The following is a 57,671-nucleotide window of genomic DNA, read 5'->3' as shown; positions in this document are numbered from 1 at the left end:
TTAGATTCATGCTTAAATAAAGCTGTTCCTAAATATTATTATAGACAAGATGAAGAAGGAAATTATAGTGATGCTTCAGCTTGTGGTAATGAAACAGCTTCTGATAGATATATGTTTAGAAGATATATGGTAGATTCAGTAGTATATTGGGCTAAAGAATATCATATTGATGGATTCAGATTTGATTTAATGGGTATACATGATATAGAGACTATGAAGTTAATAAGAGAAGAGTTAAATAAAATAGACCCAAGTATAATTGTTTACGGCGAAGGATGGATGGGAGGTCCAAGCCCTTTAAAAGAAGATGATGCGGCTTTAAAGAAAAACACTTATAAATTTGGTGAATTACAAATAGCAGCTTTTAGTGATGATTGTAGAGATGGAGTTAAGGGGCATGTTTTCTATGAAAAAGAGGCTGGATTTGCAAATGGAAAAGATGGACTTGAAGAAACTATTAAATTTGCTGTTGTTGCATCAACACCACATAAAGAAGTAGATAAAACTAATATAGTGTATTCAGATGAATTTTGGGCTAATGAACCTTATCAAACAGTAACTTATGCATCTGCACATGATAATTATACTTTGTGGGATAAGCTTCAGATAGTATCACCAGAAGCTAGTAAAGAGGAATTGATAAAAATTAATAAATTAATAGCTGGTATAATATTAACTTCACAAGGAATAAGTTTTATACATGCTGGAGAAGAAATGGCAAGAACTAAGGTTGATGAAGATGGAAAATTAGTAGAAAATAGTTTTGCTTCTTCCGATAAGGTAAATAAAATTTATTGGGATAGAAAAATTGAGTATAAGGATCTAGTTGAATATTATAAAGGGTTAATTTCATTAAGAAAAGAATATAAAGCATTTAGAATGAATAGCAATAAAGATATACAAAAAAATATTCATTTCTTAGAAAAGGGAAAAGATTTTGAATCTGATAATTTAGTTGCATATATAATAGATTCTAAGAATATAGATGATAAGTGTTCTAAAATAGCAGTTATAATAAATGCAAATGAAACAGAAGAAAAGGTAAATCTTCATGAAGAAAATTGGGGAGTATTTGTTAATGATAAAAAAGCAGGAAATAAAGTTATAGAAGTTTTAAATGATGATATAGTTAGTATTGCTCCAAAATCCATAAAGGTATTAATAAAACAATAGATTAAATATATAAGCAATAAAATAGAATATATAGAATGTAACTTAATATGAAAATTAATTAGTTGCATTCTATATTATATTTCAAACTAATAAAAAGGGGTGAGCTTTATGGGAATGAATATGATAGTTTATCAGATAGTTAATGAATTCAAAAGATTAGGAGAAGTAGTTGCAATAACTTTAGCTGGATCATGTGCCAGTGGAAGAAAGGATAATTATTCAGATATTGATATAAATATAATTACAGATAAGGATATACCTATTGAAAAAAGAGAGAGTATTGTAAAAAAGTTTTCTGACTTGATGGAGATAAATAATACCTTTTGGGGAGTATCTGATGAATTTGTATTAAGAAATTCATCAATACAAATTGATATAGTTTATTTTGATTTTAATTGGCTAGAGAATGAATTAAAAAATGTTCTAGAAAAACATAATGCATCTATTGGATACAGTACATGTTTTTGGCATAATGTGATTAATTCATTAATAGTTTTTGATAAAACTGGGAAATTTAAAAATCTTAAAGAAAAGTATACTATAAAATATCCAGCAGAGCTCAAAAACAATATAGTTAGTAAAAATTATCCTATATTAAAAAAGAATTTCTCAGCATATTATAACCAAATAGAGAAAGCTATAAATAGGAAAGATATAGTAAATTTAAATAATAGAATAGCTGCATTTTTGGATAGTTATTTTGATATTATATTTGCTATAAATGAAATTCCACATCCAGGAGAAAAAAGGCTTTTAAGTATAGTTAATACTATGTGTAATAAACTACCTAATAATGCATTAGAAGATATTGAAAAATTAATTAAAGATATTTCAAAATGTGATAATGTAATATTAGAAGATATTAATGAAATTGTTATGCAGTTAGATATAATTCTTAAAAGTGAAAATTTTATAAGTTAAACTGATAATGTTTACAGTAACTGGTATGATTGTTATAATTAATATGATATATGACATTATGTTATATAAACATATTAATGGAGGGGAATAATGAGAATACAAAGAGAAGAAATTTTAAATAGAATTGATGGCAAAGAGGTCTATGTTTACACATTATCTAATGAAAATACAAGCATAAAAATAACAAATTATGGAGGTATTATATTATCATTAATTACACCAGATAAGCTTGGAACAAAAGATGATATTGTTTTAGGATATGATAATTTTGAAGACTATAAGACTACAACGACATATTTTGGTGCTATTATTGGACGTTGTGCTAATAGAATTGGAAAAGCTGAAATTGATGTAGATGGAGTAAAGTATAAACTTGCAAAAAATGATGGTAATAATCATCTACATGGTGGTGTTAAAGGCTTTAATAGGGTAGTTTGGGATTCAGAAGTTTTAAATGATAAGGATGGAGATTATTTAAAGTTATCATATCTGAGTAAAGATGGTGAAGAAGAGTATCCGGGAAATTTAGAGGTTACTGTTGAGTATAAGTTAACAAAAGAAAATGAACTGATTATTAATTATTATGGAAAATGTGATAAAAATACAGTTTTAAATTTAACTAATCATTCATATTTTAACTTAAAAGGTCATGCTTCAGGAGATATATTAGATCATAAGGTTAGAATTTATGCAAAAAATATAACTGCTTCAGATTCTGAAAGTATACCTACTGGTGAAATAAGAAGTGTAGAAGGAACACCTATGGATTTTAGCAATTTAAAATGTATTGGAGCAGATATAAATAAAGAATATGATCAATTAATTAATGGAAATGGATATGATCATAACTGGATTATTGATGACTATACAGGAGAGCTTAAGAAGGTTGCAGAAGTTATAGAAGATAAGACTGGAAGAATGCTAGAAGTATTTACTACAAAGCCAGGGGTGCAATTTTATACAGGTAATTTTTTAAATGAAAATGAAATTGGAAAAGGTGGAGTAAGGTATAAAAAGAGACAAGGATTATGTCTTGAAACACAATACTTCCCAGATAGCTTACACCATTCAGGTTTTTCTAATATAGTGTTAAAAGCTGGAGAAGAATATAAACATACTACAGTTTATAAAATGAGCATTATTAATAAATAATAAATAAAAAATGACTAAGAGAGAGGTTTACTCCTTAGTCATTTTTTTGCAGTTGCGACAATAACCGTATATTTCAAGACGATGTTCTGTTACATCAAAATCCATATCTTCTCTTAGATGCTTTTCATAAACACATAGAGGACAATCAGTTATAGGAAATACTTCTTTACATTGTTTACAAATCAAGTGATGCCTATGTTCAGAAGTATTCATTTCATAAGATGTTCTATTATCGTCTCCTAAAATACATTTAGAAAGCACATTTTTATTAGATAGAGAATCTAATATTTTATAAATTGATGATAAATTTATAGAAATTGAACTTTCCTTTAATTTTGAATAAATTTCTTCAGCACTAAGAGGTTGTGTACTTTCGGATAGTACCTGAAGTACAGAGGTTCTATGCTTAGTTACTTTTAATCCTTTTGCTTTAAGTATATCACTAAAGTTAATTTCATTATCCAATTTATTACCTCCAGGTATTATTTAATTATATTATACAAACTTACGTCTGATAATTAAAGTTATAAAGAATATTACTGCTGACACAAGAACAATTGTTGCTCCTGTAACAGTATTTAAATAATATGAAATTATTAGTCCTGTAATACCAGAGAATATAGCAATTAATACTGAGAATAAATGATATTGACGAACATTTTTAGAGATATTACGAGCTGCAGCAGCAGGTAAAACTAAAAGGGAATTTATTATTAATAAACCGACCCATCTTACAGTTAAAGTAACTATAACAGCTATAGTACAAGTAAAAATAATTTCTATTAATAGAGTATTCATACCACGACTATTTGCAAGGGATGGATTTAAGCTTGTTATAAGTAATTTATTAAATATTAAAGCCCAAAGTATAATAACTATAATAAATACAATAAACAGTAAAATGATCTCTTTTTGAGTTATGCTAAGTAAATCTCCTACTAAGTAAGATGAAAATTTACTTAAGCTACTAGAAAAACTCATAAGTACTAAACCTAAAGCTATTGCAGTAGATGAGAAAACGCCAATTATTGTATCAGTGGATGAAGTTCCTTTATTTTTTATAATTGTTATGGAGATTGCAAAACAAATTGAAAATAACGTTGCTCCCCACATTGGATCAATACCACCTAAAAGAATTCCGATAGCTATTCCAGTAAAGGCTCCATGTCCTAAGGAATCTGCAAAGAAAGACATTTTATTGCTCACAACCATAGTACTTAAAAGTCCGAAAAGGGGAGTAACTATTAAAATAGCTAAAAAAGCATTCTTCATAAAATCGAAAGATAGCCATTGGAATGGCAGTATTAAATGAATAAAATTATATATAGAATCAAACATATCTTAAATGCCTCCTGTTTTAGATGAGTCTTCATTAGAATGATTTAATGATAATCCAAATATTTTTTGTGTAGCAGGATTATTAAAAACTTGTTTTGGGCTACCGGAACAAACTATTGTTCCATTTACAAGTGCTACACGATCAGAATATTTATAAACTAAATCTAAATCATGAGAAACTAAGATAATTGATAAATCATAATTCTTTTTGATATCCATAAGTATTTCATAAAATAATTCTAATCCATTTTGATCAACTCCAGATACGGGTTCATCTAATAGTAATATATTAGGCATTGGATCAAGTGCTAATGCAAGTAAAACTCTTTGAAGTTCTCCACCGGATAAAGCTCCAAGACGTCTATCTATTAAATGAGGAACTTTTACTCTTTTTAGGCTTTCTAATACATCTTCTCGGATTTTCTTTTTAGGTCTTAACCATGAAGGCATAGAAGTCTTACAACAGACAAATAAATCAAGTACACTAATAGGAGTATCTTTATCAAATGTTAAATATTGAGGAACATATCCAATTATAGGTTGATGATATTTATTATCATTCTGACCGATAAAATTTAAATTTCCAGAATGTTTAACTTCTCCAAGTAAGGCTTTAAGTAAGGTACTTTTACCAGCACCATTCGGTCCAATAATAGATGTAAGCTCTCCACAATGAATATGGAGATTTACATCTTTAAGTATTTCGTTATTACCAATGGTAACAGAAAAGTTTTCAATTTTTGTGCAGCAAAAGTTATTGCAGCTATTATTTTTATTAAAGTTAGCTTTTTTTATCATTTTAACGCCTCTTTTAATACATCAAGATTTTTTTTCATTTTATTTATATAATCATCATAAGCATCAGGATTAGAGTCTCCTGTTACTATAGGATCTAATTCATAAACTGTAGCACCAGTTTCAGCAGCGATAGTTTCTGCAACCTTAGAAGAGTATTGAGGTTCAGTAAATAAAGCTCTGATATTTTTTTCTTTTACAGTATTAATTATCTCTTCAATTTCTTTTGCTGATGGTTCAGAATCAGGTTCTATTTCAATAACACCAGCTATGTTTAAATTAAATTCTTCAGCAAAGTAAGGAAATGCTTCATGGAATGTAATTATATCTCTATTTGGTAAGTTATCTAATTCTTCATGCATTTCATTTTTTAAGTCTTCCAATTTAGAAACATAAGTGTTAGTGTTTGATTCGTAAGCTTCTTTGTTCTCAGGATTTAAATTTTCAAGTTGAGAAGAAATATTTTTAACTTCTTCTATGTTACCTGTCACACTAACCCATACATGAGCATTATATTCATGGTCGTGATCATCATCTTCAGAATGTTCATCTTCAGTGTCGTGATCATGATCGTGGTCATCATGGCTATGTGTATCATCTTCTAAAAGAGATAAACCTTTAGTTGCATCAACTATTTCAAGATTAGGGTATTGTGAAATTATATCATCTAAGAAAGATTCCATTCCAGCACCGTTTACAACTAGAATATCAGCATTTTCTAGTGTTTTTAAATCTTGAGGTGTAAGTTGATAATCATGAAGACATCCAGTTTGTGATTTAGTCATGTTTGTAACAGTTACATTTGGAATATCTTTTGTAATGTTAATTGTTGATATATATAGTGGATAAAAAGAAGTTACTATATTTAAAGTATCATCATCAGTAGTTTTATTTGAATCCACAGTATTATTACAACCTATAAATAAGAATGATGTTGTAATAAGTAGTGTTAGTAGTTTTGGCAATTTGAATTTCATAACTTGTCCTCCTAAAGTCAAATGATAATAATTTGCAATTATAATAAACATTATACTACTTTTATGAAAAAAGTAAATTAAAAAATTTTTTTTTATTTCCAGCGAATATTATATATATCGACAACAAAATATAAAAATGTATAAAAAAGTTATTAAATGTGAACAAATATATAAAAAAATAAAAAAATGTTCGTAAAAGGTATTGGCATTTTAAAAATTTCTGTTATTATATAAAAGTAAACTCGTTCTCCCATTGGGGAAAGAGTAAATTTAAGTAACAAAAGATAAAAAGGAGATTATATTAATGAATAATTTTTTAGATAATTTCTTTAAGCTTAAAGAAAACAACACAATTGTTAAAACAGAATTTATAGCTGGTATTACTACATTTATGACTATGGCATATATATTAATAGTCAATCCTTCAATTTTATCAGCGGCAGGGATGGATTCAGGAGCTGTATTTACGGCAACAGCAGTATCAGCAATAATTGCAACATTAATAATGGGATTATATGCTAAATTACCTTTTGCTCAAGCACCAGGTATGGGATTAAATGCATTCTTTGCGTATACTGTAGTATTATCTATGGGATATTCCTATCAATTTGCATTAACTGCGGTTTTATTAGAAGGATTAATATTCGTATTATTGACAGTATTTAATGTAAGAGAAGCTATTGTTGATTCAATTCCAGTAAATATTAAAAAAGCTATTTCTGTTGGAATAGGATTATTTATAGCATTACTTGGACTTGAAGGCGCTGGAATAGTTGTTCATCCAGCTGATGGTGGAACAATAGTTGCTTTAGGAAATATTACATCCGGAGCAGGGCTTTTAGCAATTATAGGGATAGTAATTACAGGTATATTAGTTGCAAGAAAAGTTAAAGGTGCATTATTCTTAGGAATGATAATAACAGCAGTAATAGGTATACCAATGGGAGTGATAGATCTTCCGAATAAAATATTTAGTATGCCACCATCAATTAGTTCAACATTTATGCAATTTGAATGGAATAATATTTTCTCTTGGGATATGGTAATAGTATTATTTACATTATTATTTATGGATATGTTTGATACTATAGGAACTTTAGTAGGTGTTGCAACTAAAGCAAATATGTTAGATAAAGATGGAAGAGTTCCCAATATTAAAAAGGCTCTTTTAGCAGATGCAGTAGGAACAACAGTAGGAGCATGTCTTGGAACAAGCACAGTTAGTACTTTTGTTGAAAGTGCTTCAGGTGTAGCAGAAGGTGGAAGAACTGGATTAACAGCAGTGTCTACAGCATTTATGTTCTTTTTAGCATTATTCTTATCACCTATATTTGGAGTAATTACTTCAGCAGTAACAGCTTCAGTTTTAGTTATTGTTGGATTATTTATGATTGAAAATATAAAAGAATTAAATTTAGAAGATTATACAGAAGCAATTCCAGCATTCTTAACAATAATAATGATGCCATTTTCATATTCAATTTCAGATGGTATAGTATTTGGTGTTGTATCATATATACTATTAAAATTATTTACTGGTAAATGGAAAGAAATCAGTTGGGGTACGGTAGCAGTTGGAATAGTGTTTGTATTAAAGTTCGTATTTATATAAAATGAAATTTTATAAAAGCTCACTTTGATGAATAGTCAAAGCGAGCTTTTATTTTTAGAACAATTTCTTTTATTTATAAATATAGTATAAAAGTAATTCTAAAATTTATTTATTACATTTAGTAATGTATCTAAAGAAGAAGATAAATTACTTATATCTTCATCACTTAAAGGAGAAATTTTTTCTCTTATTACTTCTTTAATGTATTCTTTACCTTCTTTTAAAACTTCTAAAGCTTTAGGTGTGGCTTGTATTAATATAACTCTTCTATCAGTAGGATTATAATCTCTAGTAACAAGGCCATCTTCTACTAATTTATCGATTACAGGAGTCATATTAGGTTTAGATACATAAAGATCTTTAGCCATTTTAGAAATAGATATTGGGCCATTGTGAACTAAATAAAATAATACTTTTATATGTGAATGGGGAATATTAAATTTTTTTGCAAGAGCATTAGGATTAAAAATATGTTTATTGAGAGAAAATAATAATAGATATAAATTATCTGATATATCATTTAAATTTAAAGTAGTCATGTCAGCCTCCTTACAATACTATTGATAATATTATAATCGATAAAAAAATAGTTTACAATATATAGTTATAAAAATATAACTATTATAAAAAATAACAATTTGTATTGACAGAAAATAGTTATGAAAATATAATTATTATAAAAATAGAAATTTATTAAATTTAAACAAGGAGAGGAGAGCTTATGCTTAATTTATTAAAACACCTAAAGCCTTTTGTTGGTTCAATGATACTTGCAATAGCACTTTTATTTGTTCAAGCTATATGTGATTTATCGTTACCAGACTATATGTCTAATATAGTTAATGTTGGAATACAACAAGGTGGAGTAGAAAATGCTGTTCCTAAAGTTATTAAATCATCAGAAATGGAAAAGCTATTTATTTTTATGAATGATGATGAAAAAAATGTTGTAGATGATAATTATACTTTGTTGGATAAAGATAACCTTACTACAGATGAGTATAATAAGTATGTAAAGGACTATCCAGAATTAGAAAATGAAAGTATTTATAAGTTAAATACTAAAGAAGAAGAAAAAATAGACAAGTTAAATGATATATTTGGAAAGCCAATGCTTATTGTTTCAATGTTAGAATCGCAAGGGTTAAATGGAGTTCCAGGTATTGATGGTATGGCTCCACAAGGTATGGATTTATCTACTATGAATCCATTTGAAATGCTAAGTATGATGCCTCAAGAGCAAATAGATAGCATGTTATCAAATGTAGATGAAAAATTATCAGATATGCCAGAAAGTATGATAACTCAAGCTGCTACTAGTTATGTAAAAGAACAGTATAAAGATATTGGAATTAATACTGATAAGCTTCAATCTAACTATGTAATTATAGCTGGAATAAAAATGGTAGGTATAGCTTTAATTAGTATGGCAGCTACAGTTATTGTAAGCTTTATTGCGGCAAGAGTTGCAGCTGCATTAGGTAGAAATTTAAGAAAAGATGTATTCAACAAAGTTGTTGGATTCTCAAATGCAGAATTTGATGAGTTTTCAACAGCATCACTTATTACAAGAACAACAAATGATATACAACAAATAATTATGCTTGTTGTAATGGGATTAAGAATTGTGTTCTATGCACCAATTTTAGGTATTGGGGGAGTTATTAAAGTTATTAATACTGGAGCATCAATGGGATGGGTAATAGCAGTTGCTTTAATATCAATATTACTTTTAGTAATTGTATTATTCAGTTTTGCTATGCCGAAATTCAAAAGTGTACAAAAACTTGTTGATAGATTAAATCTTGTTACAAGAGAAAGTTTAACTGGTATGCTTGTTATTCGTGCATTTAGTACTCAAAAGTATGAAGAAGAAAAATTTGAAGTTGCTAATAAAAATTTAACAAGAACAAATCTTTTTGTTAATAGAGTTATGACAGTAATGATGCCATTAATGATGTTTATTATGAATGTAATAACATTACTAATTGTATGGGTTGGATCTCATAGAATTGATGAAGGTATTATGCAAGTTGGAACAATGATGGCATTTATGCAATATACTATGCAAATAATTATGGCATTCTTAATGATATCAATGGTTTCAGTTATATTACCAAGAGCCATGGTTTCTGCTCAACGTGTATCTGAAGTGTTAAATGTTGATGTAGCAATTAAAGATTCAGAAAAACTACAAATGTTTAATAATGATGAAAAAGGAACTATTGAATTTAAAAATGTTTCATTTAGATATCCTGGAGCTGATGAAGATGTAATAAGTAATGTTAGCTTTAAAGCATTCCCAGGAGAAACTACTGCATTTATTGGTAGTACAGGTAGTGGTAAATCTACATTAATTAATTTAATACCTCGTTTCTATGATACAACAGAAGGTGAAATATTAATTGATGGTGTAAATATAAAGAGTGTATCTCAATATGATTTAAGAGAAAAAATAGGATTTATTCCTCAAAAGGGACTTTTATTCTCAGGTACAATTGAAAGTAACTTAAAGTATGGTGGAGATCATATAACTGATGAAGATATGATAAAAGCCTCTGAAATTGCCCAAGCAATGGAATTTATAAATAGCAAAGAAGAGGGCTTTAATACAGAGATTGCTCAAGGTGGTACAAATGTTTCTGGTGGACAAAAACAAAGATTAGCAATTGCTCGTGCTATAGCTAAAAAGCCAGAAGTATTTATATTTGATGATAGTTTCTCTGCATTAGACTTTAAGACTGATGCTAAACTTAGAAAAGCAATAAACACTGAATTAAAAGAAAGTACGCTTTTAATTGTTGCTCAAAGAATAAGCACTATAATGAATGCAAATCAAATTATAGTTCTTGATGAAGGTAAGGTTGTTGGTAAAGGAACTCATAAAGAGCTTATGGAAAACTGTGAAGTTTATCAACAAATAGCTCTATCACAACTTTCAAAGGAGGAGCTTTCAAATGAGTAAAGATAAAATGAGGGGCCCAATGGGTAGAGGTCCAATGGGCGGAATGGGAAGAGGTGGCGAAAAGGCTAAAGATTTCAAAAAGACTATGAAAACTCTTGTGAAATATTTAAAGCCTTATAGCTTATCAATAATAATAGTTATAATATTTGCTATTGGTTCTGCTGCATTTTCAATTGTAGGACCAAAGATATTAGGAGAAGCAACTACAGAAATATTTAATGGATTAGTAAAAAAGGTTACAACTACTAATGCAGAAGGAATTAATTTTACTCGTATAGGAGAAATACTTTTATTTTTAGTAGGGCTATATTTAATTAGTGTAATTTTCTCATTAGTACAAGGATGGGTAATGTCAGGTGTTGCTCAAAAGGTATCTTATAATATGAGAAAAGAAATATCAGAAAAGATTAATAGAATGCCCCTTAAGTATTTTGATACTAAGACTCATGGTGAAGTATTATCAAGAGTAACAAATGATGTTGACACTGTAAGCCAAACTTTAAATCAAAGTTTATCACAAATGTTAACAGCAGCAACTACACTTATTGGTGTACTTATTATGATGTTTTCAATAAATTGGATAATGACATTAGCTTCATTAATTGTAATTCCAGTATCAGCAGGATTAATTGCTTTTGTTGTTAAAAAATCTCAAAAATATTTTAAGACTCAACAAGAATACTTAGGATATGTTAACGGTCAAGTTGAAGAGGTGTATTCTGGTCATAATGTAATGAAGGCCTTTAATGCAGAAGAAAGAGAAATTAATAAATTTAATGAACTTAATGATACACTTTATAATAGTGCATGGAAATCACAATTTTTATCAGGTATGATGATGCCTATAATGACTTTTGTAGGTAACTTAGGATATGTAATAGTATCAATACTTGGTGGATGGTTAACTATTAAAAAAGTTATTGAGGTTGGAGATATTTTATCTTTCGTTCAATATATTAGATCATTTATGCAACCAATTGCTCAAACTGCACAAATAGCAAATGTACTTCAATCAACTGCAGCAGCTGCTGAAAGAGTATTTGAATTCTTAGATGAAGAAGAAGAATGTTTAGATGTTGAAAATCCAGTAAGCACTGAGAAGATAGAAGGAAAGGTTGAATTTGAGAATGTTCATTTTGGATATAATCCAGAAAGAACTATTATTAATGATTTTACAGCTCATGTAAAACCAGGACAAAGAGTTGCCATAGTAGGACCAACTGGTGCTGGTAAGACAACGATGGTTAAGCTTCTTATGAGATTCTATGATGTTAATGATGGGGCCATTTTAATTGATGGTCATAATATTAAGGATTTTAGAAGAAATGATTTAAGAAAAATGTTTGGTATGGTTCTTCAAGATACGTGGTTATTTAATGGAACTATAATGGAAAATTTACGTTATGGTAGATTAGATGCTACAGATGAAGAAGTTAAACAAGCCGCTAAAGCAGCTCATGTTCATAGCTTTATAAAAACATTACCTCATGGTTATGATATGGAGCTTAATGAAGAAGCAAGTAATGTATCACAAGGGCAAAAACAATTATTAACTATTGCTCGTGCAATATTAGCAGATCCTAAGATATTAATACTTGATGAAGCTACAAGTTCAGTTGATACAAGAACTGAAGTATTAATTCAAAAGGCTATGGATAATTTGATGCATGGAAGAACAAGCTTTATAATTGCACATAGACTATCTACTATTAGAGATGCAGATCTTATTCTTGTTATGAAAGATGGAGATATAGTTGAACAAGGAAACCATGAAGAGTTATTAGCTAAGAATGGATTCTATGCAAATCTTTATAATAGCCAATTTGAAGGAGCGGAAGCATAAGATTAATTATTAAAATAATGTGTCTTAAATATAATTAATGAAACTTTGACAAGGTGGATTGCAAAATCCACCTTGTTTTTTAGCATAATTTAATTTTTTGACCTGCTGTAATAATATTTAAATCTGATATATTATTAAGTTCCATTATTTTATTAATGCTTAAATTAAACATTTCAGAAATACTTTCTAAGGAGTCGCCTTCTTTTATTGTATATACACCAGATGAGTAAAGTTGAAGTACTTGATTTTTAGAAAGCTTATTCGGATTTTTTATATTGTTTAACTTAGCAATTTTCTCATAACTAATATCAAATTTATTAGATATATTAATTAGTGTATCATTTTCTTTTATTACATAGGTAAAAGGATATTTACAGTTTTGTACTCTCCATTCAATAATATTAGTATCCTTTGTTGGTGTAATAGGGGTAAAATAGTCTGTAAAAAGATGATTATTAATTGTGATATATATTTTTTCAGTTTTATAATAATTTTTTAAGGTATTATAAATACAATCAAAGAAAGCTTTTGCTTTAAGTGTATTTTCTTTTAGAGTATTCATAATGCTTTCATGAAAATCTATATGAGCAAAATTATTTTTATAATTATAAGATATTTTATTTATTTTTGTATTACGATTTATTATTGGAAGTAATCCTGTGGGAGGGGTTTGAAATAATTTAGAAAAGCCTAAAATTATATCTTCGTTAGTATTATAGTTTAAAGTTTTATTTGAATACCAAATAGTATTTAAACTTTCATCAGGATAATATATTTTAACATTTTTAGAGTACGGAGAATTTTCTATTATATCTTCAAGTTCACAATATGATAATCCCATTTTTTCAATATAATATATACTTTTAACAAGGCCTATACCTAGTACGTAGTAATCTACAGAGAATTCAGAGTTATCCTTAGATATAGTAACAATTTCTATGGCCGAAGGAAATAAGTTAAATTGAGTTTTAACTTTAATATCTACATTAGTTATACAGCGTTTTTTTCCATCAGATAAAAGCCACATATTGTCTTTGACAATAGGCTCCTTTATTAAATAATCATCCATATTATTGGGTTCATCTAAGAAATTCTGATGATGGTAAGTATTCCCCATTTGGAAGGAGAGTTTAATACCGTTATCAGTATATTCGTAAATATTTACGATATTAGTTATACCATTATCAAATCTAACTTGAATTTTATTATTATTAAAATAATCTATTGAACTTTTGAAGTTAATTAAATTATTATTAAAATAATTTATTGAACTTTTAAAGTCAATTAAATTATTATTAAAGCCTCTGTAAATATAAATTGAATTTGAATTAGGTGGAAAATATTCTTTGGATTTTATATTCATAGTAACTCACCTCGTAATCATTTGTGTGGTAATTTTTTTATTGATATTACAGTATATGAAGAGGATGGAAACAGTGTTTAATATAAAGTAAGGATTTATTAAAACTAAAGAAGAATTCATAATATTATAATGTTTTAAAGAAATATTTATAGTGTTAATTTATATTGACCAGTACAAAAAAATATGATAAAATTTAAAATCACCCAAAAAGTTCTCCTAATGTGTTATAATGAAAAGATAAACATATAAGGAGGTAATTATTTGTTTAATATAGGAGATAAAATTGTTTATCCAGGTCAAGGAATCGGTGTTGTGAATTGCATTGAAGAGATGGAATTTAAAGGTGAAAAGCAAAATTATTATAAAATAGATATTATTAATAGTACTATGAAACTAAAGTTACCAGTTAGTAGAGTAGAGTTTACTAATATTAGATTAATAAGTGATAGTAATGAAATAGATACTGATTTAAATAATTTTAGTGATTTTATTGTTAATGAAGAAGAGATAAAAATATCTACAGCAAAAGAAAGAATGATTACTAATTCTAAAAAAATAAAAGAAGGAACATTAAATAATTATTTAGATGTTATATGTAACCTTACTCAGGTTATGCAAGTTGGTAATATAAACGCTAATGAAAAACAAGTTTTAAATTCAACAAAATCTTTAGTAGTTGAAGAGATAAGTCAATCGAAGGATTTATCTAAAGAAGAGGCAATTGAATTATTGGAAAATGCAATAAAGTTTTAATAATGAGCTAACTAGATGTGTTATTTGTAGAATAGCTAAAAAGAACAGTAAAATAGAAGATAATTTTATTATTTTTAATGAGTTATGCCTAAATAGGCATAACTCATTTTTAGATTATATGGAATTAACTATAATTTAAACTAATAAGATAATTAAAAATCTCTTTCTAAAATACTTATTTTTTTAGGATCTTCAAAATCTTTTAATGAATCTATTCCTAACTTATCTAAGACATCATCAAGAATTTTGCTATGAACAGCTACTTTTATTGAAGCATCGTAAGCAAAGTCGTCTACTGCTTTTTTACCTTCTTCAGGAGGAACTAAAATTTTAGGTCCACCAACACAGCCACCAACGCAGCCCATACCTTCAATAAAGCTTGCATTTGCTTTACCTGCTAAAGCCTCATTAAGTACTGCTTTACATTCTTTAACTCCTTCCGCTTTTCTAGCTTTAAAGTTTTTAATGTTATCGGGATAAAGTTCTTCTACAGCTTCTGAAACAGCAATTGAAACTCCTCCAGTACGGGCATATAATCTTCCACCTCTAGATGTATATTCTATAGATGGAACTCCTTTTAAGTCTCTAGGATGAATTCCTAAAGATTCAAAGATATCATTAAGTTCTTGGAAAGTTAAAACGAAGTCAATTGCACCAGCAACATCTTTTTCCTTGGCTTCTGCTTTTTTAGCTATACAAGGTCCTACAAATACAACCTTTGCATCAGTATTTAATGACTTAATTACTCTACCAGCTGCAATCATAGGAGAAACTGAAGGTGAAAGATTAGGAACAAGTTCTTTATAAACCTTCTTTAACATTCCTACCCACATTGGACAACAACAAGAAGTTATCATTAAGTCATTTGGACTTTTTACGTGTTTATTAAACTCAACTGCTTCTTTTATGGTCAACATATCAGCAGCAAAAGCAACTTCAATCATATCTGTAAATCCAATTTTAATAAATGCAGCTCTTAATTGATCCATAGTTACATCACTACCAAATTGACCTATAATAGCAGGAGCAACAGCAGCGATTACAGTTTTATTATTTTTTAATAAATCTAATATTGGTAAAAATTCTATTTTGTCTAAAATACGTCCATTAGTACATGAATCAACACAAATACCACAATCAATACAAACATTATTATCAATAAATGTTGTATTATTATCAGGATCAAATTTTATAGCATCAAAAGGGCAAGCTCTTTGACAACCATATGTATTATTTGCGTCTGGATTACAGTTTGCACCGGAGCATTCAAGTTTTTCTACTATTTTTTTATTTACATTATAATTAGTTATTGATTTTTTTAAGTTATAAACATAATTATTATCAAAATCAACTTTTACCCCACATAATGAAGTAATTATTTCAAAGGTTTCTTGTGGAGACTTTTCATGACAAGTAATTATTTTATTAAGGGTTTCATCAAAATTACCATCATAATAAGATTTTATTAATATATCAAAAAGATCAGCGTACTTACTATTCATTATGTACCTCCTAAAATAGAAAGAATAAATAATTCTGTATAATTTAGTATATCTCTATTACTATATGAAAATACTTAAATTTAAAAAAAATACATACCATAAATGTTAAAAACAAGGCTAATGACTATTTTGTATAAATTTGCTATAATATGTTGAAATAAAGATTGGGGTTAGGTGGAATATGACTAAAATACTAAAACGGGTTGGAATATTTTTATTTATATTAGTATGCGTTTTTTTTAATAATGTATATGCAGAAAAAATTAATAACATTAACTTTAACAATATGACTATAGATGATGGATTATCTCAATCATTAGCTGAGTATATATATCAAGATAGTTATGGCTACATTTGGATAGGTACTAGTGATGGTTTAAATAGATATAATGGTAATGAGTTTAAGATATATAAAAATAGTAAAAATGATGAAAATACAATAAGTAATAATGCAATTACTTCATTAGTAGAGGATACGAATAAGAACTTGTGGATAGGTACTTATAGTGGATTAAATAAGATGAATTTACTTACTGGAGATATAACAAGGTATTTAATTTCTGAAGATGATAAGAGTTCTTCAAATTCAGTAATTGAAGAATTAATGGTTGATTCAAAAGGGAGGCTTTGGGTATGTAGTCTCAGTTCGCTAAATTTATATGATAGTAAAAATGATAAATTTATAAAAATAGAAACTGATTTGTTTAATGATAAAGTTATTCAAGATATTTCAGAGGATAATAATGGGGTTATATGGATATCAACTAGTGAAGGATTATATAGATATAATTCAGAACAAGGAAGAATTGAGAAGTTTAATGATCCTAAAGATAAAATTAATAATAAAAATATTTTTACAATTTATTATAGTAATAATAAATTATGGATAGCCACTAAAAACTATGGATTAATGATTATGGATTTAAATGATTATAGTATAAAATCATATGAATACAATTCAAATGATAATAGTAGCATACCTAGTAATCTTATAAGAGATATACTTAGAGCAAAAGATGGCTCTATATGGTTAGCAACTGATCAAGGACTAGCTTTATTTGATGAAGAAGATGAAAGGTTTTATACATATAAAAAAAATTCAGATAAATATAGCATATGTGATGATAATATTATAAATTTATATGAAGATAGACTTGGAGTTATTTGGTTAGGGACATTTAATGGAGTAAGTAAGTTTTCCATAAATAAAGAGTTTAAAGTTTATAGGAATGATCCAGAAAATGATAATTCCCTGAGTAATAGTAGTGTATGTGGTATATATGAAGATGATGATGGAATGATATGGGTTGGGACATTTAATTCTGGGGTTAATAAAATAGATAAGAGTACTGGAGAGGTAACGAGGTATTATAATTCGGTTAATGATACTAAATCTTTAAGTAGTAATAGAATAAAAGCTATAACAGGAATTGATAACGAAATATGGATAGCCACAGATAATGGATTAAATAAGTATGATAAGAATACAGGTTTTTTTACTACATACAATAGAGACCTTAACAAAAATAGTATTAATAATGATGAAGTTAGAGCATTATTCGTTGATAAAGATGGATTACTTTGGGTTGGTACTAGAGGTGGGCTATGTAGCTTTGATAGAAAAGATAAATTTGTATCATATAATGATGTATTTGCAGAAAATGGGATTTATGAAAAAGTTGTTTCAGCTATTTATGAGGATAGTGAAGGAATAATGTGGATTGGTCTTGGAGCTGATGGTGGTCTAGTTAGTTATAATAGGAAAACTGGAGAGATAAAAAACTATTTATCAGATGAGGATAATTTAAATTCCTTAAGTTTTAATACTGTAAGAGCTATTTCAGAAGATAGTAAAGGAGCAATATGGATAGGAACTCAAAGTGGATTAAATAAATTTGATAAGAAAAGTGGAGAATTTACTTCTTATACATATATGAATGGACTATCTAATGATTTTATATATGGTGTAGTTGTAGATAATAGTGATAATGTTTGGGTAAGTACCAACTATGGAATTTCAATGTATGACCAAGTAAATAATAAATTTATAAGATATTATGAGGCTGATGGAATCTCTAGTAATGAATATAATGGATATTCATATTATAAGAATAAGGATGGTAGTAGTATCTATTTTGGAGGTATAAATGGATTAACAGAGATTACCCCATCGGATATTCAATTATATATGAGTGCTGAACAGGTAATAATAGATAGTATTAGAACAAGTGGTGGTATTGAGATCTTAGACCGTGATAATATTGTACTTGATTATAATTCAAGAGAATTATATATAAAATTCTTTGTTCCAGAATATAGAAATATTACACAAATGCAATATGCCTATAAGTTAGAAGGGCTAGATAAAGAGTGGACTTTTGCAGGAAATGAAAATTATGCAAGATATGCTAGTTTGCAGCCAGGTAAATATACTATGCTAATAGCTGGGAGAAATTATAATGGAGTTTGGTCTGATGTATCAAGCATAAATATTAAAGTAAAGAATTCTATTTGGAAAACTCCATATGCATATTTTATTTATATTATAATAATAAGTGCAATAATATACTTATTTTATAATCAAGTTAAAATATTAGATGGTTTAGTTAGACAAAGAACTCAGGAGCTAAATAATAAATTAAATGAAAATAAAAAGCTATATAATAAATTAATAGAAACAGAGAAATATAAAAACAACTATTTTATAAATTTGTCACATGAATTAAGAACTCCATTAAATGTAATATTATCTATAGAGCAATTAATATCATCTCTTAATAGTTCTGGTATGAATATAAGGAAAGAAAAGATGGAATCTTATATGAATGCTTTAAGAGGAAATTCAAAAAGACTTTTAAATTTAATTAATAATATAATAGATACATCTAAGATAGATTCAGGATCATATAGAATAGATAAAAAAAGAACAGATATAGTAAGTCTTGTTGAAGATACTGCATTAAGTATGATTGAATTGGCTGAGGTGAATGGGTTAGAGCTTATAGTGGATCCTGAAATTGAGGAGTTATTTATTAATTGTGATAAATTAGATATAGAAAGGTGTATAATTAATTTAATTGGAAATGCCATAAAGTTTACGGAACCCAAAGGTAGGATAATTATAACTATAATTGAGCTAAATGACAGTGTAAAAATAAGTGTTAAAGATACTGGGATAGGAATAGATAGTAAATATTATAATAGTATATTTGATAGGTTTGGACAGGTTTATAGTGAAGCATCTGAAGAATTTGGGGGAAGTGGCTTGGGATTAACCTTAACTAAAAATTTAATTAATCTTCATGGTGGAGAAATTAGTGTAGTTAGTGAAAAGGGAAAGGGAAGTGAGTTTATTATTATATTACCTATACAATAGAAAAGGAAGTATTCTATGGAAGAAATAGTTAAAACAATAAAGAAAAATCAATTATTTATTGGATTAAGTGATGAAAGTATAAAAAATGTTTTAAAAGAAATCCAATATTATATAAAAACATATAGTAAAGGTGAAATAATTGCAAATGAAGATGATGAATGTAGAAGCTTATCATTAGTTTTATCTGGAACTGTGGAAATACAAAGATTATATTCTAATGGGAAATATATAGTTTTAAGTAGAATACTTGAGGGTGATGTATTTGGAGAAGCCTTAGTGTTTTCAAAAGCAAAAACATATCCTGCAACTGTAATAGCATTAAGTGAATGTACGGTACTATTTATAAATAAGAATGATGTATTAAAAATATGTTCTCATGAGGAAAAAATATTAGAAAATTTTATTTCACTATTAAGTGATAAAGTTTTTATTTTAAATTCAAAAATAAAAAGTATATCATTTAAAAGTATAAGACAAAAAGTTATAAACTATATTTTAAATGAATCAAAAGAGCAAAAAAGCAATTCTATTATATTAAAGAATACTAAAGAGGAGATAGCATCATTATTAGGTATTCCAAGACCTTCATTATCAAGAGAATTAATTAATTTGAGGGATATGAATTATATTGAATTTAATAGAAAAAAAATAACTATACTAGATATAGAAAGTTTGGAAGAGGAATTATTTAATTAGAAAAAAAGAATTTGTAACATGTGTTACAGATTCTTTTTTTATATAGATGTAGAATAATCACATAGAGTTAAAAAATACATTTTAAGAGGAGATTTTAAGTATGGAAAATAAGATGTTTTGTTTTCAATGTCAAGAAACAGCAGGATGTTCAGGATGCACTAAGTTTGGTGTATGTGGAAAAAGTCCAGAACTTGCAAACATGCAAGATTTATTAATATATGCTACTAAAGGGTTATCAGAAGTAACAACAAGAATAAGAAAAGAAGGAAAGAAGATTGATAAAGAGTTAAATCATTTTATTACATTAAATCTTTTTACAACTATTACAAATGCAAACTTTGATAATGACGTATTTTATAGTAGAGTAAAGGAAACTTTAAGAATAAAAAGAGAGTTAATAGAAAAGCTAGATAATAAAGAAAATTTATCAGAAGTTGCTTTATGGGAGGCATCTTCAAATGAAGAAATGGATAAAAAATCAAATAGTGATGAAGTAGGAGTTCTTGCTACTAAAAATGAAGATATAAGATCATTAAGAGAGCTTATAACTTATGGATTAAAAGGATTATCAGCATATTCAAAACATGCTAATGCTTTAGGATATGATAATGAAGAAATAGATGCATTTATGCAAGAAACTTTAGCTAAGCTTTTAGATGATTCATTAAGTGTTGAAGAATTAATTGCTTTAACATTAGAAACAGGAAAAGTAGGAGTAGATGGTATGGCGTTATTAGATACTGCTAATACTGAAACTTATGGAAATCCTGAAATAACAAAAGTAAATATAGGAGTAGGTAAAAATCCAGGTATCTTAGTATCAGGACATGACTTAAAAGATATTGAACAATTATTAATTCAAACAGAAGGAACAGGAGTAGATGTATATACTCACTCAGAAATGTTACCAGCTCACTATTATCCAAACTTAAAGAAGTACAAGCATTTAGTAGGTAACTATGGTAATGCATGGTGGAAGCAAAGAGAAGAGTTTGAAAGCTTTAATGGGCCAATATTAATGACTACTAACTGTATAGTGCCACCAAAGAATGAAAGCTACAAATCAAGAATGTATACAACAGGAGCAGCAGGTTTCGAAGGTTGTGTTCATATAGAAGCTGATGAAAATGGCGTTAAAGATTTCTCTGCAATAATTGAACAAGCTAAGAAGTGTAAGGCACCAACAGAAATAGAACAAGGGGAAATTATAGGTGGATTTGCTCATGCACAAGTATTAGCATTAGCAGATCAAGTTGTTGAAGCTGTTAAATCTGGAGCTATTAAGAAATTCTTCGTTATGGCAGGGTGTGATGGAAGAGCTAAATCAAGAAATTACTATACAGACTTTGCAAAAGCTTTACCAAAAGATACAGTAATATTAACAGCAGGATGTGCTAAGTATAAATATAATAAGTTAGACCTTGGAGATATAAATGGAATTCCAAGAGTTTTAGATGCAGGTCAATGTAATGATTCTTATTCATTAGCATTAATAGCTTTAAAATTAAAAGAAGTATTTGAATTAGAAGATATTAATGAATTACCAATAGCATTTAATATTGCTTGGTATGAACAAAAGGCTGTAATAGTGTTATTATCATTATTATATCTTGGAGTTAAGAATATACATTTAGGACCAACACTTCCAGCATTCCTTTCACCAAATGTAGCTAAGGTTTTAGTTGAAAACTTTGGAATTGGTGGTATTACTAATGTTGAAGATGATTTAAATATGTTTTTAAAATAATTAAATATTAGAAAAGCGTAATAAAATTTATTAGAATACTTTTTAGAGTGGGAGATATCCCACTCTATTTTTAAATTAAAAGTTTAATATAAAAATAAAAAGGTTCCTAGAATATATACCGGGGGAAGGTATTTTCTAGGAACCTTTTTAATAGGGGAAAGTTTATTTAATACTTTATGATTAAAGTATAGTATATAAATTTGTCAATTTTGTTTCAATTTAATGAAATTGATATGAGTAAATTAATATAAGAATTGTACTTGGGTAATAATGTAAAGTAATTTATAATAGTTTTATAATAAGAAATATAAAAAGAGGCGATTATAAGATGAAAAATTTAGTTATATTTTATTCATTAGAAGATAATACGCGATTAATTGAAAGTACAATAGTAAAAGCTATAAATGTAGATATTGTAGAATTAAAACAAAAAAGAAATATAGTGATAAATGAATTAATAGAGTAGCGGAGGAAGTATATGAAAAAGAATGCAGCACTAAGAGAATTTAAAAAATTAAAAAGTCAAATAAATCAAATAGAAGAAATAGTACATCATTCTAAGGTAGGAGCATTAATAGAACAAGAAACTTCTATTAGAAAGAAGATTAGATTACTTAAAGAAATGGAAAAGGAAGGTTTTAAGGAGTATCAAGATGTATGTGATAGATATGAAGAAATACTAGAAGATGCTTCTAAGAGAATACTTGAAGATTATAATAAAAAAAATAATACGGATTTTGATTTTTATGAAGTAGTTAGAGGAAATTATAATACATTTTTAAATTCAGGTGTTATGACAGTTCTTACTAAACAACATGTACCAAAGCTTATTGGAGAAGCTTTTGAAGAGGCATTCCCAGATAATCCAAAAGATGAATATATGCTAACAAGAAGAATGAAAAGAAAAATATACATTCATCTTGGAGATACAAACACAGGAAAAACTTATAATGCAGTAGAAAGACTTAAAACAGCTAAAAAAGGCGTATATTTATCTCCACTTAGAATTCTTGCCTTAGAGAACTATGATAAATTAAATAATGAAGGCATAGTTTGTGATTTGATGACAGGAGAGGAAGAAATAATAAAAGAAAATTCAACACATGTTTCTTGTACCATAGAGAAAGTTAATTTAAAACAAAGCTATGATATTGCTGTAATTGATGAAATTCAAATGATTAGTGATACACAAAGAGGAATTGCATGGAGTAGAGCAGTATTAGGACTTAGATGTAATGAAATTCATATTTGTGGTGCAATGAATGCTAAGGAATTATTAATTAAAATATTAGAGGATTGTGAAGATGATTATGAAATTAAGGAATATCATAGAAATATACCTTTAATAGTTGAAACTAAAAACTTTAGTTATAATGATGTTCAAGAAGGGGATGCTATTGTAGTATTTTCGAAAAAGAGAGTATTAGAAATAGCACAAGATTATTCAAACAAAAATATAAAAACTAGTATTATTTATGGTGATTTACCACCAGAAGTTAGAAAAATGCAATATGAACAATTTATAAATAAGGAAAATAAGGTTTTAGTAACAACAGATGCTATTGGAATGGGTGTTAACTTACCTATAAGAAGAATAATATTTATGTCTATAAGAAAGTTTGATGGGGAAGAAGTACGAGAATTAACATCTCAAGAAGTTAAACAGATTGCGGGAAGAGCAGGTAGAAAAGGAATATACGATACAGGGTATGTTGCTGGAGTTTCAGATACTCATAATTTTATTAGTAGAAAGTTAGAAGTAAAGGATGATACTATAAAGCAGGCAGTAATAGGCCCATCAGAAGCAATTTTAACTATAAAAAGTCTACCGCTAAATGAAAAATTAGTGCTATGGAAGACTAGAGAATCAAAGATAGATTACTATACAAAGATGGATATAAGTGAGTATCTATTAATATTAGAAAAAATAAAGAGATATAAGCTTAAAGAAGAAGATCAATGGGATTTATTAAAAGTTCCTTTTGATGTTGCAAGTGATGAGCTTATGAATAAATTTTTAGAGTATGTAGATGAGGTATTTGTTGCTAAATTAAATGAAATAACAAAGCCAACATGTTTTACAGGAAATCTTGATGATTTAGAAATTTATTATCAAAAAATTAATATGTATTATTCTTTCTCTAAGATATTTAATTTAAAATTTGATGTAGATTGGGTATATTCAGAAAGACTTAAAGTTAGTCAGGATATAAATGAAATTTTAGTTAAAATATAAGAGTATAACTATCTCAAAATTATAAAATATAATTTTGAGATAGTTAATATTTATGTAATTAATGTTTATGAGTTACTAAATGAAAAATACTTTTTTTAGAAAAACTTTCTTCTACATATTTTTGAGATTTTTTAGTATCATAATAAGCTTGCAAATTATTTACGTATATATTCATTATAAAATCCAGTTGATCATTAGTTAATGAATCAAAAAATAATCCAAATAGCTTGTCTTTATTCCTAGCAACTGTACAGGGAATAATATTATCGTTAATATGTACATTAAGCTTTGTACCTAATTTAACATCTAAGGGAGAATCTAAACTTATGGCCATTCCTTTTTCTGAAATATCTATTAATGAGCCTGTTAATTTTCCTTGGGCTGTATTAATAAAGATACTTATATTTTCTTTAATTGAAATTCTCTCGCTTTTTCTATATATAGGATTTTGGTATGCAACTTTAATACAAATTATTGAACCCAAAAAGTTATATATACTCCAAATAATATTAATTAAGTAAGAGCCTAAATTAATTTTATTAGTTAATAAGTATATAGTTCCAAATATCCAAGCAAATATACTAGCAATTGCAATTAAAATGTGAGGTAAAGCCATTTTAAACTGAAATTGTTTTTTATTAGTAGTTATATCTTTAGATGTAACATTAAATTTTAATTTTAGGCAAAATAGTTCTCGTAATATGGAAAAAGTTATATGAGGGGCCATAGCTACTTCATAATAATGAGACCACTTTAAACTTCTTGTCCTAGGAGAAAGTATATTGAATATAAGTATTTGTCCTAATAAGAAGGGAATAAACATAATCAATAAACTTTTAACTGGAGAATCTATAATTAATTTATAACTTAATAAAAAGATTAACGGTGAAAGTATGTATATAAGTTTTTGAATACTAGAAAGCCAATAGACTACACCATCCAAATATGCTATTTTTTGTCCTAATGTTAAATCTTTATTAAATAGTACATTAAATTTTTTTATTACTTGTAGGTTTCCTCTACACCATCTATCTCTTTGCTTAACAAGTTCAGTGAAGGTTGTAGCACTTAAACCTAAAGCTAGCTCTTCGTTTATAAATTCTGAATCATAACCTTTAGCTTGTAATAACATACCAACAGCCATATCTTCCGTTATTGAGCAAGTTGGATATCCACCTATTTCCATTACATATTTCTTTCTAAAAACAGCATTTGTTCCAACATGTAAAACTGCATTGTTAGCAGCTCTAGCTTCTTCTACATCTCTCATAAAGAAATCTTGTTCATTAGGAATTTTTTTATTTAGATTATACTGATACATATCTTGATTATAATAAACTTGAGGGGTTTGTACAAAAGCCATATTTTCGTTAGAAAAATATCCTACAGTTTTAGTTAAAAAGTTTTTCTTGGGAATCATATCTGCATCTAAAACAGCAAATAAATCCCCTGTTATTATATTTAATGCATTATTTATATTTCCTGCTTTTGCACCTTCATTATTATCTCTAGTAATATAATTAACATTATATTTTCTACATAAGTTTTTTAGTTCAGTTCTATGACCATCATCGCAAACGTAAATTTTAAGCTTATTTTGAGGATAATCTAGATTTTTACTAGCTATTATAGTTTTTTGAAGTAAATCTAATGGTTCGTTATATGTACAAATTAATACATCCACAGATGGAATATTCTCAGGGGCATAATTATTTAGGGATTTACTTTCAAGTTTATAATTTTTACTAAATAGATATTGAAAATTTATAAATGATATTAAGCCTAAAATTTCAGCTGAATATAGGAGAATACCAAATATAAAACTCATAATACCATGATTAATAGGTATAACAGTGAATCTCCATATTATATATATAATGGAGATAATGGAATTTGTAATTATTAGTATTTTTCTGTATTTTGGTTTTAGAGTTGCTATAATAAATGATATTAACAATGCTAAAATAGAAATAATTAAATACATTTAAAATTCCACCCCTTTTTATAACAATTTATATAATAATATTATAATATCGTGGAAATAAACTGTCAAAATAAATAAAAAACAATAAAAGATGTAGAAAAATGTATAAAACAAAATATGGATAAGTACATAATATTTAGTATTATACATACAATTAATATCATTTTTAGGATATTTTTATGTTGTTTTTAATAATAATATTTTAATGACCATGGAAAAACCATGGTCATTTTTATATAAAAAATTCTAATAAAGGGGAAAATAAAATGAGTAATTACTTTATAGGTGGTACTACACAAATAAAATTAAATAAAAAAGGAGGTGGATGTTATGACACCATTATACGACTACAATATTGCAATGGTAATTGGTGATTATATTGTAAAAGCTATTGCAAATGATAAAGACTTAAATATAAATAGTAGAAAATCTAGTTTAATAAAAAGATTATTAAATAAAGTAATTTAATAAAAATAAAGGAGATGTAAGTTAAGCATCTCTTTTATTAAAAGAAAATAATAAATATTAATATTATATTTATACAATATATTAATTATTTTGCTATAATTATAGAGTACTTAAATATTGCATAAAAGTAATTAACAGGTATTATAAAGGAGTATAAATAATTGAGATATTTAAATGAATATAAAAAAGATTTATTTTATAAAGAGCCAGTAGAGTTTAATAAGAATTCGAATAAAGATATATTAAAATATGCAGTAGGTGCTAATTTATATATGAATGGAGAAAAGAATTTTTATGAAAAGATAATTAATGGAGATTTTAATGAGTTAGGTGCAATTTCTATTTGTTTTGAGGATGCAACTAGAGAGGGAGAGGTTGAGGATGCAGAGAATAATGTAGTTAACATGCTTGATAATTTAATAAAGTATATTGGCAATATAGAGATTGCAAATAATATTCCGCTTATTTTTTTTAGGGTAAGAAATTATAATCAATTTCTTAGATTCACTTCAAAGTTAAGAGCTAATCATTTTAGATATATTACTGGATTTATTTTCCCTAAATTTACTACAAAAAACTCAATAGCTTATCTTGAATATACAAAGAGGATTTCTGAAAAGTATAATGAAGTTCTATATGCTATGCCTATTTTGGAGAGTGAGGCTATTGTTTATAAAGAAACTAGGATTCAAGAATTAATTAATATAAAACAAATAATAGACGATTATTCAGATATTATTTTAAATATTAGAGTTGGAGGTACTGATTTTTCTTCTAAATTTGGATTAAGGAGAAGTATTGATTCAAGTATTTATAATATAAGAGTAGTATCAGATTGTCTAATTGATATTATAAATATATTTTTAAGAGAGGGAGAGGATTATGTTATTTCAGCACCAGTTTGGGAATATTTTTCTGAAGATATAAAATCTAAGGAAGTTTCTGGTTTGATAAATGAAATAAAAAGTGATAAGGAAAATGGATTTTGTGGTAAAACAATAATTCATCCAAGTCAAATTAAATATGTGAATTCATTATATACAGTTACTTATGAGGAATATATAGATGCTAAAAGTATAATTACTTCTTATGAAGATGGAGGAGTATTTAAAGGCTATGGTGGAAATAAGATGAATGAAGTAAAACCTCATTTTAATTGGGCTAAGAAAGTTATGAAAAGGGCTAAAATTTTTGGAGTATTAAATGAAGGAATATCAAATGAGGAGTTATATAAGGAAAGTAATTTTAGTAGTAAATCTATAGAAGTGTTATAAAAGTGATATTAAAGGGGATAGACTATGAGTGTAGAGATTAGTATAAGAGAGAATAAATATAATTTAAATTTAAATGATTTAATAGTAATGGGAAAAAGAATTAATAATAAAAAAAGAAATTTTTTGTTTATAAGTAAGGTGTTAGGAAAGCATATTGAAGCTAAGCCTAATGTATGTAAAGAAATAGGTTACAAGTTAGCTGGATTAATTTTCAATAAGGAAGAAAGAGAAGAAACATATAAAAATAGTGAAAAAATATGTGTATTAGGATTTGCTGAAACAGCAACGGGATTAGGAATGGCTGTAGCATCATATATTGAAAATTCATATTATCTAACTACTACTAGAGAAGACATAAAAGAGATAAAATCTATTTTGAAATTTGAGGAAGAGCATTCTCATGCAACAACACATAAATGTTTTCCATTAGATAAGGACAAGCTTATTAATTCAGAAAAAATAATTTTAGTAGATGATGAGATAACAACTGGAAAATCTATGATAAATATAATAAAAGAATTAAAAAAGGTTACTAATGCAAAAAAATTCATTATATTAAGTATTTTAGATTGGAGAAATGAAGAGCATAGGAAGGCATATGATGAGTTAGTGAATAAAGAAAATATTAATGTAGAGGTTTTATCCTTAATATCAGGAGATATAAAAGTAACGGATACAGCTACTTATATGGATAATAATGATAAAGTAATAAATGATACTACTGATGTTTTAAATTATAATGTTTTAGATAGAATTGACTTAAAGACAAACTATGAAAAAGAGGTTGAAAGTTATTTACTACATACAGGAAGGTTTGGAGTTGAATTTGATGAAATACAAGCATTAGAAAGTAAGTGTGAAGATATAGCTAATAAACTTCAAGGGTTAATTGAAATTAATGAGAAAATACTAGTATTAGGACATGGAGAGAATATATATATTCCTTGTAGAATAGCATCTTATATAAATGGAGAGGTTTATTTTAAAAGCACTACAAGAAGTCCAATTTATTGCGAAAATATTGATGGTTATCCTATAAAAGAAAAACATGTATTTTATCATAAAGGAGTAAAGTATTATTTTTATAATAAAAGTGAAATTGAAAAAAAGTATGATAAGGTAATTTTGATAACAGAAGATGATTTAAATATTAAATTAATAAATAATATGATTGCGGTAAGGGTTTAGAGATTATGGAGAATATAAATTTAGTTAAACATAGTTATAAAGAAGATTGCATATTTTTGCTTAAAGATTTAACTGATAAAATACAGGAAATTACAATTCAAGAAAAAGAAGAATTAATAAGAAGCGGAGTAAGCTATTCTGAAATCATTTCAAAAGAGAGTATACCAAGTGAGGATATTAAAAATATATTTCTTAATATTTTAAATAGGGATAAGAGGTTAATTGCATATTATGTTGCAAAGATATTTGAAATAATATATAGACAAAAAGGTAATAACTTAGTAATTGTTTCGTTAGCTAGAGCAGGAACTCCCTATGGAATATTAATTAAAAGATATTTGAAATTAAAATATAAAGTAGATATACCACACTATAGTATATCTATTATAAGAGGTAAAGGAATAGATGCTAATGCATTGAAATATATTTTAACTGAAAATAAAAAGGCAGATATACAGTTTGTTGATGGATGGACTGGAAAGGGTTCTATAACAAAAGAATTAAATAAATCTATAGATATTTTTAATAATGAAAATAAAACTAATATAGATAATTCATTAGCTGTTATTTCAGATCCAGCAAAGTTATGTAAAGTTTGTGGAACGAGGGAGGACTTTGGAATAGCGACTTGTTGTTTAAACTCAACGGTAAGTGGATTGATAAGTAGAACTATTCATAATGAAAAATATATTGGTAAGGATGAGTTTCATGGAGCTAAGACTTTATATTATTTAAAGGATGAAGATTACTCACAATATTTTATTGATAAGATAGATAATGAATTAAAAAAAATAAGCATTAAATATGAAGATTTAGTTTTGGAAAGTATAGATAAAGAGTATTCAATGAAGATTGTTAATAAGGTAAGAGAATTATATGATGTTAATAACATAAATAATATTAAGTTAAGTGTGGGAGAATCAGCTAGAGTTTTATTAAGAAGAGATCCTAGAGTTGTATTAGTTAAAAATAAGAGTGATAAAAATATAGAGCATATACTTAAGTTAGCAGAGGAAAAAGGAGTAAAAGTTATTGAATATAAAGATAGCGACTATAATTGTATTTCAATAATTAATGAAAGATAAATGGAGAAAATATTTTTTATTACGGATTTAGATAGAACAATCATACACTCTAAACATAAGGGTTATAAGTGTGTAGAAAAGCTTGGTGATAAAGAGATAACCTATATGACTGATTATGCTTATGATAAGCTACAGGAGTTGTTAAAAAGAGAAAAGTTTATTTTTATACCATGTACTATGAGAAATATTAATCAGACATTAAGAGTTGATTTTATAAGAGATTACAATCCGAAAATTATAATATGTACAAATGGAGCTCAAATTTATATTGATGGAAAACTCGATAAAGCTTGGGATAAGCAAATGAAATCTTTATGTGATAAAGATGAATTAAATAAAAATATTGATTATCTTGAAAAATTAAAAGAAGAATATAAGAAACTTATAGGAGTTATAGAAGTAAGGAATATTGAAGATTTTTATATTACTGTAAAGTGTATAGACTCATATGAAGCAGAGAAGTTTTACAATATAATAAGCGATAAGTTTCATAAAAATATTAATGTTTTAAAAATAGAAGCTAAGATATTTATTATTCATAATAGAATAAATAAGGTATATGCTGTGGATTATATTATTGAAAGGTTTAATATAAAGAAATTAATTACATCAGGTGATACAGAGGTAGATAGAGAGTTTACTAGTAGAGGAATAACCATTTTACCTAAACATAGTTCTTTTAAGCATGAAAAATCTATAATAACAGAAAAAAGCAAAATACATGCCACAGAAGAAATTTTAGATTATATAGATAAAATTATTGTATAAAAAGTAGAATTATACAATAAGGAGAGGAAAATGTTGAAAGGAAAGTATGAAATAGGTTAAAATTTAGATATAAGGTCTATTTTAAGAAAGTAAGAGGTTTATTTGTAAAATGGCTGTAGGTTTAAAGAATATAACAAGTTATATGTTTAGAACTATCTATGAAAGAGAAGATACATATAATAAGTTTAAGCCATATTTTTATAGATTTATAGGTGTAGATGATAGTTCTAAATATAATGATTTCATTAAGACAATTGAGAGTAAGTTTATAGAGGAGAAAGATAAATGTATTATATTTGATAATTCTATTCCCTTAAGTGGTGAAATGGAGTTAATTCAGTATATTTTTAATGAACTTTCTTCAATGGATGTTTATAAAATGACTGCACAAGATATAACTATATTTAATGATTTTGAAGTAAATTTTAAATTTTTAAGTGCATTAGAATATGTTATACCAATTGCTTGTAGTAAGGAAAATTTCTTTAATGATAATGTGAGAAATAATTTTATAACTAAATTAATTGTTTGGACTTATACCTATGCTAAAGATATAAAATATGATGCTAGTATTAATCCAAAATGTGTTTATTACGGGAATATTCAAAGACATGAAATATATTTTCTAATTATGCTCTATAAAATGGGTTTTGATGTTATTTATATTAATCCATTGAAAGAAGAGTTATGGAATGAAATTGATGATGCAGGATTGAGTGAATGTATAAAAAGTATGGGAATTTTAAGTGTTGAATCTTTTAAGGAAAGAGCTAGTAATGGGAAGATAATTGATAATTTTGAAACCGTTACTAAGCAAATTCAAAGAGATATAGAAGAACAACTTTTTTCCAATACTGGAATGTTTAAGCCTTGGCAGTTTAGAGAAGGATATACAAAAAGTGTTTTATTAGACACAATATTAGAAGATATTTATATTTATTGGAATGAGCCATGTAAATTGAGAAGTGGATTTAAGGTTGAAGGCAATACCGTTCAAGTTCCATGTTTCTTTAAAAAAATAGATGGAATATATAGTGATGAATTTGAGTATCAAAAACTAGTTAAATATTGTACATCATCACCAAATACATTAGTTTTCAATGGAAGATATTTTTCTGAAGATGTGCAATTTACAGATGATATGTATCAGCTTATGTTTTGTCAGCTAAGTGATGGTTCCTTTGATATAGATGAACTTAAAAAGTTACCTATATATAGGTTTTCAAAATATAGTGAAGATGTACAAAATTTTTTATTAAAAAAGTTTAATGAAACAATAAGTAGTACTGAATTATTTAATAGAACATTTGATAAAGAAGAAATATTAAGATTATTAGTATTAGTTTTAGGGTTAAATGAAAGTATTGTTAGATTAATAGATAATTTTGATTTTACAGCAGCTATTCCTAAAATAGTAATTTATCTTGAAGATGAAAATACCATGCCTGAGTCTATGCAGATACTTTTAGGATATCTTCATACTATAGGTATTGATATAGTGATATTTAATCCATCGGGTTTATTTAATATTAATAATGTAATAAAATCTACTGCATTAAATAATTTTAGATTAGATGTGATGAAGTATGACTCTAAATATAATAATTTAATGAATTTAAAACAAGGTGTTTTTTCAAGATTCTTAAGAAGGTAAAAGGAGAGATTTATATATGAATAACAATGATAATAATATGTTTGGACAAACATTAAATGAAGATATATACGAAAATCAGCAAAGAGGATATCAAGGTCAACCAGGAATGTATTCAAATCAACAAATGGGGTATCAAGGTCAACAAGGAATGTATTCAAATCAACAAATGGGGTATCAAGGTCAACAAGGAATGTATCCCAATCAACAAATGGGATATCAAAGTCAACCGGGAATGTATCCAAATCAACAAATGAATTACCAAGGTCAAATGGGAATGTATCCAAATGATAATACACAAATTCCAAATGATAACTTTGATATGTCAACTATATCAGAGTATAAGCAAAGATTAAGAGGGATGAAAGAAGTTCAAGATCTTACTAGTGAAGTAGAAATTCAAAATCCTAATTCTATAGTTATGTTTGGACAAAAGGCAAGTGAAAATATATCTAAGGTTTCTGATGAATTATTAAAGTCAATGAAGGCTGTAAAATCAGAAGAAGCTAGTGAAATGTTAGTAAACTTAACTAAAATAATGGATAAATTTGATGTTAAGGAACTTGAAGGTGTAGAAAAGCAATCTATGTTCTCTAAACTTATGAAAGGTGTAGGAAATAGTGTAGCTAAATTATTTCAAAAATACGATACTATGGGCTATGAAGTAGAAAAAGTATATGTATTATTAAAGAAATATGAAAATGATATTAGAGAATCAAATGCTAATTTAAAGAAATTATATGATGCTAATCTTCATTATTATCAATTATTGGAGAAGTATATTGTTGCAGGAGAATTAGCATTAGAAGAAATAGATGTATATATACAACAAATATCAATGAATACTACCATGAATCAAGAAGAAAAACATATGTTAACTCAAAAACTTGAAATAAGTAAAGAAATGTTATCACAACGTGTATATGATCTTCAAATTGCAGAAAATGTTGCAATTCAAGCAGCACCTATGATTCAGACTATACAAATGTCTAACTTTAATTTAATGAGAAAAATAAATTCATCATTTATAGTTACATTGCCAATATTTAAGCAATGCTTAGCGCAAGCTGTTATATTAAAAAGACAAGAAATTCAAGCCAAATCAATTAAGCAGTTAGACGATAAGACTAATGAGCTTATTATGAGAAATGCTCAAAATACTGCTAAACAATCAGTAGAAATTGCAAGAATGGCATCAGGAAGTTCAGTAGCTATTTCTACACTAGAAAAATCTTTTGAAACAATAATGAAAGGAATTGAGGATACTAAAGCAATTCAAGAGGCAAATAGAGTACAAAGAGTAGAAAATTCAGCTAAACTTGAACAAATTAAACATGCTATGAAAAAGAATATAGCTCAATCTTAAAACAATTAAAAAAGATAAACAGTTATAAATGAAATTAAATAAAATGAAATATACCTTAAAAAGAGTTGAAAATAAATTTGTTAAGTGGTATAATTTATCACATAATATAATTGCGAACAATATTTAGGATAATACTTAAATTAGGGGGGATAAAGATGGGAATTAATTTAGGTTCAATGATGAACAATATGCGTTCTAATGCAACTGATAATGGAGTAAATGCATTAAATTTAAAAAAGAATGATGTTTTAAATCTAACAAAGAAGAATCCGGGCTTAAAGAAAGTAATATTAGGAGCTGGATGGGATGTAGCTAGTATAGGGCAAGATTTTGATTTAGATATAGCTGCATTTTTATTAAATGCAAATGGTAAGGTTCAAAATATACCAGATGATGTAATCTTTTTTAACAATATGCAAGGACAAGGAATTTACTTAGAAGGTGATAATAGAACTGGAGCTGGAGATGGTGATGATGAAAGAATAAGATTAGATTTAGAAGCAATTTCACCACATGTTCAAAAAATAGTTTTTGTTGTTACTATACATGAAGCTCAAGTAAAAAGACAAACATTTGGAATGGTAGAAAATTCTTATGTTAGAATCTTAGATGAAGAGCATAATGAAAAAGAAATTTGTAGATTTAATTTAAAAGAAAATGGTTCAACAGTTACTTCAGTAATTTTCGCAGAATTATATAAAGTAAGTGGAGAATGGCAATTCAAAGCAATTGGAGAAGGAAAAATTGCTGATTTAAATGGAATTTTAGGATTGTATATGTAAGGAATATGAGATTTGGAGGAGAAAGAATATGGCAGGAGTTTTAAATTTACAAAAAAATGATATTTTAGATTTAAGAAAAGCAGAACCAGGGTTAAGGCATGTTATGTTAGGTGCTGGTTGGGATGTTGCTAAGAAGGGTTTTTTTAATTTAGGTGCTGATTATGATTTAGATTTAATAGCACTATTATTAGATAGTAATGACAAATTAATAAATAGAGGAGTAATATATTTCGGAAACTTAAAAGGTGATGGAATATACTTGCATGGAGATAATAGAACTGGCGCTGGTGATGGTGATGATGAAAAGATATCAGTTGATTTAGATAAATTATCACCAAAGTGTGATAAAGTTATATTTGCACTTAATATTTATGATGCAGTATCAAGAAAACAAAATTTCTCTAAGGTAAAAAATGCTTATATTAGAATATTAAATGAAGATAATGGCAATAAAGAAATATGTAGATATAATCTATCAGAAGATGGAGGAAATAATACAGCATTACTTTTTGCAGAATTGCAAAGAGTTAATGGAAGTTGGCAATTTAAGGCTAAAGGAGAATTATTACAAGCTACAGTTAAATCTTTAGCAGATATGTATAAATAGAGGAGGCAATTAATATGGGAATTAATTTAGGTTCAGGATTTGGAAATTTAACAGGAAATACAAATAATAGCGCATCAACAGGTGGAATTTTAAATTTAAATAAAAATGATATATTAGATTTAACAAAGAGAAATCCAGGATTAAAAAGAGTAATGCTTGGTGCAGGATGGGATATTTCAAACAATGGCTCAGATTTTGATTTAGACATAGCAGCATTTTTATTAGATGCTAATAATAAATTTAATACTGTTTCAAATGTAATATTCTTTAATAATAGAGCAGGTCAAGGAATTTCCTTAGCTGGTGACAATAGAACAGGCGCTGGTGAAGGTGATGATGAAACAATAAATATAGAATTAGATAAAATTGATTCAAACATAGCAAAAATAGTCTTTGTTGTTACAATTCACGAAGCAATGGCTAAGAGACAGACTTTTGGAATGATAAACAATTCATATGTTAGATTAGTAGACTTAGATCAAAATGGAAAAGAATTATGTAGATTTAATTTAAAGGAAAATGGATCGACTGCTACATCTGTAATATTTGCGGAACTTCACAGAAATGGATCTGAATGGCAATTTAAAGCTGTTGGAGAAGGAAAAATTGCTGATTTAAATGGCGTATTAGCTTTATATCAATAGTTAAGGAAGTACATGCAAAAGATAAAGTTACTTTTGCATGTATATTTTTTAAAAAAATTAACATTTCAATATTTCAAAAATATTGAAATAAATGATAATATAATATATATGATTATTATATTAAAATATGTAAATTTTATTTAAGGAGAGAATGGGATGATTAAAGGGCTTAATAAAAAGCAAGTAGACGAAAGTAGAAAGCTCTATGGGGATAATATAATCCATGAAGCAGAACCAGAAACGTTTTGGGACAAATTTAAGGGTGCATTTGATGATCCAATGATTAAGTTATTATTGGCAATTGCAGCAATTATGGCAGTAATGGCATTCATGGGATATGCTGAGTTTGGAGAATTAATTGGTATAGCAATATCTGTATTATTAGTAACAGGAATTTCAGCCAAGACAGAAATTGCAAGTGATAATGAGTATAGAAAGTTAAAAGACTCCACTAAAAAGGATGTATGCAAAGTATATAGAGATGGTAAGGTTGTTGAAATTGAAGTAAATGAACTTGTTGTGGGAGATATGGTAATACTTCAAAGTGGAGATAAAATTCCAGCTGATGGATATCTTTATCAAGGAGATTTAAGGGTAGATAATTCAGCTCTTAATGGTGAAGCAGAAGAGTGTAAAAAATTTGCAGTAGAAGATTCTAAGGCATATAAAGAAATTGCTATGACAGCAGATGTAACTGGAGATACTTTTGTTGATGCTCACTCTTTATTTAGAGGTGCAGTAGTATTCAATGGTGAAGGGGTTATGGAAGTTACTAAAGTTGGTATGAAGACTATGATGGGTGCTATGGCTGCAGATATGGCTGATGATGAAGTAGCAAGTCCATTAAAAGTTAAACTTACTAAACTTGCAGAGCAAATTTCTATGTTTGGATATATTGGTTCAGTTGTTATTGCATTAGCATTATTAGGACATAAGGTAATAGTAGCTGGTGGGTTTGCAGAGTATTTCTCAATTGGTGGTGTATTAATATTTAAAGACGTATTAGAAGCAATTATGTTAGCTGTTGTTATTGTTGTTATGGCAGTTCCAGAAGGATTGCCGCTTATGATTGCAATTGTTCTTATGAGAAATACTTCTAAGATGTTACAAAATAATGTCCTTGTTAGAAAGCCAATTGGTATTGAAACAGCAGGTTCATTAAATATATTATTTTCAGATAAAACAGGGACAATCACTAAGGGGCAGTTAGAAGTTGTTGAATTCTTTGATGGAAATTTAAAAGATACTTATAAAGATGGATCTAAAGTAAAAGAAATGATGAAGCTTTGTATTGGTAAAAATACAGGAGCAATGTTTGATGCAAATGGTAAAGTTGTTGGAGGAAATGCTACTGATAAAGCATTACTTGATTTTTTAACACAAAAAGAGATGTCAAAATTAACAGATATAGTTGTTGAAAAATCACAAGGATTTAATTCTGCTAATAAATATTCAGCAAGTCAATTAAGTGGAAAAACAGTATATAAGGGTGCTCCAGAAAGATTACTTGCAAAGGCTACAAAAATGTTAGATGAAAGCGGAAATGTAGTTGATATAAATAAGAATAAAATTAATAAAAAGATAGATGAATTAGCAGTAAGAGCTATGAGAGTTTTATCATTTGCTTATAGTGAAAGTGGATTAGTAGAAGATACTCTTCCTGATGATTTAGTTATTGTTGGATTTGTTGGAATTCGTGATGATGTAAGAATGGAAGCTAAACAAGCTATTGAGGAAGTTCAAAATGCAGGTGTTCAAGTTGTAATGATAACTGGTGATAGAAAAGAAACAGCAGTTGCAATTGCAAAGGAAGCTGGATTATTAAAATCAGATAAAGATGTTGCATTAACTTCAGAAGAATTAAATAAAATGTCTGATGAAGAAGTGAAGGCTATTATACCTAAGTTAAGAGTAATAGCTAGAGCATTACCAACAGATAAATCAAGGATGGTAAGACTTGCTCAAGAGTTAAATCTTGTATGTGGTATGACTGGTGATGGTGTTAATGATGCTCCTGCATTAAAGAGAGCTGATGTTGGATTTGCAATGGGTAGTGGTACAGATGTAGCTAAAGAGGCAGGTTCAATAGTAATATTAGATGATAACTTTAAATCAATTGAAAATGCTATTTTATATGGTAGAACAATTTATAATAATATTTTAAAGTTCATAAAATTCCAATTAACTATAAATGTTGGAGCTGTTGCTGTATGTGCTATTGCACCATTCTTTGGAATTGAAGAACCTTTAAAAATTACTCATATACTTTGGATTAATTTAGTTATGGATGGTCTTGGAGCATTAGCTTTAGGTTCTGAACCAGCCCTTAAGAAATATATGCTTGAAAAGCCTAAATCAAGAACTCAAAGTATAGTTTCTGGTAAGATGATGAATCAAATTATTTTTGCAGGGGCATGGGTAACTGTATTAAGCTTTATATTCTTGAAAGCTCCATATTTTGTAGAAATGTTTACTAATACAGAAGAGCATATGACAGCATATTTCTCAATGTTTGTACTTTGTGCAGTGTTTAATGGATTTAATGTAAGAAGTGAAAATGCTAATATATTTGAACATATAAATGAAAATATGAGTTTCTTAAAAGTAATGGGAATAATAATAGTAGTTCAAGTGGTGTTAACAATTATTGGTGGAGAAATGTTTAGTTGTACACCAATCTCTATAAATCATTGGTTAGTTATAATACTTATGGCAATTACAATTATTCCAGTAGATATGATAAGAAAAGCTATAGTAAATACTTTTAGTAAAGAAAAAGTTAAACAAAATGTAGCAGAAACTGCATAGAAAAAGATGTTAATATAAAAAAGTCAGTCTAGGACTGACTTTTTTATTTAGTCATTAATTAAACTAAGCTTTCCCATTCTTCATAAAGTTGAGAAATAGTATCCTCTAGTTTTTTTATTTCACCATTAACTCTCTGACTTTCAGAAGGATTAGAATAAACAGATTCTAAACAAAGTTGTTCTTGTAAATTAGTTAATTCATCTTCTTTTTCAGCAATTGTTTTTTCAAGATTTTTAATTTTAAGTTGAAGAGCTTTAGCTTCTTTTTCAGCTTCACGCTTTTTCTTCTTTTCATCTTTAAGCTGAGTTTTAGTTTTTCCATTAGCTAATTCTTCATAATCCTCAAAACGTGTAGGGTTAAGTTTTTTTTCTTGATAGTAACTGTAATTTCCAAGATATTCAGCAACACCATCTTCTTTAAGCTCAAGTATACGTCCAATTACTTTATTTAAGAAATATCTATCATGAGATATAACCATTAAAGTTCCATCATATTCTAATATAGCATCTTCTAAAGCTTCTCTAGAGATAATATCAAGATGGTTAGTAGGCTCATCTAGTAGAAGTAAGTTAGATTTAGAAAGCATAAGTTTCAATAGATTTATTCTACATTTCTCACCACCACTTAAGGTATTTATAATTTTAAATACATCATCACCAGTAAATAAGAAAGATGCTAGATAACTTCTAAGCTTAGAAGTTGTTAAGTTAGGAAATTCATCCCAAACTTCATCTAATATTGTTTTATCTAAATTTAAATCTGATTGTTCTTGATCATAATATCCAACATTTACGTTAGTACCTAATACTTTAATACCTCTATCAGCTTCAACTTTATCCATTATTATTTTGAAAAGAGTAGTTTTACCTCTACCATTTTCACCAATTAAAGCAACCTTTTCACCACGTTTTAAATCAATATTTAAATTTGTGAATAATGTTTTTTCACCATAAGATTTAGCCATATCTTCTATATGTAAAACGTCATACCCACTTTTTATAGAAGCTTCAAATTTGATTTTTGAGCCTTCTTTTTCGTGTGTTGGAGCTTCAATTCTTTCCATTTTGTCTAATGCTTTTTCTCTACTTTCAGCAGCTCTTATACTTTTTTCTCTATTAAATGAGCGGAATTTTTCAATAATTGCTTCTTGTCTTTTAATTTCGGCTTGCTGAAGATTATAAGCCTTAAGCTTTGCTTCATAGTTCTTTTTTCGAAGGTCTATAAATTTAGAATAAGGAACGTTATAGCACTCAACTTTTCCGCCAATAACTTCAAAAGTACTAGTTGTTACTGAATCTAAGAAGAATCTATCGTGAGATATTACTAAAACAGTTCCTTTATAATTCTTCATATAATCTTCTAGCCAACTAATTGCTTCTAAATCTAAGTGGTTAGTAGGTTCATCAAGTAAAATAATATCCGGCTTACGTAGTAATAATTTACATAATGCAACTCTTGTTTTTTGTCCACCACTTAAAGTATTTATAGATTTATAAAAATCATCCTCAGTAAAACCAAGCCCCTTTAATACTCTCGATATTTCACCTTTATAGACATAACCGCCTTTATGTGAATATATATCTTGAAGAGTAGTATAATCTTTTATTAGCTTGTCATGATATGAAGCATTATTTTCATCGTAAGGTTCATTCATTTTTATTTCTAAAGATGAAAGTCTTTCTTCAATATTTAGTAGTTCCTCAAATACAGAAAGAGCTTCTTCATAAATATTTTTATCAGAATCTAATGCTAAATTTTGCGATAAATAACCTAAAGTTTTATTTTTATCTATAAATATTTCACCAGAATCTTGAGAGATTTCTTTAGTTATTATTTTAAAAAGTGTTGATTTTCCTTCACCGTTAGCACCAATAATTCCGACCTTATCACCATCATTAATTGAAAATGTAATATCTTTAAGGACGTCGCGAATTCCATAACTTTTGCATATATCTTTACAACTTAGTATTATCATAATTTCCTCCATTTAGACGAAGTTTTCCTTATAATTATACTATTATAGTAAATCTATATCAAATTAAAAAAGGAGATGTTTTTCAACAACTCCTTTTTTTAGATTGCATCCTCAACAAAGAGATATCCAAGTGGTGGTTTATCGTTAAATAGACCTATAATATAAATAGTATAGAATACACCACCATCTAATGTAATATTCTTAATATATTTTGTAGTAATCTGAGAAGATCCCAAAAGTACTTCAAAATTATATATTCCAGCTGATAATTGATAATATCCTGTAGTTTCTAAATATTCAGCTTCATTAAATAGGGTAACTACATTAGGCAAGGCTAGGCTAAGCAAAGGTGCATTTGAAGATAAATTAATAAATCTTAAAAATGCTTGAGATTTAGTTACAGGAACATTATCATCTTTTAATCTAAATAGAAATAAATTATTAGCTAATGTAACTATTGAAACTGTATAATTAGCATTGGCTATTAATTGAACAGTTTGAGTTAATAGTGGTTTATCATAAGTTCCAGCTTTGAATAGTTGAAACTCATATTCACCAGGTGATAACACAGTATATTTAGATATTTTTCCAAAGGCTAAGTTACTTGTTAAAATATAACCATTTAGATAAACATCTACATTTGGAGCTTTAGGTACTGCATGAAGAATTCTCACACTGGTCTTAACCCGAGGGAGTGATTTTGAAAATTGTTCCATATAGGGCACCTACCTTTTACAGTTATCAAGAGAGATTTTTATTATTTTCTTTATTAATAATTTAGCAATAGGATAAGGAATTCTATAGGCTTTCATAGTAGCCAATATTCCTGGATTATCTTTTTCTATTAATGCAAATACTTCATCAACCTCATCCTTAGTACAATTATTTTTTCTAGGTTCAGAGGAAGAAAAATCTAATGATATATCAAAACTTCTTAAAATATCAAGAATATTAACAGAATCATCTAAATATCTTTCATTAACTTTTGGTTCGTTATATGAATAAAGAAAGCTGTCATCTTGTTCGGTTGGATATTCTAAGTCAATATTAGTGTTATTATAATTATTAGGATTCATATAGTTGTTGTTATTATTGTTATTATTGTAATCATTAGTATTAGTTGTATTATTACTATTTTTATTCAAAGATGTGTTTGAATCCAAAGTTGGTATATTCTTAGGATAAGGTGTAAGTGGAGCTAATTCAGTTATTGGATTTGTAGTTAATGGTACTGGTGTTGGATTAATATTTAAATTTGGAAAACCTAATGATATAGTACCTAAAGTTTTAGTCACAGAAATTCCATCTATATTAAATTGTAATGGAAATTTTGTACTATTAGGTGCTAAAGATGAGTCAATATTTAAAGGAATAAAATTTAAATCATCATCATTATTATTATATTTTTCAATATTACTTTTTTTTGAACTCATTAATACCCTCCAAGTAATAATTTATTAATAATATATGTATTTTAAACACATATGTTACTTTATAGAATATGACTATAATGAGAGGTATATTACAAGTGAATAATATAATATGCTTAAATAATCACAATAGATAAGTTAAGGAATATATTATAGTGGAGGGGATTATTATGCATAAAGAAAATATAGATAATTTAAGAAAACTATTTATAGGGTTGGATAAAAAGGTTAATGTAGAGGGAAAAGGAAGATTGATTCCTATAAATTTTGATAATGCAGCTACCACTCCGCCTTTTAAAAGAGTTATGAAAATGATATTAGAAACTAGTGAGTATTATGGATCAATTGCAAGGGGAGACGGTAAAAAATCTCAATACTGTAGTGATTTATATGAAAATTCTAGAAAATATATATTAGAATATTTTAATGCACCAGAAGAAATATATACAGCAATTTTTGTTGGAAATACTACTGATGGATTAAATAAGTTATCTAATATTTTAATTGAAGATAAGAATGATATAGTTATTACTACTAGAATGGAACATCATTCAAATGATTTACCTTGGAGAAATAAGTGTAATTTAAAACATGTTGAGGTAGATAAAGATGGAAGAGTTATAGTAGAAGAGATAGAGATGTTATTAGATAAGTACCAAGAAAGAGTTAAATATGTTACTGTAACAGGAGCATCAAATGTTACTGGTTACGTAAATGATATAAGAAGAATAGCAAGAGCTGCCCATAAATATGGAGCTAAAATAATTGTTGATGGCGCTCAATTAATTCCACATAAAAAAATATCTATGATACAAGAAGATATTAATGAAAATATAGATTTTTTGGTGTTCTCTGGTCATAAAGTATATGCACCTTTTGGAAGTGGAGTTATTATTGGCTTAAGAGAAATATTTAATGAAAAAGAACCATCTTCAAAAGGAGGAGGAACTGTTCAAATTGTACTTGATGATCGCCAATTATGGTTAGATACACCAGAGAGAAATGAAGCAGGAACACCTAATCTTTTTGGAGCTGTATCAATAGCTGAAGCTCTTAGAGAGATGGATAAAATAGGATTCAAAACTATTGAAAGTAATGAGAAAGAATTACTTTCATATTTAATTAAAGAGTTAAAGCAATTTGAAAAGGTAATTTTATATGGAGATAATGAAAATATAAATGATAGATTAGGAATTTTAGTATTTAATATTGATGGAATGACTTATGAAGAGGTGGGGGAAGCACTTGCGAATATAAGAGGAATAGGGGTTAGAGAAGGGGGATTTTGTGCACATCCATATACAAGAAGAATTCTTGGAATAGCAGATAGTGATTTGCAAAGATATATGAGTGAGGTTGGAATCCCAGGATTAGTTAGAGTAAGCTTAGGCGCATATAACAGTAAAAAAGAAGCAAATATTTTTTTAGATACAATTGAATATATTTGTAGACGCTACGCTAAATACTAAATTGTTGGTTATAGCTTGAATGCCGTGATGACGAAAATTAATGATATTATCTCCAGGAATTGTGTAATTTGCGTTAAGAATTTATATTATTTTCTCCGGAAAAAGGTCTAAAGCTTCGAAAGTCACTTTGTTCCCTCAGCTTCTTAACGCTCCTTTTCCTACAAAAATAATTAAATTCTAAAACTTAATTACAATATTCCTTGCAATAATATCATTAATTTTTCTTTATCACTTGCTTCTAAGCTAAAAGATACAATTTTATGCGTACCACATTAAGAAATAATTTATAGCACAAATCATTAACTATAAAGTAGCGTCCTATAAGAAAACACATGTAAAAAGAAAAAATGAAATATTAATTTGGAGGTATAATTGAAATTAAGCCGTAGAATTTAACAATTTATGGAGTAAAGTTGGCGTTAAGAAGTTTTTACTGTTTGAGCGAATAGCGAGTTTAAAAACTTTAGTCAACTTTACGGAATAAATTATATAAATTCTAGGTGAAAATTTCACGATTACCGGAAAATAAATATTTCATTTTTTCGATTCCATGTGGTGCGCGATATTATTCTATTTATTGAAAACTTTAAATGATGGCATTGGTGAAGCTGAAATTATATCTGGAATTTCAGAAATTAAAGGAGCTAAGTATTCTAAAGCTTCTTCTTTTAGATTATTTCCAGATTCATTTATCCATTCAGTTGGGAAGTACTTAACGTTATTAGCAATCTTATCAGCTTCGATTAAGAAGTAAGAAGATTTATAAGGTGCATTATTTTCTCTTTTTATTCCAATCATATAGCCAGATTTACCAAGGCTAGCTTGTCTTAAAGCTTCATATCCAACTTCATAAGCTTCTTCTAAATCTATATTAGAAGCACAGTGCATAGCACATCTTTGAAGAACTCCAAGTTCTAAAGATTTAACTCTATTAGTTATACCAGAAGAGATTATTAAATTCTTTAAGTAAGCACCAACACCGCCTAATTGCGCATGGCCAAATTTATCGTGAGCTTGAGCATGAGCTTCTGCAACAAATTTTCCTTCGGCAGTTCTTATTCCTTCGGAAACAACTATGTACACTTGATTTTGTTCTTCAAATTTATTTTTTACATCACATAAAAATTTATCTACATCAAAAGCAGCTTCAGGTAAATAAATAAAATCTGCTACTTGTTTTCCGTTTAATTTAGCTAATGCAGCAGAGGCAGCTAGCCATCCAGTATCACGGCCCATAGTTTCTAAAATGAATATTCCATTGTTTATGTATACAGATGAATCAAGATAAGTTTCAAGTACACTTGTTGCAATAAATTTAGCTGCACTACCAAAACCAGGTGTATGATCAGTGTACATTAAATCATTATCTATGGTTTTAGGTATACCTATAAACTTAACATCTATTCCAGTTTCTTTTGCATAAGCACTTAGTTTAGCAGTAGTATCCATAGAGTCATTACCACCAACATAAAAGAAAGCCTTAATATCATTAGCTTTTAAGATTTCAAGTAGTCTATCATATTCCTCAGTTGATTCTTCAAGTTTTTTCATTTTATATCTACAAGAACCTAAACCTGATGAAGGTGTATATCTAAATCTGTTTATGTCATCTTGAGAAAATGATGAAAGTTCTATTATATTACCGTTTAAAATTCCTTCAATTCCATTTAAACCTGCATAAACTTTATCAAAAATCCCTAAAGTGTTATTTGCTTCAACTAATCCAACAACGCTTGAGTTTATAACTGCTGTAGGACCTCCAGATTGTGCTATGATACAATTTGCCATTAAAATACGCTCCTTTAAAGTTCAAATTAATTAAGATTTATAATTTTAAATATACATTAATTCCTAGAAGATAGACATTAATGTGATATACTATTTCTTTAAATTTCAAATACAATATATACTATACAACAAAATAGTATTAAATAAAAGATGTAAAAAATAAAATTTACAATATGAATCATAGGTTGATAAAATTAATAATAAAATTATACAAATAATGTAAAAAAGGGGGAAGTATGAATTTAAAAGATTTAATTATAGTTGGTATTGCGTTAGCTATGGATGCTGTTGGAGTAACTGTAAGTATTGGGGTAAATCCCAAAGTTATACGTAGGAATAAAATAGCTTTTATTATGTCTTTTGCAATATTTCAGTTTTTATTCTTTTTTTTAGGTGGAATAGGAGGTCATTTATTTGAAAAATATATAACTACTATTCCTAATATGGTTGGAGGTATTGCTATAGCTATAGTAGGTATATTAATGATAAAGGAAGGAGTTGAAGATACAGAAGAGGATGAAACCTTATTATTGAAGAAAGAAATGGTGTTAATACTTGGAGTATCTGTTAGTATTGATGCTTTTGTTGTAGGCTTTACAGGATTTAATTACATAAGTAATGCTTTAATGATGATAGGGGATTGTTCTATTGTTGGGCTTATAACTTTAGTATTATGTACATTTACATTTTATTTATGTAGATATATAAGAAAGATAGGATTTATATCAAAATATGCAAGTTTTTTTGGGGGAATAACATTAATTATCTTTGCAATAAAAATGATTTTCTTCTAAAAAATTATTTGATTAAATATATACTAATGAAAATTAGTGTTATTAAAGATTTTTTAAATTGATTTGACAATAATAAAAAATTTAGTTATAGTGAATTTAATAAAAGGACAAGTGTTTCTTGAAGAAAGACAATAAAAAGAAAATCCTTTTAAATTAATAATAAAAATATGATTCTAGCAACATGACTGCCGTAGAAACTTAATATTAAGCAGCAACAATTTCAATGTGTAAAAAAATTAATGAAGTTAATGAGAAAGTTTTAGATTTCGTTGTACCTTTAGGAACAACAAGACATTTAGCAGGTGATACTATTACTTTAGTTCTTACTTCTATGGCAGTTATGTATATGAATGATTAAACTACTACTTTTGAATAATAATATTAGTTATTTATGAACAGTTAAAAAAAATTTGAGTAATAAGTATACCTTTGAAGTAATTGGTGTACTTATTACTTTTTTATTTTACACATATTATTAATAATGTATTAACAGGATATAAATTTTAAAAAATATGTGTATAATTTAAAATTATAAATTTATTTATTATAGGAGAGATAAGTTATGAGTTATGAAAAGTTATATATTAATGGAGATATATTGACTCTTGAAGATAATGAATTATACGTAGATGCATTGTTGGTTAAGGGTAGAAAAATACAAAAAGTAGGAACCAAGGAGGAGTGTGAGGCTTTTGCTAGTGATAAAGTAGAAGTTGTAGATTTGAAAGGAAAAACTTTAATGCCATCTTTCATAGATACACATAGTCATTTTTCAGGTTATGCAATTACCTTAACACAAGTAGATTTATCTGAAGCTACAAATTTTGAACAAATTAAAGAATATATACAAAGTTTTATTAAAAAGAATAACATATCTCCTGGAGAGTGGATTCAAGCCGATGGATATGATCATAATTTTTTAGTTGAAAAGGAACACCCAAATTTAGAGTTGTTAAATGAAGCGGCACCTAATAATCCGCTTGTATGTAAGCATAAATCAGGACATATGGGAGTATTTAATTCATTAGGTTTAGAGAAGTTAGGAATAACAATTGAAACACCAAATTTTGAAGGGGGAATAATAGCTAAAAAAGATGGAAAGCTTACAGGATATTTAGAAGAAAGTGCATATATATATTATATAAAAAAATTACCTATGGTTTCTAATAAAGAATTTATGGAAAGCTTAATTAAAGCACAACAAGGATATGCTAGTTATGGAGTAACAACAGTTCAAGATGGATTTGTTGCAGAGGAATTAGCACCCGTATTTCAATATTTAATTCAAACAGATATATTAAATATTGATTTAATTGGATTTATAGATATTACTAATGCAAAAGAATTAAAAGAAAAGTTTAATTGTTGCTTAAAGGAATATAAAAATCATATAAAAATTGGAGGATATAAAACATTTTTAGATGGTTCACCACAAGGTCGTACAGCATGGATGCGTACACCATATTTAGGTGAAGAAAAAGATTATTATGCATATGGAACACAAAGGGATGAACAATTACAGGCTAATTTAGAATTAGCATTAAAAGATAATATGCAGATTTTAGTTCATTGTAATGGTGATGCTGCATGTGAGCAGTATATAAATCAATACGAAAAAATAAAGAAAAAATATGAAATAGAAAATGATATAAGACCAGTTATTATACATGCCCAATTATTAGATAGAGATCAATTAAATAGAGTTAAAAATCTTAATATGATTCCATCATTCTTTGTAGCCCATGTATATTATTGGGGAGATATACATATTCAAAACTATGGTTTTGAAAGAGCTAGTAGAATAAGTTTAGCAAAAGATGCACTAGACAAAGGGATAATATTTACTTTCCATCAAGATTCTCCAGTTATTAAACCAAATATGTTAGAGACAATATGGTGTGCGGTTAATAGAAAAACTAAAGATGGTATTTTGTTAGGTAAAGATGAAAGAATAAGTCCAATGGAAGCATTAAAAGCTGTTACAAAAAATGCTGCATATCAATACTTTGAAGAAAATATAAAAGGAACATTAAAAGAAGGTAAGTTAGCAGACTTGGTTATTTTGGATAAAAATATATTAAAGGTTAAGCCAAGTGAAATCAAAGATATAAAAGTTGTTGAAACTATAAAGGAAGGAAAGACTATATTTAAGAGAAGTTAGTACAATGAAAGTAAAATAAATCCTTTTTATAATAAAGAATATATTTAAGGGGATAAAGAAAGAATATAAATAGATTTAAGTATGTTCTAAATTTTTTATAGAAAGGGTTTGAAAGCTAATGATAAAAAGATTAAGTGTTTCAATTATAGTTATTATGTTTTTAATAACATCAACAACAATAGCAGATGCTAGTGTCATAAGCTCTAAGAATCAACCTCCAAAGGCTGATATTTATAAGGAGGGTATATACCATTTTTCTCAAAGCTCTGGGAATAAGATGACTTTACAATTAGAAACTCCTAATGAACCTATGATTTTGATGGTTATAGAAAATGAGAGTAGAGCTTTAAAGTATTATGTAGAGTTTACTAAAGATTCACCTAAAATTGAAATAACATTAACAAAACCAATATCAGAGCATACTACAGCAATTTTAGGAAAGGGTGAACTTGCATTTACTTATGAATAAATATTTTAATAGAAATTAAAATTAAAATGAAGTTATTTCTAATTACTATTAGTAAATTTAGAAATGACTTCATTTTTTAATCTTCCATAGAGTTTAGTATTGTGATAATTTAAGAGTATTAAATATTTGATGAAAGGGATGATACTATGCCTATATATCAATTGACAGATGAAATAATGTTTCCAAATCCGGAGTTATCAGAAGAAGATGGGTTGTTAGCCATAGGTGGAGATTTAAGATGGGAAAGGCTTTTGTTAGCTTATTGTAATGGAATATTTCCTTGGTATAGTGATGATGAGCCAATATTGTGGTGGTGTCCAAAGCCTAGGTTTATTATAAAACCAAATGAAGTAAAAATATCAAAATCAATGAAAAGAGTTTTTAATAAAGGTGAATTTAAGGTTACTTTTAATAGTGATTTTGAAGGTGTAATAAGTAAGTGTAAAGAGCTTAGAGAAAATAAAGAGGGTACATGGATTACTGATGATATGAAACAAGCTTATATAAATTTATTTAACAAAGGATTTGCTTTAAGTGTTGAGGTATATAAAGGGGATAAGCTTGTAGGAGGACTTTATGGAGTTAATATAGGAAGATGTTTCTTTGGTGAAAGTATGTTTTCTACAGAGCCAAATGCATCTAAGGTTGCTTTAATAAGTATTTGCAAAAGGCTTGAAGAAGAAAATTATTTATTTTTAGATTGTCAAATGCATACTAATCATTTAGAAAGTATGGGTGGAAAATTTGTAAGTTGGGAAGAGTTTAAGATTATGTTGAAGCAAGGAATTGTTTTATAAAATTTATTAGAAATATTGAGGATAAGCAGGTTGAGAAATAATATCTTAGCTTGCTTATTTATTTTAGAAAATATATATACAAACAACTTTCTTTTGTATATAAATAAGTACTATAATAATAGTAAATATAATATTTATGGGGTGAGTAATAATGGGGAAGTGGAAAAGTACAGGGCAATATGCCAAAATGAATAAGTGTCTTGATATAATAGGAATAATTTTAGTTATGGCTTTAATAATTACAACTTTTATGTATTGGGGAAAGGCACCTGATATAGTACCAACTCACTTTAATTTTAAGGGTGAAATTGATGCTTATGGTTCTAAAAATACATTATTTATATTACTGCCTATAGTAATAATAATTTATATAGGACTTGCAATATTATCTAAGTATCCTCAAGTATGTAATTATTGTATTGAAATAACTCCTAAAAATAAGGAAAAACAATATTCAATGGCATCAACATTTATTAGGACTATTAATGTTGAAATGTTGTTTATATTTTTTTATATTCAAATGAGTACAGCTATATCAATGAATAATGGGAAGAGTTTATCAATAGGATTTTTACCAATAGCTTTATTTATATTATTCGGAAGTGTTGGATTTTATATTTATAAATCAGTAAAATTTAAATAGTAAAAAGGTGAAGTAATTTAAAATTGCTTCACCTTTTTTTGGTTAAAAGTTTTATTAATTGATTCTTAAGATAACATCAATAATTCCTAAAGTTAGTTAAATAAAAAAATTTTAACGTATAATATTAACATCTTATATTAATTATGGGGGAAAATGTTTGGATAAGCTAAGAGGTATGTTTGCATTTGTTATATATGATGAAGTAAAAGATATAGTGTTTGGTGCTAGAGATCATTTTGGAATCAAGCCTTTATATTATGTAAATAATGATGAGTTCATAGCTTTTTCATCTGAATATAAATCTTTAGTAACCTTAATTAGTAAAGTAAATGTAGATAATTATGCATTGCAAAATTATTTATCATTTCAATATACACCAAACTATAATACCGTTATTAATGAAATTAAGGAAGTTCCAAATGGAACATATTTTACAATAAAAAATGGGGATATAGAATTTAAGAAATATCATAAATTAAAATTTAGTAATAAAGATGTAATGGCAGAAAATATTTATGATATTATAAATGATTCTGTAAAGCATCATATGATAGCAAATGTTGAAGTTGGAACTTTTCTTTCAGGAGGAATAGATTCTACGATTATTACAGCATTAGCAGCAAAAATTAATCTTAAAATTAAGTCTTTTTCTATTGGGTTTGATGTTGAAGGAAAATCGATAGAAGAATTAGAGGATTATAATGATTCTAATAGAAGTGATAGTAAGTGCAAATTAGCATAAGTTATATAAGTGAAGTAGAAAAGTAAATTTACTTCACTTTTATTATTTTTAATATTAATAAATTGTAATAATTGAATTTATAGTAATGTAATATTTAGATTTTATACTATAGTTATAGTAAGAAATGAAGGGGAGATTACATTATGGCACTTATAGAAGTAAAGAACTTAAGTAAGATATATGGTAGCGGAGAAGCAGAGGTTAAAGCTTTAAAAAATATAAATTTAAATATAGAACAAGGTGAGTTTGTAGCAATAGTTGGACCATCTGGATCAGGAAAAAGTACATTATTACATTTACTTGGTGGAGTAGATAAACCAAGTTCAGGAGAAGTGATAATAAAAGGGGAAAGTATTTATAAATTAAAGGAAAAAGAATTATCAATTTTAAGAAGAAGAAAGTTAGGGTTTGTATTTCAATTTTTTAACTTGATACCAGTTTTAACTGCAGAAGAAAATATTGAAATGCCAGTACTTTTAGATAATGGCAAGATAGATAAAAATTATATGAATGAACTTTTAAAATTATTAGGATTAGAAGAAAGAAGAAATCATCATCCATCAGAGTTATCAGGAGGACAACAGCAAAGGGTTTCTATAGGAAGAGCTTTAGCTAATAAACCATCAATTATTTTAGCTGATGAACCTACAGGAAATCTTGATTCTAAAAATTCAAAGGAAGTATTAGAGCTTTTGAAATACTGTGCTAAAAAGTATAATCAAACATTAATTTTAATTACACATGATATTAATATAGCAAAATCTGCAGATAGAGTTATTACTATTGAAGATGGACAAATAACTACTGATGAGGTGATTAAATAATGAAAAGCTATAGTGATATTACTTTAAAATATTTAAAGGAAAATAAGAAGAGAACTTTGTTTACTATTATAGGGATTATACTTTCATTATCTCTTATTAGTGGAGTTGGATTTTTAGGATTAAGTGTTAGAGATTTATTATATGATAATGCTATTAAAAATAGTGGAGATTATGAATTTGGATTTTGGAATGTTGATAAAAAAGTAATTTCTATATTAAGAAACGATGTTGATTTAGATAAAGTTGGAGTTATTACAAATGCAGATAGTGGATCCTATAAATTAGGGGGATTTGAAGATTGCACTATTTATATTACAAGTGAGGATGAAGTTTGTTTAAAAGATATATTTAAAACAGAGTTAACCGAAGGAAGATTACCTGAGAATGGTAGTGAACTGATAATATCTGATGAAGCTAAAGAATATTTGAAATTAGAGCTAAATGATAAGGTAACTTTAAATGAGATAAATTATAAAAATGAGAAGGAAATAAAAGTTGGTGTAAAAGAATTTACAATTGTAGGCTTTACAAAAGAAAGTTTTCCATCAGATGGAACATGGTTAAATGGAATAACTTTTTTGGAAAAAATAGAAAATAATAAAACTTACAATATAAAATTTACAGTTAAAGATAATAAAAATAAGTATCAAACTGTTGTAAGTAAGGCAAATAGATTAAATATAGAAGAGCAACTAATTGATTCTAATAATGATTTATTAGCTTTAAGAGGTCAATCAGAATATAAAGGTATTAATGATGTAATTAAAGGAATATCTATTTTTGTAATAATAATCATTATGATTACAACTATATTTTTAATTTATAATACAATAAATATTTCAATAACAGAAAGAATGGCTGAGTTTGGAATATTAAGAAGTATTTGAGCAACTCCAAAGCAGATAAGAAATTTAGTTATTAAAGAATCTTTAATATTATGTTTAATATCCATACCTTTTGGAGTACTATCAGGATTTATAGGGGTATGGATTACTGTAAAATTACTCGAAAGTAATATAAGTATGATGTTTAATGATAGCATTTTAACAGTTAAGTTTTATCCAAGTATAATATTATTTACTTTAATAATAGGGGTAATAACAATTTTTATAGCTTCTTTTGGACCAGCAAGAAAAGCAGGAAAGGTATCGCCAATAAGTATAATAAAAGGTAGTAGTGGCGGAAGTATAAAATATTATAATGGGAAGATTGTTAGAAAAATATTTGGTGTTGAAGGATGGGTTGCATATAAGAATATAAGAAAAAACTCAAAGAGATTTATAGTTACAATTCTTTCATTAAGTATATCTCTAATAATGTTTATATTATTTACAACATTAAATATGAAGAGATTAGATGAACTTGCTTATATCAATAAAAGTAGCTTAACTCATGGTAATATATATTTGAGAAAAGATATAGTAAATGAGGTGTCAGATAAGATTAAAAATATAAATGGAATAGATGAAGTATATATTCAGCCATATTTATGGCTAGAATATTTAGCGCTAGATCCAGCTTTGATAACAGATGAATTTAAAAGTAGTTATGGATATGAAAGTGATGAGTTTTTGAATAATATTACAATTTTAGGCTATGATGATAACTCATTAAAAGAATTAGGAGTAGAAAATGGATTAAAAGATGGTGAAGTAATAATAATAAATAGTTTTGCTAGATATAATGAAGATGGAAAATTAGAAAATATTAATATAAGTAATCTAGAAGAGGATGATACTTTTAAGATTCCAGTAAGTAATTTTTCAACTTTAGAAGAAAATTTTTTAGATTTACTAATAGAAGATTTAAATAATGATAATTGTATAGAGTTTAAGGTTAAGAAGATTCTTGATAAGAATCCCTTTCAATCAGATTATAATTATGATTTTAAAATAATTATGAGTAAGGATTTTCTTGAAAAGATAAATACTAGTGAATATATTAGATATGAATTAAAATTTAAGTATACTAATATAAATGATGAGAAATTAACAGAATCAGCATCAAATGAAATACAAAGCATTGAAGAGGATTATAAATTAACTTTGAATGATTTAAATGCAGATAATAAGATGCAACAACAAATGTGGACAGTTATAAATGTGTTTGTTTATGGATTTATTGTAATTATAAGCTTAATTGGAATAGTTAATGTTGTTAATACAATTTCACTTAATATACTTCTTAAGAAAAAAGAGTTTGGTACTTTAGGAACTATAGGAATGAGCGAAAGGCAATTAAGCAAGATGGTAATACTAGAAGGTATGCTTCATGGTATTATAGCATCTATAATTGGTGGAATTATATCTTTAGGATTAGTATTAATAGCAGTTAAAATAATTAATTTTGGACTTACAGTATCGAATAAAATATATTGGCAGCCATTTGTAATAGGATTTGCAATTAATTTATTAGTAGTTCTTATAGCTTCATTGATACCATTAAATAAGCTTAAGAAAATGAGTTTAGTAGAAACTATAAGAAATATTGAGTAATAATATATTTATAAAATATTAAGAGTAGTTTATAATATTAATAAAAAATGGGAGCAGATAAATTTCTGCTCCTATTTTAGGGTAAAAGGGGGAATTTAGAGATGATAAAAATATTATTTATAGAGGATGATTTACCATTAGCATTAGGAGTGGAATATACATTAAAACAAGAAGGCTTTGATGTAGTTCATGCTAAGAATTTAAGTGAAGCTAGGGAGCAATATAAAAATAATGAATTTAACATAATATTATTAGATGTAATGCTACCAGATGGAACAGGATATGAACTTTGCAAAGAAATAAGAAAAAATAGTGAAATACCTATAATATTTATGACTGCATGTGATGAAGAAGGAAATGTAGTTATGGGATTAGATATGGGTGGAGATGATTATATAACTAAGCCAATAAGAGTTAAAGAATTAGTCTCTAGAATAAATGCAGTTTTAAGGAGAAGAGGAGTAGCACCTAAAAAAGAAGAAAATAGTAATAAAATTATAAGTGGAGATATAACTGTTGAATTACTAAAATATAAAGTTTATAAAAATGGAGAGGTTATTGATCTTACAACTATTGAATATAAACTGTTATTACTTTTAATAAAGAATAATGGAAATGTATTAGAAAGAAATTTATTATTAGAAAGGCTATGGGATACTGATGGTAATTTTGTTGATGGAAATGCATTAACAGTTTATATAAAGAGATTAAGGGAAAAAGTTGAAGATGATATAAAAAATCCTATATATATAGAAACAGTAAGGGGAATAGGATATAGATGGGCTAAAGAAGCTAAGGAGGTATAATCTGTGAGATTGTTTAAAAATAAGGAAGCAAAACTTATTGTAATAACTAGCTTTATAACCTTTTTAGTATTTTTAGTAGTTTTTATTTTTGTAACATATAGTTGGTTTAATGATATAAATAAAAAATATATTAATCAAAATATAGCTTTAGTTGCTGCAATAATTGAAAATAATCCTGAACTTGAAGAAGAAATAGTTCCAATAATAACTAAAGGAAATATAAATAAATACTATTCATCAGAAAATAATATTTTAGATAAATATTATTATAATGAGAATTTAAACTCAATAAAAAATCCAATTCTTAAAGATAGTTATAGTAATTTCAAGTTAACTATAATATTATTGTGGGGAGTATTTTTTTTAGTAGTTATAGTATTGATTTTTAAAATTATTTCACCAATATTTAATAATATAAAAAAGTTAGGCGAAAGAGCAGATGAAATGGTTGAGGGAAATTTTAATTCTAACGAGATTAAGTTTGAAGAAGGAGATTTTTATGTGTTTTATAATAAGTTTACTCATATGGGAGAAAGGCTTGAAAGTGCATTAAAAGATCTACAAGATGAAAAGATAAACTTAAAGAATATAATAAATGATATATCACATCAGTTAAAAACGCCACTTTCAGCTTTAATAGCTTATAATGATATATTAAAAAATCATGAAAATATGGATGTTGAAACGAAAAGTAAATTTATAGAGATGACTTCTGAGCAGTTAGATAGAATGGATTGGCTTATAACAACGCTACTTAAATATGCAAGAATAGAAAGTAATGCAGTAAGTTATAATAAAGAAATGATACCACTTAGTGAAAGTATAGGATATGCTATAGCACCATTAAAGTTAAGTGCAGATAATAAAAATCAAAATATAGAACTAGATATTAATAGTGAAGGATATTATTTTCATGATAAAAAATGGATTGCCGAAAGTTTAAGTAATATAATAAAAAATGCTATAGAACATACTGATATTAATGGGAAAATTAAAATTACACTTAAAGAAACACCTATGTCTATTAGCATTACAATAAGTGATAATGGTGAAGGAATTGAAAAAACTGAGCTTAAAAATATATTTAAGAGATTTTATAAGGGTAAAAACTCTATAAATCCTAAAAGTATAGGAATTGGATTATCATTAAGTAAAAAGATAATAGAGGCACATGGTGGCAGTATAACTGCAGAAAGTGATCTTGGAAAAGGAACAAGTTTTAATATAATATTCTTGAAAGTAATAATATAAGGAGAAAAAATGATAAAAGATAAAATTGAAGAATTAATAGAAAGTTTTGATACATTAGTGGAGTTAGGAGTAGTTTTTCACTATGGTAGTGATGAGATAGAACAAGGAGAGATTACTAAAATTGAGTTTACTGAAGATGATACTGTTAGAATGGAATTAGACGAATGTACTGAGGTTGAAGTTGATTTACAAGATTTTATAGAAAATCACTCAAAGGAAGGAAATAACTATCATACTTGGAATGTAAGCAGACAGTTTGATAATTTATTAGAGTCTTAGTAACAAAATGCGCATCGATAAAACGATGCGCATATTTTAATTTGCTATTCAGATGTAATATTTTCTTCTGTTTCTATAGCAGAGGTTTCATCTTTAATCTTAACTGATGTCATATGCCAGCGTCCCTTATCATCTTCGGTAAAAGTTCCTATTAAATATGTTTTTTTATAAGGTTTTTCATAGGCAAAACCATATGCCTCAATTTCGATTGTATTATCAATTTTTGATATTACAGACATAGATTCCACCTCTATTAATCTAAGAGATTTATCTTTCCAATGAGTAAAATAATAATCAACTGAATAAATAAAATTAGAACATCTATAAGATACATACATATTTTTTATGGAGGTTCCTATAATAAATAATGTTAACAATAGAATACTTATTACAATAATTTTTCTATTTCTTTGTATTTTCTTTTTTTTATGATTTATTTTAAGTAAATTTTGCTTTTTTACTGCAGAAACAGTGTTCATACGTTAACCTCCACAAAGAAATCTTTAAGGAAACTCCTACTCTCTTTGTTGTAGGAGTACAGTAAAGTGTACCTTCAACTTACCAAATTGAAACTTGGAGTTTCAGGCAAGTTCCATTAGATAAATAAAAAAATTAGAAACTCACTTATAATTATATATTACCATATTATGTAAATAAGTAAAGAAAATATTGTA

49 protein-coding genes and 2 pseudogenes (1 of these 51 running past the window's edge) are annotated in these 57,671 nt (G+C 27.0%); 38 read left to right on the top strand and 13 right to left on the bottom strand.

Annotated features, from left to right (window positions below):
• The 3 genes from pulA to EJJ37_RS11025 form a co-directional block, all read left to right on the top strand.
• Window positions 1-1,173: the 3' portion of a type I pullulanase gene (gene pulA, locus EJJ37_RS11035; RefSeq protein ID WP_133015637.1), read on the top strand. Its footprint begins 816 nt before the window's first position; only the last 1,173 of its 1,989 coding nucleotides appear in the window; its start codon lies beyond the left edge, outside the window; it ends in the stop codon at window positions 1,171-1,173.
• 108 nt (window positions 1,174-1,281) lie between these two features.
• A complete protein-coding gene (locus EJJ37_RS11030; RefSeq protein WP_133015636.1) occupies window positions 1,282-2,094 on the top strand; it encodes a nucleotidyltransferase domain-containing protein in 813 nt (270 codons plus the stop codon).
• Between the two features lie 90 nt (window positions 2,095-2,184).
• The gene (locus tag EJJ37_RS11025) at window positions 2,185-3,246 is read left to right on the top strand and encodes an aldose epimerase family protein (protein ID WP_133015635.1); all 1,062 of its coding nucleotides are present in this window, start codon (window positions 2,185-2,187) and stop codon (window positions 3,244-3,246) included.
• Between the two features lie 27 nt (window positions 3,247-3,273).
• Here the strand turns inward: EJJ37_RS11025 and EJJ37_RS11020 are convergent, their stop codons facing one another.
• The 4 genes from EJJ37_RS11020 to EJJ37_RS11005 are packed head-to-tail and all read right to left on the bottom strand — an operon-like array spanning window position 3,274 to window position 6,356.
• Window positions 3,274-3,711, bottom strand: coding sequence for a Fur family transcriptional regulator (locus EJJ37_RS11020; protein WP_133015634.1), 438 nt, complete (start codon window positions 3,709-3,711; stop codon window positions 3,274-3,276).
• A gap of 30 nt (window positions 3,712-3,741) precedes the next feature.
• Entirely contained in the window at window positions 3,742-4,584 is an 843-nt protein-coding gene (locus EJJ37_RS11015) for a metal ABC transporter permease (protein ID WP_133015633.1), read from the bottom strand.
• A gap of 3 nt (window positions 4,585-4,587) precedes the next feature.
• Window positions 4,588-5,382 (bottom strand): metal ABC transporter ATP-binding protein, encoded by a 795-nt coding sequence (locus tag EJJ37_RS11010; RefSeq protein WP_133015632.1) that lies wholly within the window; start codon window positions 5,380-5,382, stop codon window positions 4,588-4,590.
• Window positions 5,379-6,356 carry a metal ABC transporter substrate-binding protein gene (locus EJJ37_RS11005; RefSeq protein WP_133015631.1) on the bottom strand — a complete coding sequence of 326 codons (978 nt, stop codon included), beginning with the start codon at window positions 6,354-6,356 and terminating at the stop codon, window positions 5,379-5,381. Before EJJ37_RS11005 ends, EJJ37_RS11010 begins: the two co-directional genes overlap by 4 nt.
• A gap of 304 nt (window positions 6,357-6,660) precedes the next feature.
• On the opposite strand from EJJ37_RS11005, the gene EJJ37_RS11000 reads away from it, so the two are divergent.
• Window positions 6,661-7,968 carry an NCS2 family permease gene (locus tag EJJ37_RS11000; RefSeq protein ID WP_133015630.1) on the top strand — a complete coding sequence of 436 codons (1,308 nt, stop codon included), beginning with the start codon at window positions 6,661-6,663 and terminating at the stop codon, window positions 7,966-7,968.
• 98 nt (window positions 7,969-8,066) lie between these two features.
• Here EJJ37_RS11000 and EJJ37_RS10995 read toward each other — a convergent pair whose 3' ends face one another.
• Window positions 8,067-8,507: a MarR family winged helix-turn-helix transcriptional regulator gene (locus EJJ37_RS10995; protein WP_133015629.1), complete on the bottom strand. Its 441-nt coding sequence runs from the start codon at window positions 8,505-8,507 to the stop codon at window positions 8,067-8,069.
• 182 nt (window positions 8,508-8,689) lie between these two features.
• Here EJJ37_RS10995 and EJJ37_RS10990 point away from each other — a divergent pair, with 182 nt between their 5' ends.
• Together EJJ37_RS10990 and EJJ37_RS10985 are read left to right on the top strand one after the other, a co-directional pair.
• On the top strand, window positions 8,690-10,933 hold the full coding sequence (locus tag EJJ37_RS10990) for an ABC transporter ATP-binding protein (protein ID WP_133015628.1): 2,244 nt from the start codon (window positions 8,690-8,692) through the stop codon (window positions 10,931-10,933).
• Window positions 10,934-10,940: 7 nt separating this feature from the next.
• Entirely contained in the window at window positions 10,941-12,776 is a 1,836-nt protein-coding gene (locus EJJ37_RS10985; protein WP_420808540.1) for an ABC transporter ATP-binding protein, read from the top strand.
• A 79-nt stretch (window positions 12,777-12,855) separates the two neighbouring features.
• Here the strand turns inward: EJJ37_RS10985 and EJJ37_RS10980 are convergent, their stop codons facing one another.
• Window positions 12,856-14,139, bottom strand: coding sequence for a LysM peptidoglycan-binding domain-containing protein (locus EJJ37_RS10980; protein WP_133015626.1), 1,284 nt, complete (start codon window positions 14,137-14,139; stop codon window positions 12,856-12,858).
• Between the two features lie 261 nt (window positions 14,140-14,400).
• Between EJJ37_RS10980 and EJJ37_RS10975 the strand changes: the two genes are divergently transcribed.
• The gene (locus EJJ37_RS10975) at window positions 14,401-14,892 is read left to right on the top strand and encodes a CarD family transcriptional regulator (RefSeq protein ID WP_133015625.1); all 492 of its coding nucleotides are present in this window, start codon (window positions 14,401-14,403) and stop codon (window positions 14,890-14,892) included.
• A gap of 152 nt (window positions 14,893-15,044) precedes the next feature.
• On the opposite strand, the gene EJJ37_RS10970 is transcribed toward EJJ37_RS10975, so the two are convergent.
• Window positions 15,045-16,394, bottom strand: coding sequence for a [Fe-Fe] hydrogenase large subunit C-terminal domain-containing protein (locus EJJ37_RS10970; RefSeq protein WP_133015624.1), 1,350 nt, complete (start codon window positions 16,392-16,394; stop codon window positions 15,045-15,047).
• Between the two features lie 181 nt (window positions 16,395-16,575).
• Between EJJ37_RS10970 and EJJ37_RS10965 the strand changes: the two genes are divergently transcribed.
• The 5 genes from EJJ37_RS10965 (at window position 16,576) to EJJ37_RS10950 (ending at window position 24,449) form a co-directional block, all read left to right on the top strand.
• Window positions 16,576-19,770, top strand: a complete 3,195-nt coding sequence (locus tag EJJ37_RS10965; protein ID WP_133015623.1) for a ligand-binding sensor domain-containing protein — start codon at window positions 16,576-16,578, stop codon at window positions 19,768-19,770.
• A 15-nt stretch (window positions 19,771-19,785) separates the two neighbouring features.
• The gene (locus EJJ37_RS10960) at window positions 19,786-20,466 is read left to right on the top strand and encodes a Crp/Fnr family transcriptional regulator (RefSeq protein WP_133015622.1); all 681 of its coding nucleotides are present in this window, start codon (window positions 19,786-19,788) and stop codon (window positions 20,464-20,466) included.
• A gap of 100 nt (window positions 20,467-20,566) precedes the next feature.
• A complete protein-coding gene (gene hcp / locus EJJ37_RS10955) occupies window positions 20,567-22,213 on the top strand; it encodes a hydroxylamine reductase (protein ID WP_133015621.1) in 1,647 nt (548 codons plus the stop codon).
• 328 nt (window positions 22,214-22,541) lie between these two features.
• Window positions 22,542-22,679, top strand: a complete 138-nt coding sequence (locus tag EJJ37_RS20235; RefSeq protein ID WP_166484743.1) for a hypothetical protein — start codon at window positions 22,542-22,544, stop codon at window positions 22,677-22,679.
• A 12-nt stretch (window positions 22,680-22,691) separates the two neighbouring features.
• The gene (locus tag EJJ37_RS10950) at window positions 22,692-24,449 is read left to right on the top strand and encodes an SUV3 family DEAD/DEAH box RNA helicase (RefSeq protein ID WP_133015620.1); all 1,758 of its coding nucleotides are present in this window, start codon (window positions 22,692-22,694) and stop codon (window positions 24,447-24,449) included.
• A gap of 58 nt (window positions 24,450-24,507) precedes the next feature.
• Here EJJ37_RS10950 and EJJ37_RS10945 read toward each other — a convergent pair whose 3' ends face one another.
• The gene (locus EJJ37_RS10945; RefSeq protein ID WP_133015619.1) at window positions 24,508-26,433 is read right to left on the bottom strand and encodes a glycosyltransferase; all 1,926 of its coding nucleotides are present in this window, start codon (window positions 26,431-26,433) and stop codon (window positions 24,508-24,510) included.
• 330 nt (window positions 26,434-26,763) lie between these two features.
• On the opposite strand from EJJ37_RS10945, the gene EJJ37_RS20230 reads away from it, so the two are divergent.
• From EJJ37_RS20230 to EJJ37_RS10895, 11 genes are all read left to right on the top strand, one after another.
• Window positions 26,764-26,901, top strand: a complete 138-nt coding sequence (locus EJJ37_RS20230) for a hypothetical protein (protein WP_166484742.1) — start codon at window positions 26,764-26,766, stop codon at window positions 26,899-26,901.
• Window positions 26,902-27,062: 161 nt separating this feature from the next.
• A complete protein-coding gene (locus EJJ37_RS10940) occupies window positions 27,063-28,175 on the top strand; it encodes an HpcH/HpaI aldolase/citrate lyase family protein (RefSeq protein WP_243124878.1) in 1,113 nt (370 codons plus the stop codon).
• A 24-nt stretch (window positions 28,176-28,199) separates the two neighbouring features.
• Window positions 28,200-29,363, top strand: a complete 1,164-nt coding sequence (locus tag EJJ37_RS10935; RefSeq protein ID WP_133015618.1) for a phosphoribosyltransferase domain-containing protein — start codon at window positions 28,200-28,202, stop codon at window positions 29,361-29,363.
• Between the two features lie 5 nt (window positions 29,364-29,368).
• The gene (locus tag EJJ37_RS10930) at window positions 29,369-30,448 is read left to right on the top strand and encodes a cysteine protease StiP domain-containing protein (protein ID WP_243124877.1); all 1,080 of its coding nucleotides are present in this window, start codon (window positions 29,369-29,371) and stop codon (window positions 30,446-30,448) included.
• Complete coding sequence (locus EJJ37_RS10925) at window positions 30,449-31,216, top strand: HAD family hydrolase (RefSeq protein ID WP_133015616.1); 768 nt, start codon at window positions 30,449-30,451, stop codon at window positions 31,214-31,216.
• Window positions 31,217-31,325: 109 nt separating this feature from the next.
• Window positions 31,326-32,870 (top strand): YceG family protein, encoded by a 1,545-nt coding sequence (locus EJJ37_RS10920; protein WP_133015615.1) that lies wholly within the window; start codon window positions 31,326-31,328, stop codon window positions 32,868-32,870.
• Between the two features lie 16 nt (window positions 32,871-32,886).
• Window positions 32,887-34,233, top strand: coding sequence for a toxic anion resistance protein (locus EJJ37_RS10915; protein ID WP_204596860.1), 1,347 nt, complete (start codon window positions 32,887-32,889; stop codon window positions 34,231-34,233).
• Between the two features lie 155 nt (window positions 34,234-34,388).
• On the top strand, window positions 34,389-35,015 hold the full coding sequence (locus tag EJJ37_RS10910; RefSeq protein WP_133015614.1) for a TerD family protein: 627 nt from the start codon (window positions 34,389-34,391) through the stop codon (window positions 35,013-35,015).
• A 28-nt stretch (window positions 35,016-35,043) separates the two neighbouring features.
• Window positions 35,044-35,622 carry a TerD family protein gene (locus EJJ37_RS10905; RefSeq protein WP_133015613.1) on the top strand — a complete coding sequence of 193 codons (579 nt, stop codon included), beginning with the start codon at window positions 35,044-35,046 and terminating at the stop codon, window positions 35,620-35,622.
• 14 nt (window positions 35,623-35,636) lie between these two features.
• Window positions 35,637-36,266 carry a TerD family protein gene (locus tag EJJ37_RS10900; protein WP_133015612.1) on the top strand — a complete coding sequence of 210 codons (630 nt, stop codon included), beginning with the start codon at window positions 35,637-35,639 and terminating at the stop codon, window positions 36,264-36,266.
• Between the two features lie 156 nt (window positions 36,267-36,422).
• Entirely contained in the window at window positions 36,423-39,074 is a 2,652-nt protein-coding gene (locus EJJ37_RS10895; protein ID WP_133015611.1) for a calcium-translocating P-type ATPase, PMCA-type, read from the top strand.
• A 58-nt stretch (window positions 39,075-39,132) separates the two neighbouring features.
• On the opposite strand, the gene EJJ37_RS10890 is transcribed toward EJJ37_RS10895, so the two are convergent.
• From EJJ37_RS10890 to EJJ37_RS10880, 3 genes are all read right to left on the bottom strand, one after another.
• On the bottom strand, window positions 39,133-41,049 hold the full coding sequence (locus tag EJJ37_RS10890) for an ABC-F family ATP-binding cassette domain-containing protein (RefSeq protein ID WP_133015610.1): 1,917 nt from the start codon (window positions 41,047-41,049) through the stop codon (window positions 39,133-39,135).
• A 98-nt stretch (window positions 41,050-41,147) separates the two neighbouring features.
• Window positions 41,148-41,765, bottom strand: a complete 618-nt coding sequence (locus EJJ37_RS10885) for a DUF4397 domain-containing protein (RefSeq protein ID WP_133015609.1) — start codon at window positions 41,763-41,765, stop codon at window positions 41,148-41,150.
• Between the two features lie 9 nt (window positions 41,766-41,774).
• Window positions 41,775-42,482, bottom strand: coding sequence for a hypothetical protein (locus tag EJJ37_RS10880; RefSeq protein ID WP_133015608.1), 708 nt, complete (start codon window positions 42,480-42,482; stop codon window positions 41,775-41,777).
• Between the two features lie 167 nt (window positions 42,483-42,649).
• Here EJJ37_RS10880 and EJJ37_RS10875 point away from each other — a divergent pair, with 167 nt between their 5' ends.
• Window positions 42,650-43,948 (top strand): aminotransferase class V-fold PLP-dependent enzyme, encoded by a 1,299-nt coding sequence (locus EJJ37_RS10875; RefSeq protein ID WP_133015607.1) that lies wholly within the window; start codon window positions 42,650-42,652, stop codon window positions 43,946-43,948.
• 570 nt (window positions 43,949-44,518) lie between these two features.
• Here the strand turns inward: EJJ37_RS10875 and EJJ37_RS10870 are convergent.
• Window positions 44,519-45,736: a 6-phosphofructokinase gene (locus tag EJJ37_RS10870; RefSeq protein WP_133015606.1), complete on the bottom strand. Its 1,218-nt coding sequence runs from the start codon at window positions 45,734-45,736 to the stop codon at window positions 44,519-44,521.
• 236 nt (window positions 45,737-45,972) lie between these two features.
• Between EJJ37_RS10870 and EJJ37_RS10865 the strand changes: the two genes are divergently transcribed.
• The 14 genes and pseudogenes from EJJ37_RS10865 to EJJ37_RS10805 all read left to right on the top strand — a co-directional run bounded on the left by EJJ37_RS10865 (window position 45,973) and on the right by EJJ37_RS10805 (window position 56,997).
• On the top strand, window positions 45,973-46,530 hold the full coding sequence (locus EJJ37_RS10865) for a manganese efflux pump MntP (protein WP_133015605.1): 558 nt from the start codon (window positions 45,973-45,975) through the stop codon (window positions 46,528-46,530).
• 208 nt (window positions 46,531-46,738) lie between these two features.
• Window positions 46,739-46,879, top strand: a pseudogene (locus EJJ37_RS10860) (cation:dicarboxylate symporter family transporter); the annotation flags it as partial.
• Window positions 46,880-47,092: 213 nt separating this feature from the next.
• Complete coding sequence (locus EJJ37_RS10855) at window positions 47,093-48,691, top strand: amidohydrolase (RefSeq protein WP_133015603.1); 1,599 nt, start codon at window positions 47,093-47,095, stop codon at window positions 48,689-48,691.
• A gap of 118 nt (window positions 48,692-48,809) precedes the next feature.
• A complete protein-coding gene (locus tag EJJ37_RS10850) occupies window positions 48,810-49,160 on the top strand; it encodes a hypothetical protein (protein WP_133015602.1) in 351 nt (116 codons plus the stop codon).
• A gap of 146 nt (window positions 49,161-49,306) precedes the next feature.
• Window positions 49,307-49,957 (top strand): leucyl/phenylalanyl-tRNA--protein transferase, encoded by a 651-nt coding sequence (gene aat, locus EJJ37_RS10845; protein ID WP_133015601.1) that lies wholly within the window; start codon window positions 49,307-49,309, stop codon window positions 49,955-49,957.
• A gap of 151 nt (window positions 49,958-50,108) precedes the next feature.
• Window positions 50,109-50,600: a DUF1648 domain-containing protein gene (locus tag EJJ37_RS10840; RefSeq protein ID WP_133015600.1), complete on the top strand. Its 492-nt coding sequence runs from the start codon at window positions 50,109-50,111 to the stop codon at window positions 50,598-50,600.
• A gap of 118 nt (window positions 50,601-50,718) precedes the next feature.
• On the top strand, window positions 50,719-51,342 hold the full coding sequence (locus EJJ37_RS10835) for an asparagine synthetase B family protein (RefSeq protein WP_338032268.1): 624 nt from the start codon (window positions 50,719-50,721) through the stop codon (window positions 51,340-51,342).
• A 143-nt stretch (window positions 51,343-51,485) separates the two neighbouring features.
• Window positions 51,486-52,166: an ABC transporter ATP-binding protein gene (locus EJJ37_RS10830; protein ID WP_133015598.1), complete on the top strand. Its 681-nt coding sequence runs from the start codon at window positions 51,486-51,488 to the stop codon at window positions 52,164-52,166.
• Window positions 52,166-53,053, top strand: coding sequence for an ABC transporter permease (locus EJJ37_RS10825; protein ID WP_133015597.1), 888 nt, complete (start codon window positions 52,166-52,168; stop codon window positions 53,051-53,053). The genes EJJ37_RS10830 and EJJ37_RS10825 overlap by 1 nt, the downstream gene beginning before the upstream one ends.
• Window positions 53,054-53,065: 12 nt before the next feature.
• A pseudogene (locus tag EJJ37_RS21140) lies at window positions 53,066-53,308 on the top strand (FtsX-like permease family protein); the annotation flags it as partial.
• A 174-nt stretch (window positions 53,309-53,482) separates the two neighbouring features.
• On the top strand, window positions 53,483-54,661 hold the full coding sequence (locus tag EJJ37_RS10820) for an ABC transporter permease (protein WP_338032267.1): 1,179 nt from the start codon (window positions 53,483-53,485) through the stop codon (window positions 54,659-54,661).
• A 101-nt stretch (window positions 54,662-54,762) separates the two neighbouring features.
• Window positions 54,763-55,467: a response regulator transcription factor gene (locus tag EJJ37_RS10815; protein WP_133015595.1), complete on the top strand. Its 705-nt coding sequence runs from the start codon at window positions 54,763-54,765 to the stop codon at window positions 55,465-55,467.
• Between the two features lie 3 nt (window positions 55,468-55,470).
• The gene (locus EJJ37_RS10810; protein ID WP_133015594.1) at window positions 55,471-56,718 is read left to right on the top strand and encodes a sensor histidine kinase; all 1,248 of its coding nucleotides are present in this window, start codon (window positions 55,471-55,473) and stop codon (window positions 56,716-56,718) included.
• 9 nt (window positions 56,719-56,727) lie between these two features.
• Window positions 56,728-56,997 carry a hypothetical protein gene (locus EJJ37_RS10805; protein ID WP_133015593.1) on the top strand — a complete coding sequence of 90 codons (270 nt, stop codon included), beginning with the start codon at window positions 56,728-56,730 and terminating at the stop codon, window positions 56,995-56,997.
• Between the two features lie 44 nt (window positions 56,998-57,041).
• Here EJJ37_RS10805 and EJJ37_RS10800 read toward each other — a convergent pair whose 3' ends face one another.
• On the bottom strand, window positions 57,042-57,476 hold the full coding sequence (locus tag EJJ37_RS10800; protein ID WP_133015592.1) for a hypothetical protein: 435 nt from the start codon (window positions 57,474-57,476) through the stop codon (window positions 57,042-57,044).
• Window positions 57,477-57,671: the final 195 nt, after the last annotated feature.

The sequence above is a fragment of the Clostridium cuniculi genome (assembly GCF_004353185.1).
In the GTDB taxonomy this organism is placed as follows: Bacteria; Bacillota; Clostridia; order Clostridiales; family Clostridiaceae; genus Clostridium; species Clostridium cuniculi.
The sequence above is the reverse complement of the archived record's forward strand: the minus strand, read 5'-3'. Positions and strand labels throughout refer to the sequence as shown.

What these genes read in the sequence shown, in the direction of transcription:
- EJJ37_RS11030 (WP_133015636.1), top strand. Translation starts at nt 1,282, where the DNA reads ATGGGAATGAATATGATAGTTTATCAGATAGTTAATGAATTCAAAAGA.
- EJJ37_RS11025 (WP_133015635.1), top strand. Translation starts at nt 2,185, where the DNA reads ATGAGAATACAAAGAGAAGAAATTTTAAATAGAATTGATGGCAAAGAG.
- EJJ37_RS11015 (WP_133015633.1), bottom strand. Translation starts at nt 4,584, where the DNA reads ATGTTTGATTCTATATATAATTTTATTCATTTAATACTGCCATTCCAA.
- EJJ37_RS11010 (WP_133015632.1), bottom strand. Translation starts at nt 5,382, where the DNA reads ATGATAAAAAAAGCTAACTTTAATAAAAATAATAGCTGCAATAACTTT.
- EJJ37_RS11005 (WP_133015631.1), bottom strand. Translation starts at nt 6,356, where the DNA reads ATGAAATTCAAATTGCCAAAACTACTAACACTACTTATTACAACATCA.
- EJJ37_RS11000 (WP_133015630.1), top strand. Translation starts at nt 6,661, where the DNA reads ATGAATAATTTTTTAGATAATTTCTTTAAGCTTAAAGAAAACAACACA.
- EJJ37_RS10995 (WP_133015629.1), bottom strand. Translation starts at nt 8,507, where the DNA reads ATGACTACTTTAAATTTAAATGATATATCAGATAATTTATATCTATTA.
- EJJ37_RS10990 (WP_133015628.1), top strand. Translation starts at nt 8,690, where the DNA reads ATGCTTAATTTATTAAAACACCTAAAGCCTTTTGTTGGTTCAATGATA.
- EJJ37_RS10985 (WP_420808540.1), top strand. Translation starts at nt 10,941, where the DNA reads ATGAGGGGCCCAATGGGTAGAGGTCCAATGGGCGGAATGGGAAGAGGT.
- EJJ37_RS10980 (WP_133015626.1), bottom strand. Translation starts at nt 14,139, where the DNA reads ATGAATATAAAATCCAAAGAATATTTTCCACCTAATTCAAATTCAATT.
- EJJ37_RS10970 (WP_133015624.1), bottom strand. Translation starts at nt 16,394, where the DNA reads ATGAATAGTAAGTACGCTGATCTTTTTGATATATTAATAAAATCTTAT.
- EJJ37_RS10965 (WP_133015623.1), top strand. Translation starts at nt 16,576, where the DNA reads ATGACTAAAATACTAAAACGGGTTGGAATATTTTTATTTATATTAGTA.
- EJJ37_RS10960 (WP_133015622.1), top strand. Translation starts at nt 19,786, where the DNA reads ATGGAAGAAATAGTTAAAACAATAAAGAAAAATCAATTATTTATTGGA.
- hcp (WP_133015621.1), top strand. Translation starts at nt 20,567, where the DNA reads ATGGAAAATAAGATGTTTTGTTTTCAATGTCAAGAAACAGCAGGATGT.
- EJJ37_RS20235 (WP_166484743.1), top strand. Translation starts at nt 22,542, where the DNA reads ATGAAAAATTTAGTTATATTTTATTCATTAGAAGATAATACGCGATTA.
- EJJ37_RS10950 (WP_133015620.1), top strand. Translation starts at nt 22,692, where the DNA reads ATGAAAAAGAATGCAGCACTAAGAGAATTTAAAAAATTAAAAAGTCAA.
- EJJ37_RS10945 (WP_133015619.1), bottom strand. Translation starts at nt 26,433, where the DNA reads ATGTATTTAATTATTTCTATTTTAGCATTGTTAATATCATTTATTATA.
- EJJ37_RS20230 (WP_166484742.1), top strand. Translation starts at nt 26,764, where the DNA reads ATGACACCATTATACGACTACAATATTGCAATGGTAATTGGTGATTAT.
- EJJ37_RS10935 (WP_133015618.1), top strand. Translation starts at nt 28,200, where the DNA reads ATGAGTGTAGAGATTAGTATAAGAGAGAATAAATATAATTTAAATTTA.
- EJJ37_RS10930 (WP_243124877.1), top strand. Translation starts at nt 29,369, where the DNA reads ATGGAGAATATAAATTTAGTTAAACATAGTTATAAAGAAGATTGCATA.
- EJJ37_RS10925 (WP_133015616.1), top strand. Translation starts at nt 30,449, where the DNA reads ATGGAGAAAATATTTTTTATTACGGATTTAGATAGAACAATCATACAC.
- EJJ37_RS10920 (WP_133015615.1), top strand. Translation starts at nt 31,326, where the DNA reads ATGGCTGTAGGTTTAAAGAATATAACAAGTTATATGTTTAGAACTATC.
- EJJ37_RS10915 (WP_204596860.1), top strand. Translation starts at nt 32,887, where the DNA reads ATGAATAACAATGATAATAATATGTTTGGACAAACATTAAATGAAGAT.
- EJJ37_RS10910 (WP_133015614.1), top strand. Translation starts at nt 34,389, where the DNA reads ATGGGAATTAATTTAGGTTCAATGATGAACAATATGCGTTCTAATGCA.
- EJJ37_RS10905 (WP_133015613.1), top strand. Translation starts at nt 35,044, where the DNA reads ATGGCAGGAGTTTTAAATTTACAAAAAAATGATATTTTAGATTTAAGA.
- EJJ37_RS10900 (WP_133015612.1), top strand. Translation starts at nt 35,637, where the DNA reads ATGGGAATTAATTTAGGTTCAGGATTTGGAAATTTAACAGGAAATACA.
- EJJ37_RS10895 (WP_133015611.1), top strand. Translation starts at nt 36,423, where the DNA reads ATGATTAAAGGGCTTAATAAAAAGCAAGTAGACGAAAGTAGAAAGCTC.
- EJJ37_RS10890 (WP_133015610.1), bottom strand. Translation starts at nt 41,049, where the DNA reads ATGATAATACTAAGTTGTAAAGATATATGCAAAAGTTATGGAATTCGC.
- EJJ37_RS10885 (WP_133015609.1), bottom strand. Translation starts at nt 41,765, where the DNA reads ATGGAACAATTTTCAAAATCACTCCCTCGGGTTAAGACCAGTGTGAGA.
- EJJ37_RS10880 (WP_133015608.1), bottom strand. Translation starts at nt 42,482, where the DNA reads ATGAGTTCAAAAAAAAGTAATATTGAAAAATATAATAATAATGATGAT.
- EJJ37_RS10875 (WP_133015607.1), top strand. Translation starts at nt 42,650, where the DNA reads ATGCATAAAGAAAATATAGATAATTTAAGAAAACTATTTATAGGGTTG.
- EJJ37_RS10870 (WP_133015606.1), bottom strand. Translation starts at nt 45,736, where the DNA reads ATGGCAAATTGTATCATAGCACAATCTGGAGGTCCTACAGCAGTTATA.
- EJJ37_RS10865 (WP_133015605.1), top strand. Translation starts at nt 45,973, where the DNA reads ATGAATTTAAAAGATTTAATTATAGTTGGTATTGCGTTAGCTATGGAT.
- EJJ37_RS10855 (WP_133015603.1), top strand. Translation starts at nt 47,093, where the DNA reads ATGAGTTATGAAAAGTTATATATTAATGGAGATATATTGACTCTTGAA.
- EJJ37_RS10850 (WP_133015602.1), top strand. Translation starts at nt 48,810, where the DNA reads ATGATAAAAAGATTAAGTGTTTCAATTATAGTTATTATGTTTTTAATA.
- aat (WP_133015601.1), top strand. Translation starts at nt 49,307, where the DNA reads ATGCCTATATATCAATTGACAGATGAAATAATGTTTCCAAATCCGGAG.
- EJJ37_RS10840 (WP_133015600.1), top strand. Translation starts at nt 50,109, where the DNA reads ATGGGGAAGTGGAAAAGTACAGGGCAATATGCCAAAATGAATAAGTGT.
- EJJ37_RS10830 (WP_133015598.1), top strand. Translation starts at nt 51,486, where the DNA reads ATGGCACTTATAGAAGTAAAGAACTTAAGTAAGATATATGGTAGCGGA.
- EJJ37_RS10825 (WP_133015597.1), top strand. Translation starts at nt 52,166, where the DNA reads ATGAAAAGCTATAGTGATATTACTTTAAAATATTTAAAGGAAAATAAG.
- EJJ37_RS10820 (WP_338032267.1), top strand. Translation starts at nt 53,483, where the DNA reads ATGTTTATATTATTTACAACATTAAATATGAAGAGATTAGATGAACTT.
- EJJ37_RS10815 (WP_133015595.1), top strand. Translation starts at nt 54,763, where the DNA reads ATGATAAAAATATTATTTATAGAGGATGATTTACCATTAGCATTAGGA.
- EJJ37_RS10805 (WP_133015593.1), top strand. Translation starts at nt 56,728, where the DNA reads ATGATAAAAGATAAAATTGAAGAATTAATAGAAAGTTTTGATACATTA.
- EJJ37_RS10800 (WP_133015592.1), bottom strand. Translation starts at nt 57,476, where the DNA reads ATGAACACTGTTTCTGCAGTAAAAAAGCAAAATTTACTTAAAATAAAT.